The organism is Algoriphagus faecimaris (assembly GCF_900101705.1).
Lineage (GTDB): Bacteria > Bacteroidota > Bacteroidia > Cytophagales > Cyclobacteriaceae > Algoriphagus > Algoriphagus faecimaris.
Window position 1 is genome coordinate 57,672 of record NZ_FNAC01000009.1, and the last position, 57,671, is coordinate 115,342.

Annotated in this window: 49 protein-coding genes (1 of these 49 only partly in view); 16 read left to right on the forward strand and 33 right to left on the reverse strand. The window is 41.8% G+C overall.

Features of this window, described 5'->3' with window-relative positions:
* The 6 genes from BLQ57_RS06460 to rocD all read right to left on the reverse strand — a co-directional run.
* Positions 1 to 430 carry the 5' end (the start) of a coiled-coil domain-containing protein gene (locus tag BLQ57_RS06460; protein WP_139162677.1) on the reverse strand. Its footprint begins 6,083 nt before the window's first position, so only the first 430 of its 6,513 coding nucleotides appear in the window; the start codon lies at positions 428 to 430; its stop codon lies off the left edge, out of view.
* 4 nt (positions 431 to 434) lie between these two features.
* The gene (locus BLQ57_RS06465; RefSeq protein ID WP_087938514.1) at positions 435 to 3,665 is read right to left on the reverse strand and encodes a hypothetical protein; all 3,231 of its coding nucleotides are present in this window, start codon (positions 3,663 to 3,665) and stop codon (positions 435 to 437) included.
* A gap of 3 nt (positions 3,666 to 3,668) precedes the next feature.
* Positions 3,669 to 10,274, reverse strand: a complete 6,606-nt coding sequence (locus tag BLQ57_RS06470; protein ID WP_087938515.1) for a DUF6603 domain-containing protein — start codon at positions 10,272 to 10,274, stop codon at positions 3,669 to 3,671.
* Positions 10,275 to 10,561: 287 nt separating this feature from the next.
* Positions 10,562 to 11,776, reverse strand: a complete 1,215-nt coding sequence (locus tag BLQ57_RS06475) for a porin (RefSeq protein WP_087938516.1) — start codon at positions 11,774 to 11,776, stop codon at positions 10,562 to 10,564.
* Between the two features lie 235 nt (positions 11,777 to 12,011).
* Positions 12,012 to 12,677, reverse strand: a complete 666-nt coding sequence (locus BLQ57_RS06480) for an HAD family hydrolase (protein ID WP_087938517.1) — start codon at positions 12,675 to 12,677, stop codon at positions 12,012 to 12,014.
* Positions 12,678 to 12,754: 77 nt separating this feature from the next.
* Positions 12,755 to 14,020: an ornithine--oxo-acid transaminase gene (gene rocD, locus BLQ57_RS06485; RefSeq protein ID WP_087938518.1), complete on the reverse strand. Its 1,266-nt coding sequence runs from the start codon at positions 14,018 to 14,020 to the stop codon at positions 12,755 to 12,757.
* Positions 14,021 to 14,072: 52 nt separating this feature from the next.
* On the opposite strand from rocD, the gene BLQ57_RS21110 reads away from it, so the two are divergent.
* The 10 genes from BLQ57_RS21110 to BLQ57_RS06530 all read left to right on the forward strand — a co-directional run bounded on the left by BLQ57_RS21110 (position 14,073) and on the right by BLQ57_RS06530 (position 18,605).
* On the forward strand, positions 14,073 to 14,249 hold the full coding sequence (locus BLQ57_RS21110) for a C1orf53 family protein (protein ID WP_169712723.1): 177 nt from the start codon (positions 14,073 to 14,075) through the stop codon (positions 14,247 to 14,249).
* A gap of 102 nt (positions 14,250 to 14,351) precedes the next feature.
* A complete protein-coding gene (rpmB, locus tag BLQ57_RS06490; RefSeq protein WP_087938582.1) occupies positions 14,352 to 14,594 on the forward strand; it encodes a 50S ribosomal protein L28 in 243 nt (80 codons plus the stop codon).
* A 30-nt stretch (positions 14,595 to 14,624) separates the two neighbouring features.
* On the forward strand, positions 14,625 to 14,807 hold the full coding sequence (gene rpmG / locus BLQ57_RS06495; RefSeq protein ID WP_087938519.1) for a 50S ribosomal protein L33: 183 nt from the start codon (positions 14,625 to 14,627) through the stop codon (positions 14,805 to 14,807).
* A gap of 36 nt (positions 14,808 to 14,843) precedes the next feature.
* Positions 14,844 to 14,996: a DUF4295 domain-containing protein gene (locus tag BLQ57_RS06500; protein ID WP_087938520.1), complete on the forward strand. Its 153-nt coding sequence runs from the start codon at positions 14,844 to 14,846 to the stop codon at positions 14,994 to 14,996.
* Between the two features lie 95 nt (positions 14,997 to 15,091).
* The gene (ftsY, locus tag BLQ57_RS06505; protein WP_087938521.1) at positions 15,092 to 16,048 is read left to right on the forward strand and encodes a signal recognition particle-docking protein FtsY; all 957 of its coding nucleotides are present in this window, start codon (positions 15,092 to 15,094) and stop codon (positions 16,046 to 16,048) included.
* Positions 16,049 to 16,167: 119 nt separating this feature from the next.
* Complete coding sequence (locus BLQ57_RS06510; RefSeq protein ID WP_087938522.1) at positions 16,168 to 17,016, forward strand: SPFH domain-containing protein; 849 nt, start codon at positions 16,168 to 16,170, stop codon at positions 17,014 to 17,016.
* Positions 17,017 to 17,020: 4 nt separating this feature from the next.
* Positions 17,021 to 17,512: a hypothetical protein gene (locus BLQ57_RS06515; RefSeq protein WP_139162678.1), complete on the forward strand. Its 492-nt coding sequence runs from the start codon at positions 17,021 to 17,023 to the stop codon at positions 17,510 to 17,512.
* Positions 17,509 to 18,000 (forward strand): hypothetical protein, encoded by a 492-nt coding sequence (locus BLQ57_RS06520; protein WP_087938524.1) that lies wholly within the window; start codon positions 17,509 to 17,511, stop codon positions 17,998 to 18,000. The genes BLQ57_RS06515 and BLQ57_RS06520 overlap by 4 nt, the downstream gene beginning before the upstream one ends.
* Positions 17,990 to 18,145, forward strand: coding sequence for a type II toxin-antitoxin system antitoxin (locus tag BLQ57_RS06525; protein WP_087938525.1), 156 nt, complete (start codon positions 17,990 to 17,992; stop codon positions 18,143 to 18,145). The genes BLQ57_RS06520 and BLQ57_RS06525 overlap by 11 nt, the downstream gene beginning before the upstream one ends.
* 52 nt (positions 18,146 to 18,197) lie before the next feature.
* Positions 18,198 to 18,605, forward strand: coding sequence for a V-type ATP synthase subunit I domain-containing protein (locus tag BLQ57_RS06530; RefSeq protein ID WP_139162679.1), 408 nt, complete (start codon positions 18,198 to 18,200; stop codon positions 18,603 to 18,605).
* Positions 18,606 to 18,743: 138 nt separating this feature from the next.
* On the opposite strand, the gene rimO is transcribed toward BLQ57_RS06530, so the two are convergent.
* Positions 18,744 to 20,057, reverse strand: coding sequence for a 30S ribosomal protein S12 methylthiotransferase RimO (rimO, locus tag BLQ57_RS06535; RefSeq protein ID WP_087938583.1), 1,314 nt, complete (start codon positions 20,055 to 20,057; stop codon positions 18,744 to 18,746).
* A 76-nt stretch (positions 20,058 to 20,133) separates the two neighbouring features.
* Complete coding sequence (locus BLQ57_RS06540) at positions 20,134 to 20,922, reverse strand: tRNA pseudouridine synthase A (RefSeq protein ID WP_087938527.1); 789 nt, start codon at positions 20,920 to 20,922, stop codon at positions 20,134 to 20,136.
* 81 nt (positions 20,923 to 21,003) lie between these two features.
* Between BLQ57_RS06540 and BLQ57_RS06545 the strand changes: the two genes are divergently transcribed.
* Entirely contained in the window at positions 21,004 to 21,576 is a 573-nt protein-coding gene (locus tag BLQ57_RS06545) for a hypothetical protein (RefSeq protein ID WP_087938528.1), read from the forward strand.
* A 167-nt stretch (positions 21,577 to 21,743) separates the two neighbouring features.
* Here BLQ57_RS06545 and BLQ57_RS06550 read toward each other — a convergent pair whose 3' ends face one another.
* The 17 genes from BLQ57_RS06550 to ilvD all read right to left on the reverse strand — a co-directional run bounded on the left by BLQ57_RS06550 (position 21,744) and on the right by ilvD (position 40,181).
* Positions 21,744 to 22,052, reverse strand: a complete 309-nt coding sequence (locus BLQ57_RS06550) for a type II toxin-antitoxin system RelE/ParE family toxin (protein ID WP_087938529.1) — start codon at positions 22,050 to 22,052, stop codon at positions 21,744 to 21,746.
* Positions 22,052 to 22,276 carry an addiction module protein gene (locus BLQ57_RS06555; protein ID WP_087938530.1) on the reverse strand — a complete coding sequence of 75 codons (225 nt, stop codon included), beginning with the start codon at positions 22,274 to 22,276 and terminating at the stop codon, positions 22,052 to 22,054. The genes BLQ57_RS06550 and BLQ57_RS06555 overlap by 1 nt, the downstream gene beginning before the upstream one ends.
* Positions 22,277 to 22,439: 163 nt before the next feature.
* Complete coding sequence (locus BLQ57_RS06560; protein ID WP_087938531.1) at positions 22,440 to 23,348, reverse strand: hypothetical protein; 909 nt, start codon at positions 23,346 to 23,348, stop codon at positions 22,440 to 22,442.
* Positions 23,308 to 24,390, reverse strand: coding sequence for a 6-bladed beta-propeller (locus BLQ57_RS06565; protein WP_087938532.1), 1,083 nt, complete (start codon positions 24,388 to 24,390; stop codon positions 23,308 to 23,310). The genes BLQ57_RS06560 and BLQ57_RS06565 overlap by 41 nt, the downstream gene beginning before the upstream one ends.
* A 984-nt stretch (positions 24,391 to 25,374) precedes the next feature.
* A complete protein-coding gene (locus tag BLQ57_RS06570) occupies positions 25,375 to 26,283 on the reverse strand; it encodes a hypothetical protein (RefSeq protein ID WP_139162680.1) in 909 nt (302 codons plus the stop codon).
* A gap of 287 nt (positions 26,284 to 26,570) precedes the next feature.
* Positions 26,571 to 27,326: a hypothetical protein gene (locus BLQ57_RS06575; RefSeq protein ID WP_139162681.1), complete on the reverse strand. Its 756-nt coding sequence runs from the start codon at positions 27,324 to 27,326 to the stop codon at positions 26,571 to 26,573.
* A 109-nt stretch (positions 27,327 to 27,435) separates the two neighbouring features.
* On the reverse strand, positions 27,436 to 28,509 hold the full coding sequence (locus BLQ57_RS06580; RefSeq protein WP_087938535.1) for a 6-bladed beta-propeller: 1,074 nt from the start codon (positions 28,507 to 28,509) through the stop codon (positions 27,436 to 27,438).
* Between the two features lie 71 nt (positions 28,510 to 28,580).
* Positions 28,581 to 28,796 (reverse strand): hypothetical protein, encoded by a 216-nt coding sequence (locus BLQ57_RS06585; RefSeq protein WP_087938536.1) that lies wholly within the window; start codon positions 28,794 to 28,796, stop codon positions 28,581 to 28,583.
* A gap of 182 nt (positions 28,797 to 28,978) precedes the next feature.
* On the reverse strand, positions 28,979 to 30,046 hold the full coding sequence (gene leuB / locus BLQ57_RS06590) for a 3-isopropylmalate dehydrogenase (protein WP_087938537.1): 1,068 nt from the start codon (positions 30,044 to 30,046) through the stop codon (positions 28,979 to 28,981).
* Entirely contained in the window at positions 30,015 to 31,601 is a 1,587-nt protein-coding gene (locus BLQ57_RS06595) for an alpha-isopropylmalate synthase regulatory domain-containing protein (RefSeq protein WP_087938538.1), read from the reverse strand. Before BLQ57_RS06595 ends, leuB begins: the two co-directional genes overlap by 32 nt.
* An 8-nt stretch (positions 31,602 to 31,609) precedes the next feature.
* Complete coding sequence (gene leuD, locus BLQ57_RS06600) at positions 31,610 to 32,200, reverse strand: 3-isopropylmalate dehydratase small subunit (RefSeq protein ID WP_087938539.1); 591 nt, start codon at positions 32,198 to 32,200, stop codon at positions 31,610 to 31,612.
* A 61-nt stretch (positions 32,201 to 32,261) separates the two neighbouring features.
* The gene (leuC, locus tag BLQ57_RS06605) at positions 32,262 to 33,668 is read right to left on the reverse strand and encodes a 3-isopropylmalate dehydratase large subunit (RefSeq protein ID WP_087938540.1); all 1,407 of its coding nucleotides are present in this window, start codon (positions 33,666 to 33,668) and stop codon (positions 32,262 to 32,264) included.
* A gap of 5 nt (positions 33,669 to 33,673) precedes the next feature.
* A complete protein-coding gene (locus BLQ57_RS06610; protein ID WP_087938541.1) occupies positions 33,674 to 35,182 on the reverse strand; it encodes a 2-isopropylmalate synthase in 1,509 nt (502 codons plus the stop codon).
* Between the two features lie 21 nt (positions 35,183 to 35,203).
* Entirely contained in the window at positions 35,204 to 36,247 is a 1,044-nt protein-coding gene (gene ilvC, locus BLQ57_RS06615) for a ketol-acid reductoisomerase (RefSeq protein ID WP_087938542.1), read from the reverse strand.
* A 41-nt stretch (positions 36,248 to 36,288) separates the two neighbouring features.
* The gene (gene ilvN, locus BLQ57_RS06620; RefSeq protein ID WP_087938543.1) at positions 36,289 to 36,789 is read right to left on the reverse strand and encodes an acetolactate synthase small subunit; all 501 of its coding nucleotides are present in this window, start codon (positions 36,787 to 36,789) and stop codon (positions 36,289 to 36,291) included.
* A gap of 12 nt (positions 36,790 to 36,801) precedes the next feature.
* Positions 36,802 to 38,496: a biosynthetic-type acetolactate synthase large subunit gene (gene ilvB / locus BLQ57_RS06625; RefSeq protein WP_240507761.1), complete on the reverse strand. Its 1,695-nt coding sequence runs from the start codon at positions 38,494 to 38,496 to the stop codon at positions 36,802 to 36,804.
* 5 nt (positions 38,497 to 38,501) lie between these two features.
* Complete coding sequence (ilvD, locus tag BLQ57_RS06630; RefSeq protein WP_087938585.1) at positions 38,502 to 40,181, reverse strand: dihydroxy-acid dehydratase; 1,680 nt, start codon at positions 40,179 to 40,181, stop codon at positions 38,502 to 38,504.
* Between the two features lie 525 nt (positions 40,182 to 40,706).
* On the opposite strand from ilvD, the gene ispE reads away from it, so the two are divergent.
* Positions 40,707 to 41,513, forward strand: coding sequence for a 4-(cytidine 5'-diphospho)-2-C-methyl-D-erythritol kinase (gene ispE, locus BLQ57_RS06635; protein WP_087938586.1), 807 nt, complete (start codon positions 40,707 to 40,709; stop codon positions 41,511 to 41,513).
* Between the two features lie 191 nt (positions 41,514 to 41,704).
* On the opposite strand, the gene BLQ57_RS06640 is transcribed toward ispE, so the two are convergent.
* From BLQ57_RS06640 to BLQ57_RS06675, 8 genes are all read right to left on the reverse strand, one after another.
* A complete protein-coding gene (locus BLQ57_RS06640) occupies positions 41,705 to 42,616 on the reverse strand; it encodes a DMT family transporter (RefSeq protein WP_087938544.1) in 912 nt (303 codons plus the stop codon).
* A complete protein-coding gene (locus tag BLQ57_RS06645) occupies positions 42,617 to 43,690 on the reverse strand; it encodes an LptF/LptG family permease (protein ID WP_087938545.1) in 1,074 nt (357 codons plus the stop codon).
* A gap of 3 nt (positions 43,691 to 43,693) precedes the next feature.
* Positions 43,694 to 44,824 (reverse strand): tRNA guanosine(34) transglycosylase Tgt, encoded by a 1,131-nt coding sequence (gene tgt, locus BLQ57_RS06650; protein WP_087938546.1) that lies wholly within the window; start codon positions 44,822 to 44,824, stop codon positions 43,694 to 43,696.
* 124 nt (positions 44,825 to 44,948) lie between these two features.
* Entirely contained in the window at positions 44,949 to 46,157 is a 1,209-nt protein-coding gene (locus tag BLQ57_RS06655; protein WP_087938547.1) for a hypothetical protein, read from the reverse strand.
* An 8-nt stretch (positions 46,158 to 46,165) separates the two neighbouring features.
* Positions 46,166 to 48,790, reverse strand: coding sequence for a hypothetical protein (locus BLQ57_RS06660; protein WP_139162682.1), 2,625 nt, complete (start codon positions 48,788 to 48,790; stop codon positions 46,166 to 46,168).
* 71 nt (positions 48,791 to 48,861) lie between these two features.
* The gene (locus BLQ57_RS06665; RefSeq protein WP_087938549.1) at positions 48,862 to 52,029 is read right to left on the reverse strand and encodes a CHAT domain-containing protein; all 3,168 of its coding nucleotides are present in this window, start codon (positions 52,027 to 52,029) and stop codon (positions 48,862 to 48,864) included.
* 2 nt (positions 52,030 to 52,031) lie between these two features.
* A complete protein-coding gene (locus BLQ57_RS06670; RefSeq protein WP_087938550.1) occupies positions 52,032 to 52,751 on the reverse strand; it encodes a tetratricopeptide repeat protein in 720 nt (239 codons plus the stop codon).
* A complete protein-coding gene (locus tag BLQ57_RS06675; protein WP_087938551.1) occupies positions 52,752 to 53,411 on the reverse strand; it encodes an RNA polymerase sigma factor in 660 nt (219 codons plus the stop codon).
* A 167-nt stretch (positions 53,412 to 53,578) separates the two neighbouring features.
* On the opposite strand from BLQ57_RS06675, the gene BLQ57_RS06680 reads away from it, so the two are divergent.
* The 4 genes from BLQ57_RS06680 to BLQ57_RS06695 all read left to right on the forward strand — a co-directional run bounded on the left by BLQ57_RS06680 (position 53,579) and on the right by BLQ57_RS06695 (position 57,366).
* Entirely contained in the window at positions 53,579 to 54,715 is a 1,137-nt protein-coding gene (locus BLQ57_RS06680) for a glycosyltransferase (RefSeq protein ID WP_087938552.1), read from the forward strand.
* Positions 54,706 to 55,317 (forward strand): RNA polymerase sigma factor, encoded by a 612-nt coding sequence (locus BLQ57_RS06685; RefSeq protein WP_087938553.1) that lies wholly within the window; start codon positions 54,706 to 54,708, stop codon positions 55,315 to 55,317. Before BLQ57_RS06680 ends, BLQ57_RS06685 begins: the two co-directional genes overlap by 10 nt.
* On the forward strand, positions 55,318 to 55,962 hold the full coding sequence (rsmG, locus tag BLQ57_RS06690) for a 16S rRNA (guanine(527)-N(7))-methyltransferase RsmG (RefSeq protein ID WP_087938554.1): 645 nt from the start codon (positions 55,318 to 55,320) through the stop codon (positions 55,960 to 55,962). It begins immediately after the preceding gene.
* Between the two features lie 237 nt (positions 55,963 to 56,199).
* Positions 56,200 to 57,366 carry an ATP-binding protein gene (locus BLQ57_RS06695; RefSeq protein WP_087938555.1) on the forward strand — a complete coding sequence of 389 codons (1,167 nt, stop codon included), beginning with the start codon at positions 56,200 to 56,202 and terminating at the stop codon, positions 57,364 to 57,366.
* Positions 57,367 to 57,671 lie beyond the last annotated feature (305 nt).

The window sequence follows — 57,671 nt, forward strand, 5'->3', positions numbered from 1 at the left end:
TTTTCCCTTCATATCGTGTATCCTCCTCAACAATCTTAAGTACAGTGACAAGATCCTCTCCTGCATCTCTTAATACCAACTTATCGGCTCTTGTAGCTTCCTTTATTTTTGAAACCTGGTCAATAAGTCGCTTCAGCTCCTTGGCAAAGGCGTTTCTTTTAGTGGTAAGCTGAGATGAAGTGGGTTCTTTTTCAACCAAAAAAAAGGTCTGGATTTTATAAATCAAATGATAACTATCCTGAATAATGGCTCCGATATTAATCGTACCAGAAGTATCGGGCTTAATAATCCTCGAATATTTCATGAACTTGGTCTCAAGCCTGACGGGCAGCATCAAGACTGGATAATCATCACTCCGTTGATTAAAAGCCGCTTTAATATGATGAAAAGTCGGGTCGTTATATTTTCCTACGAGTTGAGGTATTGACATGGCATTAATCGTTTAGCATGGTAGACGCGTGACGTGCAAAAAGAATGGGAGACTGATATAGAATGTAAGCCATATCACTACTGCTAGCCCCCCATGTAGCTGCTCTCGGACCACTGCTTCCCGGTCCAAGATTTATATTGACGCCCTTGATTTTCAGATAGGGTGGTTGAACACCACTTTTTCCTTCGATATGTTCCCAAGTAACCTGATCCCAATTGTCAGGGGTCATATCGAGTGTTCCATCCAAATCATCTAATCCAAAACTTACTTGTCCTGGCCTTTCTCTGAGTACAAAAAACCATCCTGGATTATTGGACCTATTTCCATTTGCTTCTTCTTGACTCAGCTCAAATCCAAAGAAATGGACATCTGGTTCGATAGTACCACTCAGGACCGGCCATTTGACATTTTGTGGATTTTTATAATTACTCAATTGTCTAGGCAATGCTGAATTATCATTTTGGTATACAGCCTTCTGTGCATAAACCAGCGTGTTTGGATACTTCCTAAGCAAGTCCCCCTTGATCAAAAGCACCAAGCCAGCCCCTGGTTTCTCTTCATTTTTACCCAGTGGTTTATTCCATTTGTGAATCTCCCTGATATCAGCTCGGGCATTTTGATTATTCAATACTTGATTGACATAGGCTTCATAATCTTCTCCCGGCTCTACCTGTGCAAGTGGATCATTGTCATATTCCCAGAAATGTCTAAAGTAACTTCCCCTCATATCGGTCGGGAATTCTCTCCACAATAATTCTCTCGAAAACTCATGATTCATTCCGATCAAAAAAGATTCGATAAACTCACGATTAGTTTCCATCAAGGTAATAGTATTGGGTTCAATCTCTGAAATATTGGGGATCACGTAATCAGGTGAAATCTCCTTTAGATATTTATATACAGGGAAAGGAAATCGAGGATAAGCCATGATGGGTTTATGCTTATTGGCAATTTCTCCTACAAAAAGTGCCGCCAGCTTCCGATTAAAATTTATCCTTGGATCTAGTTTTACCCGAATCGTTTGCTGAAAATCCAAAGGCAGCGTACTTCTACCTGGCCTTTTGAAAAGCTTCACTTTGGGATTGATTTCTGGGTTTGCTATAAATTTTTTACTGAAACTAGAGAGGTAGTTTGCCCTGTTTTGGATGATAACGGATTGGTCAAACTGAACAATCTCAGAACTTGAAGCTTGAGCTTTTTTAAAAAGCACCTGTTTGGAGGAACCATAGAGGCCTTCATCGAAATTTTCGCTGATCCGATCCTCAAACACTTTTTTATCAACTATAAATGTCCGCAGTGTTTTCTTATCGTTTTCGGTCCTTTCCTTTATTCCGTTTAATATATCCTCGGCTCTCTTTCTCTGATCAGAGGTAAACTCTACGGGCATCTTCGCCATAACATCGGCTGTATCAAATCCGACATTATTTATTTTTAAAATTGCATTTGAAAGGCTCTCCATGAAAGACACAGGTGGGTTATCAACTACAGACCGGATAGCAGTAAATGCCTGAACTGCTGGCAGAACCATAACAGGTTCTCTTTTACTAGGTGCTGCTGAGATTTTCCCTAAGGTCCCTTCTGATTTGTTCAGGTTTTTATAGAGCTGACTATTCAAAACAGCTTTCGCACCATCCACTCCCCCATTCATAAGTGCAGTAGGTGTGAAATTATTAGCAACTTTCAAGAAAGACCCAGATCGTATTGCAGTCGGAACTGTAGATGAATTCAAGGCTTTTTTTAAAGTCTTGGAGAGATCCAATTTCATCACATCAAAGGCTTTCCCTGTGGCATTAATGAAATCAAATTCGTCTAGCTTAAAGACTTTTTTAACAGCCAGTGATCTAGTCGTTCGCTTCATCAGTTCACTTTCACGGATTTTTTGATTGGCCTCGTTGATGTCCCCTATTTGCTCCCAAGCCATTTCCATAAATTTCTCTTGGTGCTTTTGGACCACCTGCACGCCCAAACCTGCGGCGGCTCGATGGCTCGGATGCAAATTCAACTGATGAACCCAATCTTTTCCATTATTGGAAAGCTTTTCGATTCCTTTATGCCATTTCCCATAGACTGGTGGAGTAATGATCGGGTCATCCTCGACATTTGGAGAATAAAAAAATGAATGAGTACTGGAGACTGCTGTATCTTGAAGATTAAAAGACAAATTAAGTATGGCTAATAAATCAGCTTTCAATTGCTGTGCACTGATCGGCCAAGGAGCGGTTTTATAATCAGGGTGGCGCATAGCTCCCTCCACAAATCCAAGAGCATCACTTCCCATGGGCTGAATCCCAAAACCCATCTCTTTCATATCCATCTCTCGCTTCCCGATCGTTTCGGGAAGTTCACGTGCTTCCAATAGTTGCGCTAAGCTTTCGAAATCTCCTCCCTGATCGACCTTGAAAGACCAGGTATGATAATATGGATAGCTTGAAGGATTGGTGCCCTGAGTAATGGCTGACCTTGACCATGAAGATTTCTGAGCTGGAACATCAGCAGTATCCAATCCCAAGCCAGCCAACCGACCTGTCTCAAAGGCAGGAATCAAAAAAGCATGATAGGTATTGGGGTCATAATCTTGACTTGGGTTCGGCTGGGTATAGGCTAACTTCCTTGGACAAAGAACTCTTGAAAGTGCCAAGTCTGGATTTTGAGCCAGCTTCTGAGATAATTGTGGTGCAGTTGGGGAAGAATTATCTCCTAAATCCTCGAGCACATGAACGTGCGCCAAGGCATAGGTGTCTTTTTCATTACAAAACACCAAGGGAAGTGCCTCGTTTGTAATCGAGATAAAGGGTGTAGGGGTACCTCCAGTGCTTTTTTCAAACTCATTTTCCCGAAGTACAATTAAAGCAAGCCAAGGTCGTAGTTTATTTCCCACTGGTTTGGCAGGAGTAAATCGCCATGGCAAATCTTCCTCATAAAATTCCACATAGCAAAGATTATTAGTTTCGAAATTTTTTACCCCGTTCTTAGGATGAACCCGGATGATGGATTTGGAATTGATACCCAGTACATCTCCTGGCCCTTGTACTTTTACAGTTTTTGATACCGTATGATTTTGAGTCGTTTGATCTCTAGTCGCCTTAAGCTTTGCACTGACGTTAATTTCTGGCCGTTCGAGGGTCGCATTAGAAGGCAGGGAGTTTCCTAGAAAATCGGTTTCAAGGATTTCATTACCTAGCCCTTGCCTTACCCAAGGCAAAAAAGAATAACTCGCTAATGTTGAATTAGGCATAATTTATAATTCTAAAATATCACTTGCTACTACTTGTATACTTTTTGCAGTTCCTTTTTGAGCACTTGAAGCCTTCTTGACCGCACTGAGGTAGGACTGATTTTGTCCACCCGACACGACACTCAGATCATCGGTGTCTACCACCGAGAAGCCTGGTTTTTTCAGCTTTACCTTTTTAGGATTGAGGATTCTGGATTGATTAGCAGATAATGTAGACTGACCCACTGCGCCCGTACGAGCAAAGAAGTTGCTCTCTTTTCGGGTAAATAATCCTTTGCCTTTTAACTTAACTACACCAAATGAATTATTCGCTTCATCCATAACCATCTGCTCATATTCTACCTCCCGATCTACCACATTGCCACATTTTAGGGCATCTGTACCGCTGAGCTTGACGCCGGCATCCTCCTCATTAAATGAAGGAAGGCTCAGTTTCTCGTTATCTTTAAGGTCTAGGAAATTAGCTGAAGCGAAAGAATCTTTGACGTATCCGTAGTCAGCATCACTGCTTCCGATTCTGACTTCGATGATTTCAAACTTGGTGTAGTCGGCTGGATTAAATTGCCCAAACTTGCTAATCTCAACATTTAAGGGCACGATTTTTTGATTGATCTCGATACTGCCATTAGGAGTGAGGATCAAGTCGCCGGCATCGACCAGGCCTTTCATTCGTAAGCCTGGAGAACTTGGGTTATTGATTACACTTCTCCAGTTTTGGATATCTTCCAAAGCCTCGACCAGAAGTGGTAAGACCGAAATGTCTGGCAAAGTAGTATCTCGCTTATCACCCCAAGTCACATCAAATTTAACCTTGACAGAGAAGAATAGTACCTTGAACTTCGCTGTACCTTTTGCTCTCCAAGGAGTTGGACCCTCAAGGCTAAACTCAAGCGATAAGCTCAGTAAGGTAGTACTTCCTGCTTTCACTGCCAGTCTTGCTCTGGCATCTGCAATAAATCGGAAGGGAGAGAACTGGAACAAGACATCAAACCCAAACTCGCCGACCACTTTAAACCCGGAAACTCCAAAATAAAAATCAATACCTGCCCCGAACTGAACGGTATTGGAAGTGACGGCGAAATAACAGCTGAGCGTTAAGCGCGGATTGCCAGATAGAATCTTCAAAGTCAGCCGCTTCATCATTGGGATTTGAAGATGGGTAGGAGGATTGAATCTAGGATGAAACCCGCCCACAGAGATTACAAAATCCGGTTTTGCTCCCCAGCTTATTCTCAAGACCATGTCGCCTTCCAACCCAAAAGTCAGTACCTTAGAATCAAACAGGCTGGCATCAAAACTCAGCATCCCCTTCTCAAAATCAATCATTCCAAGAAATGCGACCTGAATTTTGATCAGGGCGGCATTTTCATCAGGTAAAATCACCCGCAATACCCCTAAAATCCCAAATCGGACAGGATTGGCAAATTCGATCGCGATCCCTAGGTCTACTCTCAATAAAGTTGGAACACCCCAAGTAATCGCTGCCATGGGTCCCAATACAAATTGATCCCGCTTGACTGGAAAGACCTCTTTAATATCAGTGAGAATCTTATTGATATTAGCTATTATATTTTTGGGGAAGAGAATATTCTGAATCGTACCCGAGCGAACTCCATCCCTGAGCCGCTCTACCTGAATAGTCCGATGAATCCCCAGGATCCCCCCAAGTCCTGAAAGGAAAAATCCAAATCCAAGGGCAATTCCTGTCCCAAATTCTACCGAAACGATAAACAAAACCGAAGTTCCTGGCTGTCCATCTGGCATTTTACTATTGATGATACCAATTGCGGAGACGGCAAACATATTCATGAAGGAAAGCTCAACAGCTCCAGCATACTCACCCTTTTCATCATCAAAAAATAAGTATCCTCCCCCGCTGAATACAGGAGTATCGAGGGCAACTCCCAAGCCAGTTGGAGGCTTAAACCTTACATCAATATTGACTATACCAAAATTTGCATTACCCTGAGGAATTCCATTGTTGATGATGGCTTTGGTCAGTGTCGCTTCTATCCCAAGCCCTTCCACAGATGCGGCCACAGGACCTAAAACTATGCTTGCTCCCGAAAAGGAAATCCCCAGATCTGTTCCTGATGCATTATTGTTTTTATAGGTGATTTTGATCGCATCCAAACTGACTGCATTTCCAAACTTCCCATTTACAGGAATTAATGCCTCACTTTGCGCTCCACCAAAGGAAACGCTCAGGCCTGAAGGCCAACGGATATCAAGGTCGATATCAAAGGAATTTCCAAACTGTAACTCTTTTAGGTTAATCTGACTTGGGAGCAGATTATCCATTCCCGGAATTACTATTTGATTTTCGATTAAACCACCTAAAATAAAATCCCATTCATTGGAAGCTGTTCTACTTAAGCCAATTTTACTGAGATAAATCCGGACAATACTTGGCACATCGACCACTTTGAGTGCATTGGTACTTGGGGTGACCTCACCCAGTACATGAAATGCCCCCTCACTATCGATCATAATATCCACTGCGATAGCTGTTGAATCCCCTCCAAGGCCCTCTAGTTCAAGTTCACCCTTTAATTCTACACTGATGTCTGAACCGGTTTTTTCGACTTCTACAGAAGAAATCGAAATTTTGACATTTCCGAGATGGAATACAGCCGTACTTGCAATAGATCCGGTAAAATTACTTTTAGAAGGAACTGTGAAATTTATTTCCACTTTGGCCTGCTGATCACTCGCATCCCTCAAACCTGGTATTTCAAGCTCTCCTTCAAAAGCAAATGGATACTCCAAACTGTCAGGGGTAAAACTTAAGTTCAGCGTTTTAAGCGTAAAGGCAAATCCACCAACTTTGATTTTTTGATCTTGACTGAGTGAAATCTGGTATTTCTTAGTCGATTGCTCGTAGCTGAAGCCGATAGCTATCTCTGCTGGCCCCGAACCATTTTCTTGCTCAAATCCCGAGAATCCCAAGCCCGCCACGGCAGTGATGCTTTCCAAATCTCCACTTAAAATCTGTAAATCAAATTTCTCTATGAATAGACTGACATCCCCCAGCTTGAGCTCGGTACGCTGCTCATCAGGATTCGCTTTAATGATATAGTCATTTCCATCCGAAAGCTGGAATTCAAAATCCAGCTCATCATGCCCGGGTTCACATGCAGGAATTTTCAGATTGCCCGCAAAAATCGCATCAGTCAATGTGCTATTTTGAATCGAAAATCCAAATTGGCTGAAATTAAAGTCAATATCCCCGATTTTAAACGTGGGCAGAGAGGTAGCAACAAATGCCAACTTATTAATTGCTTTGGTATAGCTTATCGAAACCCCGACAAAACTATCGCCTCCCGGCAACTTAAACTGTGCTTGACCACTGATCGACTGTAGACCTGATTCCTGAACAAGGAGTTCAAAATCCAAGTCTTTTAATTCTAATCCACTACCCTTTAATATTCCAGATGATGCGATTTCTACCGTGTAGGAGTCTCCTTCGTTTTCAACTTCGAAGGCATAATTCAAACTACCTCCACTAGTAAAAACAGGCATGACCATCGTCCCACTGAGATTGGCAGATTCAAATGCCCCGTTCTTAATTAAAAAAGCCAATGAGGCGATATTTAGGGTGAATACAGCCAAATCTACCGGTGGCAAGGAAGATGCTGACAGCTCAAAAATTTCATCTCCATTTTTAGAATAATCAACCTGAACCGCAAATGGCTGATCGGTTTGACTAATTTCAGGAATATAAAACTTCGCCCCTCCAGTGGCATTCTTGACCGTACCATTCTCCACTTCGATATTCAGTCCCAAATCACTCAATTCAAAAATCCCGAAATTAGCGGTTTGGCCTACTCCGTTGATTTTAATTTCATAGGAAGAATCAGACTGAATTTCAAGATCGAAGGCCACAGGATTACCATCAAAGACAGGAATGGTGATTTCGCCGTTGATCTCAGCCGAATAGCTCTGATCTTTAACAGTCTCAATTCTGATTTTTTCAAACTGAAGATTGAAACTTTCTAGATCGGCAGAAACATCATTCAGCTGAATGATAAAAGTGTGCTCACTTCCGTTTTTCTCAAAGGAAATATTAAAACTAAAAGAATCATCTAAACCAGGGATCAAAAGCGATCCTCCCCCATTGACCGATTTAAGCTCTTTATCCTCGACCTTTAATTCGAAGTTTGAAAATGACAGACTGAGAGGGCCAAATTCGATGGTATTTTGACTTGGTTCTCCACTGAGTTTGATTTCATATCCTTTTCCATTGTCATCTACTTCCAAGGCAAACTGAATACCTGCCCCGCCAGTAGCGTCAGGGAGTCTGAAATTACCCGATGCTTGTCCATGGTGAAAACCTCCATGCCTTATTTCAAAATCCAAGGATGAAATATGAAGCGCTCCACCATATAATTGGACATTCACAGGATTCTGCGATTCGATCTTATATTGATCCAACGCCCGGAAATACTTAAATGAAATCTGCGAAGCTGAATTAAAAACTGGAATCTGCAACTCACCGCTCCCTGAAAAATCCTGAAGGACACCATTGTCCACTTCCAGCTCTAAATCCAACTGTCTCAATTCAAAGTCTCCAAATCTCACCAGTTGAGCTCCGCTGTCCACTTCGATTTGATAAGTTTTGCTTCGATCAAAATTGACTTCAAAATCCAGTTCTCCCCCCTCCTCAAAAACCGGGAGAGTCAAGCTTCCACTAGCCGAGGCTTGAAATTGCTGTCCTTTTTCAACGCGTAGATTCAACTGAGTGAAGCTTAGTCTAAAGCCTTCAATAGCTGCTTCTACATCATTGAGTTGAATTTCATAGATTGCACTTGAGCCATTTAATTGAGCAGAAAAGTCAAAGTCAAATGCCTGACTCAGCCCCGGTAGAAGCAGCTGACCTTCACCTTCAATACTCTCAAGCTGCTTATTAACTACGTGCAAGTCAAAGGAATTCAGGGCTAAGGTTAAAGAGCCAAAAACCAACTGATTATCCTGAGGACTACCCGTCAATTGGATATGAAAATCATCCCCCTGATTTGCTATATCGAGATTAAAATTAATCCCAGCACCATCAGTGGTATCAGGCAGCTTGAGCTTTCCGGTGATTTGACTATTGGTAAAAGCATTGTTGACAAAAAGGAATCGAATCTGTGAAAACTCCAGTTTGCATCCTGCCACTTCAGGGGTGCCAAAATCGCTGACGGCTATGGTCAGATTTTCATTGGAAGCAGTACGAGCAAATTGAATGTCAACCTGTATAGGCGTACCGGACGTGATCTCAGGCATAGTCAATTCCCCATTTCCAGTCACGTCTTGAAGTGATTCGTTTTCATACAGCATTTCGTATTGCTGAAGATTCAATTCAAAACCGCCGTACCTAAGGGGTTGGCTGGATGGGTTACTGACTTGAAGTTTATATCGACTTGTAGCCGTATTCTCAAAATTCAATTTGAAATCCAGTTGACCATCGTCAAACAAAGGCAGCTTCACTTTCCCCTCCCACTTGCTTTCGTTTAGCGTGCCATTTTTATTAATTCTTATGAAAACCTCATCAAAAGTCACAGTTCCAAATCCAATTGGAACGGGATTGAAAGCCGCCCCCGTAAACTCAAAATGGGGATCCAAATAGGCAAAAGAAAACGTGGTCTTGACTGGGCTTTGGGCATTAGAGTCAGTAAACCCAGGTAGCTCTACCCAGCCGCGGATATCTACTGTGCTGGCTGATGAAGGACTGGTGACGACTTCTATTTTTTCAAAGAAAACAGAGATACTTCCTTTTTTTAATTCTTTGCCCTGGGGATTTTGAGCCTGATATTTTACCTCACCGCTATTGAGGAGTGCGATACCAAAATCAATTTTTCCATTGTCTAAAAAATCAAAAACAAGCTCACCTGAAATCAGAGTCCCTGCTTGAAAATCTCCATTTTGAATCACTAGGGTGACATTGCTAAGGGTGGCTTGAATACCCTGTAAACGGGCTGCAGGAATATTTTGAGCTGTTCCATTAAACACCCCATTTCCATAGGCCAAATTCAAATCCAATATATGAGGACCCGATCCATCTTCTTTTTCTAGATCTGGAAGTAGTAACTCAACTCCGCATTGCAGTTGGGATAGTTGTGCCAGCGTAAAGGTCAAAGAAGTGGAAACGATTTTCACATCCACGCCATGGACTTTGGCCTCAATAACTTGAGTCTGGTTGATAGAAAACTCTTTCGCTCCATTATTGTCATCAATTACCAGTTCAAATGGTATTTTAGACAATTGATCAGTCACTTTATCTCTAAAAGACTGTAACTCCGTCTCTGCTTCTATAAGAAACTCATCGATCTGACTTGTGGATTCATTCAGTTTAATTTGGAATTTCTTCAGAACAGATTCTAACTCATATAGAAAAAAATCTTGGGGATTACCCAAAAGATCATCAACTGCTTCAATGATATATTGATTGGCTACTTTACTTATATCTACTGGTATTTTGATTGGAAGATCGGCATCATCCTTGAAATGTTCGAGAACCATTTCAGCCGTATCTGAGGGGTTGGAAAGCACTTGATCCAATTGTCCCTTGAGCTGACTTATTCCAGAATCTGAAAGCAGCGACTCAAAAGGTAAGTTGATTACAGCCATAAAAGTAGTGGTTTCAAAAATTCAACAAAAACACAACAGTTTGAATCTAAGGAGATTATATTGAAAATAAAAAATTTATAATCAGATTTTTTTAAGAAAGAATCAATTATAAAATATAATACAACCCATAAATAATTCTGTCCATTGATCAATTAGTAAAATTCAATTTTATTTAGAAAAGTGATACTTCTGCTTAAAAAGGTTGTTTTGACAATCCAAAAAACCACTTGAAACTAAAAAAGACGAACCCTCAGGAATTCGTCTTTTTAATAAATAAACAAGTTTTTCTAGAAATTCACCTGCGCCTGAATTCGCAACAAACTCCCTCTTTGGCGATTGTTGGGATTAGATGAGTTTTCGAAAGTTCGGTCTGAGATGGTATACATAGTTACGAGTTCGAAGTTGGGATTAAACTGCCATTCTACACCCAATTCAAATTCTTTTACCCGGTGACGGGTAGCATCCAATTCAAACTTTTTCCCTCCCTTATAATAATGGTAACGAGCGAAAGGAATAAAAAGCTTATCACCTGTTTTCCATTGGTAATTGACCAAAGCATATCCACCACTCAGTGGTGCATCCACAACATCATCTGTCGCTGGGTTATATTCAGGCCCCCTTCCCCAGTTATATTCTAGCTGAAAACCAAAAGGCTGAGGATAAAGAACGAAAGTCGGTCCATAGCGATACTCCCTAAATTCATTTTGATCCAAGTCCAAAGGCGAACTTCGCTGAACGATATATTTCCCTGTATACCCCTGAAATGAAGTTTCAAAAATTTGTCCTGACGGCAGTAAAAATGGATAGGTAAGACGTGAGACTACATGGACGCTCCTATCTTTATCTTGGGCATTGGGACCTTGTCCATTATAAATTCCAAATCCAAACATCCCATAATCCCCAGAACCTTTAAGTCCTGAAGACACCAAGTAACTAAATCGCTTTCTTATTTCCTGAGGCGCATAATAAAAGAACACGCCCGATTCCCGTTCATTGGGAACCGCAGAGTTCATCCCGTCATGTCTATCAAGGGGCAGGCGGTTTTGGCTTGATTGCATATTTTCAAAACCAAAGGGCACTTTTGACTGGCCTATTCGCAGGCGAAATTCTTGCTTGGGATCCAAGGCCACATCAAAGTACGCATCTCTGATTTGAGCAAAATTACCGCCGCCGGAAGCAAAATCCGGCTGAATATAAACATAAACTCGCTCATGGACTTGACCATAAAAGACCAGGCGGATTCGACGGAAGAAGAAACCTCCTCCATCTCCTCCCCAGGACTTGTCGCATTGGTCGCACATGAGATTCGGGTTAGTTTCAAACAGCCCATTGTACCTAAGTTGAGCATAACCGCGTAGTCGCAGCTTTTCATACCAGCCCTTTGCAGGAGTAGCCTGTTCGGAGTCGTTGGATAGCAGTGAATCACCTTGCACGTCCCTTGCAAAAACGGCAGATAGTGACATCATCACCAGGATGATAGCCATCGCGAAGAGTCTTCGCATATCAGAAATAGTAATAGGTGTTATAAATTGTACAGCGAGACAAAGGTCTGGCTTAAAAATGTCTAAATAATGAACCCAATATTATCAAATCATTATATAAACTAATTATACAATATGTTGAAAAGCAAGAAGAAGATCCCCAAATCACTGATTTAGAACATTTAACAATTATTTAATCCATTACCTTAATGTGAATCTTAAAAACCATATTAATAAATTATTAGAATTATGTTAACTAGAATGTTTGGTTTTGCAGGTATTCCATAAGCATCTCAGGCTCGAGCCCTTGGTAGTTTTCAATGTAATGATGGCATACGGGTAATTCATTTTTTGAATGTGATGATAGCACTCCCACTACTTTCATTCCAGCATTTAAACCTGCTGTTACTCCAGAAAATGAATCTTCAAATACCACACAGCCTTGGGGATCGACTCCAAGTTTTTCTGCACTCTTGAGATAAATCTCAGGATCTGGCTTGTGCCTAGTCACATGCTCACTCGCCATAGCAGATTCGAAATGCCTGAAAAGGTCTAGCTTTCCTGCTATCAACTCAAGATTGGCCATAGGGGCAGAAGTGGCCACAGCTGTTTTTAAACCTTGGTCTTTTAGTTTTAAAAAGAAGTCCATAAACCCTGAAATTGGTTCGACATGGTGTTGATAAATATTACGAAAGAGACTTTCCTTTTCATCTTCCAGTTTCAGCAGCTCCTCTCCTTGGATTTTTCTTCCAAAAAAGTGACTCATTATATAGGAGTTGCTCTTGCCATACATATGAAGAGAAAACTCCTCCTCTGTTGGGAATAAATTTCGCTTTGCAAAAAACTCCTTAAAGGCTAAGGAATGAAAAGGATTGGTGTGGCAAATCACCCCATCCATATCAAATAAAACTGCTTTGCTCATGATAATTTTTCAAGGAAAAAGGGGCGCTCGGCTTTTTTGCCAAAACACCCCTGCATAATATAAAGATGAATACCTGATTAAAATTCTGATATCACACGCTCGATGATGTCACAGCATTCATGCAGCTGCTCTTCGGTCATCACTAGTGGTGGAGCAAATCGGATGATATTTCCGTGGGTAGGCTTTGCTAAAAGTCCATTTTCGGCAAGCTTCACACAAATATCCCAAGCGGTGGAGCTCTCCTCAGAGTCATTGATGACTACAGCATTCAATAAGCCTTTACCTCTAACTAATTTTGCGATGGAATATTTATCGATCATTTTTTGCATTCGCTCTCGGAAAAGCTCTCCTAGCCTACGTGCATTTTGAGCCAATTTCTCATCACGAACTACTTCAAGAGCAGCGATAGCTACTTTTGCTCCCAAGGGATTTCCTCCAAAAGTCGATCCGTGCTGACCCGGCTTGATCACATCCATGATTTCCTTGTCAGCCAATACAGCCGATACAGGATAGAAGCCTCCAGAAATGGCCTTTCCTAAAATCAGCATATCAGGCTTTGTATAGGTCTTCTGCCGTTCACAATGCCCTTCACAGGCGCAGTTACCACAAACTGCCAAGAGTGAGCCGGTACGCGCTATACCCGTCTGTATCTCATCTGCAATTAACAATACCTTCTTTTCCGCGCAAGCCTCCTTGGCCTTTCGAATAAAATCATCGGCAGGTGTATACACTCCTGCCTCACCCTGAATAGGCTCGACTAAGAAAGCCACTACATTCTCCTCGGCAAGGGCTGCCTTGAGAGCAGTGATATTATCATAGGGAATACGAATGAACCCGTCGGTGTAAGGACCGAAATTCTTGCGAGCATTAGCATCATTTGAAAAAGAAATAATCGTGGTCGTTCTTCCATGGAAGTTATTTTCGGCTACAATTATTTTTGCTTCATTTTCCGCCACACCCTTCTTTTCATAACCCCACTTACGAGCAATCTTAATGGCAGTCTCTACTCCTTCAGCCCCTGTATTCATCGGTAAGACTTTATCAAAGTCGAAATACTCGGTGATGTATTTTTCGAATGGACCTAGGACATCATTATAGAATGCTCTTGAGGTGAGCGTCAGTGTGCCCGCCTGCTCGATTAGAGCATCTTTGATCCGAGGGTGGCAGTGCCCTTGGTTGACCGCAGAGTAAGCAGAGAGAAAATCAAAATATTTCTTTCCCTCTACATCCCATAGAAAAACTCCCTCACCTCTACTGAGCACAACGGGCAGAGGATGATAATTATGTGCGCCGTATTGATCTTCTAAGGCAATTGCCTGTTTGCTTGAAGTGATGGTCTGCATGATTTTGATTAATTTTGAGTTTAAAATAATTTCACTTAGGCAAATATAGCAAATGCCTGAGAGGCCTACCATGAAATCAGAAAAGAAGAAAGGGGATTTACCCGAATTGAGTACAGGCGATTATTATTTCAATGAGCAAGGGCTGATGGTTTTCACGGCCCAATATCATTTGAAACGCGGCTATTGCTGCGGAAATGGATGTCTTCACTGTCCTTACCGGAAAGGATGAAATTATAGGGGATATTTTTATGGGGCTTTGTTGTTAATTCCCAAAAAGTTCCGATATTTGCAGACTCATTACAGAAACGCATACCAATTACGATATAAAATCATGGCAAAAGTTTGTGACATTACCGGAAAAAGACCTCGAGTAGGTAACAACGTGTCCCATGCAAACAATAAGACGAAGCGTAGATTCTACCCAAATCTTCACAAGAAGACTTTCTACGTTCCTGAAGAAGACGCATGGATTACTTTGAAAGTGTGTACCAAGGCATTGAAAACCATCAATAAGAAGGGGATCACTGCTGTGTTGAAAGAGGCACAAAACAAAGGAATGATTGTAATCAAATAATCAGAGTCACGACCTAATAAATACACGAAGATGGCTAAGAAAGGAAATAGAGTACAGGTGATTATGGAATGCACAGAGCACAAGGCTTCTGGCATGCCAGGTACTTCCAGATACATTACCACAAAGAACAGGAAGAATACCACTGAGCGTTTGGAATTGAAAAAATTCAATCCAATCTTGAAAAAAGTGACTGTTCATAAAGAAATCAAGTAATTTAGCTGAGGTTTACCTCAATAAATAAACAAAGATATGGCTAAGAAAGTAGTAGCAACACTGAAAAAAGAAGGAGGCGTAACCTACGCCAAAGTCATCAGAGCAGTAAAGTCTGACAAAACTGGTGCATATACCTTCAAAGAAGAGATGGTTCCTGCCACCCTGGTTCAGGACACCTTGAAAAAATAATTTGCCAAAAGCATCGTAATGATTTATAGTCCCTCTGTCCATCGGTCAGCAGGGACTTTTTCATTATATTCCGACATTAATTCAATCATTTTAGCATGGGAATCTTTGGTTTCTTCTCGAAAGACAAAAAGGAAAGTCTAGATCAAGGACTTCAAAAATCAAGTGAAAATATTTTCTCTAAACTAGGCAAGGCAGTAGTCGGCAAGTCTAAGGTGGATGAGGAAGTATTGGACGAGTTGGAAGAAGTGCTCATTACTTCGGACGTGGGTGTTGATACGACGATCAAGGTTATCCGCCGAATTGAAGAACGAGTAGCTCGAGATAAGTACCTCTCCACTGATGAACTTGACCGGATTTTGAAAGAGGAGATCGTGGGGCTATTGGAAGAAAATACCACACAGGATTTCTTGGACTTTGACCTTCCTGAAGATAAGAAGCCCTATGTCATCATGGTGGTGGGTGTCAATGGTGTAGGAAAAACAACAACCATAGGCAAACTTGCCAATCTTTTCAAAAACGCCGGCAAAAAAGTAGTGTTAGGAGCAGCAGATACCTTTCGTGCTGCAGCTGTAGATCAATTGATCCTTTGGGGTGACCGTGTGGGAGTGCCTGTCGTTTCTCATGGCATGAATACTGATCCAGCATCGGTAGCCTTTGACACAGTCAAGCAAGCTGTAGATCAGAAAGCAGACGTAGTCATCGTTGATACTGCGGGAAGACTGCACACCAAAGTCAACCTGATGAATGAGCTCAGCAAGATCAAACGCGTCATGCAGAAATTTATTCCTGATGCACCGCATGAGATTCTTTTGGTTCTCGACGGTTCTACAGGGCAAAATGCATTTATCCAAGCCAAGGAATTCACAAAAGTCACAGAAATCACCTCTTTGGCAATCACAAAATTAGACGGTACTGCCAAAGGTGGGGTAGTCATCGGAATCTCAGATCAGCTAAAAATCCCAGTCAAATACATCGGAGTCGGAGAGAAAATGACAGACCTTCAAATCTTTAACCGAAAGGAATTTGTCGATTCTTTATTTACCAAAAAATAAGATTTAACATATAATCCCCTAAAGTCCTGATATTTTCAGGACTTTTTTTTTGTAAAAGTTTGAACATCTGAAATATTTTATCGTAATTTATTATGATATCATTTTAACATCATAATGAAATGGAAAAAATAATCAAACCTTCATCAGGCTACCTCTTCCTACTTTTAGATTTAGCCCTCATCCCCGCCATAGTACTCAGCTTTATTAATGAGCTTCCTATCATAGGAGTTATTGCTGTTATTGCATTTATTCTGATTATCCCTGGATTTTTTACACTTCAACCCAACAAGGCGATGGTTCTCATTCTTTTTGGCGCCTATAAGGGGACTGTGAAAGCAAATGGTTTCTTCTGGGTGAATCCCTTTATGACCAAGCAGAAGATTTCGCTCCGAGTGAGAAACTTTGAGAACAAGCCCCTGAAGGTGAATGATAAAATCGGGAATCCAGTTATGGTAGGGACTATTGTGGTCTGGCAAGTAGAGAATACCTTCAAAGCAACTTTTGAAGTAGAGGATTACGAAAATTTTATCCATTTGCAATCGGACGCAGCTGTTCGGAAAATGGCTGGAAAGTATCCATATGATGATTTTGAGGCAGAAGATGCAGAAATCACCTTACGCTCAGGCGTGGAAGAGGTCAACCACTCCCTAGAATTGGAGATTTCTGAGCGGCTCGAGCATGCCGGGATCAAAGTGATTGAAGCTAGAATTTCGCATTTGGCCTATGCGTCAGAAATTGCCTCAGCCATGCTTCAGCGTCAGCAGGCTACCGCTATCGTTGCTGCACGACGTAAAATCGTGGATGGAGCGGTGGGAATGGTGGATATGGCTTTGGATGATTTGAAACTGAAAGGGATCGTAGAATTTGATGAAGAAAAGAAAGCCGCCATGGTTAGTAACCTGATGGTAGTCCTTTGTTCGGATCGCGCAGCTAGCCCCGTGTTAAATGTAGGCACATTAAATCAATAAGGTAATGGTGGTCAACGAAGTTCAAAGCTTTCGGGGTACTTGGCTAATGTACGTAGTCATTCTTCTGGAATTGCCTGGCTTAGTTTTGATTTTGACCTTTTACTATCTCGACAAGCTCGGTGATGATGGTTGGATTCCACTTCTAATCATGATAGTAGTCATCGGAGGCACTATCCTTTTGATAGCTAGCTTGAGACTGGAAACAAGGATGGATTCTTTTTCTTTTTCCTATAGAAACCCTCCTTTTCTCAATAGGTGGAGAAAACTAAATCCTGAAGAAATTCTCTCTATTCATGTAGAAAAGAAAGATGGGATACTGGACCATGGAGGGTATGGAATTCGATTTGGAAGGAAAAAGACGGGGTTCATTTACTTCGCAGATCATATCATCCAAGTGGTCACGCCTAAAAAAACGCTTGTATTTACTACTCGCAAAGCAGATGCATTTCAACAATTGATCGATCAATGGAAACCGGAAAACAATAATCCCTTATGACAAACACCGTATTTAAAGAAACTCAACGTTTTCGGCAAGTCTGGATCTGGATAATCCTACTAGGGACTACAGCGGTGACCTTGATCGGGATATTTAACTCAGTCATCAGCTCAGATTCTACACTCAGTATTATCCTCCCGCTTATGATTTTAGCATTGGTTATCCTTCTTTTTCTATCCATGAAACTGGAAATAAGAATCGACTCCCATAGTCTATCCTACAGCTTCTTCCCTCTGATAAAGAAAAGATTATATTCTTTTAATGAAATTCAGTCTCTTCAACTCATCAAATTCAACCCACTTTGGAAATACGGAGGCTGGGGAATTCGCTATAATTTTGATCATTGGGCTTACAATGTGGGTGGAAATATGGGGATATTGGTTACTACCAAAAGAAACAGATTTTTGCTGGGAACACAAAAACCCAATGAAGCTCAACGAGCCATAAACCGATTTAACGAAGCAAAGCAAAACAATCATGCCGGCTAAAAAACCATTTGCTCTTCGTCTCGATGAAGAAATGATGAAAGCCGTCGAAAAGTGGGCGGCTGATGAATTTCGTAGTACCAATGGACAGTTGGAATGGATTGTACGTGAAGCACTCAAAAAATCCGGAAGATTACCTAAAAAATAAAAATGAACCAAACGACAATTGTTTTTCGTTTATGAAGAAAACAAATAACCCCATGAAAAAAGAAAATATCTTATTCGTTTTAGTCCTATTTTTAGGTCTCTTCGTTTTCACTCCCACAAGTCAGCTTTTTGCCCAAGAGGTAATAGTTCAGGAACTCAGCAAAGAAGAAAAAAAGGCAATAAAGCTAAAGGAGAAGGTAGAGAAATCGAAAATCAAACTTGAAAAATCCGAAGAAAAGCTGGTAAAAGAAACCGAAAAAAGAACCAAAATTCGTAACAAGTTCGAGAAAGATAATGCTGCTGGAAAGCTTTCACCCAATGATATTACCAAGATCAACAAAAAAATAGACAAACAGTCTAGTAAAATCGAAAAACTAGAAAAGCAAATAGAAAAACTCACTAACTCTATCGAGGATGATAAAAAGAAAATAGCTGAATTAGAACGAAAAGATTCAATCTAATCTATTACACAAATTTCTTCTTCAAAAAAAGGTTGCCTTTTCATCGAAAGCAACCTTTTTTATTATCCAGAATTCAAGAATTACTTTCTATTCCGTTCGAGAGACTTTAGCTTTTCGCCAGATTTTAGTTACTTTTTTTTAGTCTTCTACCGTGGCGTAGAGATCAAATTCTGAGGCTTCATAGACCTTAGCCTTCACAAAATCCCCCACTCGGCAATACGTCTTTGAAGCATCTATCAACACCTCATTATCTACCTCTACAGAGTCAAATTCAGTTCGGCCGACGAAATATCCACCTTCTTTTTTGTCGATAAGCACTTTGAAAGTCTTACCTACTTTTTCTTGGTTAAGGTCATAACTGATCTGTTCCTGCACCTCCATCAAATGATTGGCACGGCTCTGCTTTTCTTCCTGCGAAAGCTTGTCCTCCATACCAAAAGCATGGGTATTTTCTTCATGGGAATAGGTAAAAATCCCTAATCGCTCAAATTTCATCCGCTCCACAAAATCCACCATCTCCTGAAATTCCTTCTCTCCTTCTCCTGGATGGCCTGCGATCAGCGTCGTCCGAATGGCAATCTCCGGGATCATTTCACGGATTTTATAAATCAGTTCCTCCTGCTTTTCACGGGTTGTTCCTCTACGCATAGCCTTCAATACATCAGTAGATCCATGCTGCAAGGGAATATCCAAATACTTACAAATATTCGGACGTTCTTTCATCACCTCGATCACATCCATCGGAAAACCCGTCGGATAGGCGTAGTGTAGGCGAATCCAGTCAATTCCTTCCACATCGGATAGGTTGCGGAGCAACTCTGCTAAGTTTCTCTTTTTATATAAGTCCAAGCCATAGTAAGTCGAGTCCTGGGCTATCAAAAGCAGTTCCTTAGTGCCCTGAGAGGCTTTATGCTGCGCTTCTTTCACCAATTCCTCAATCGGCCGGGAAATATGGCCGCCACGCATCAGCGGAATCGCACAAAAAGAACAGGGTCGATCACAGCCTTCAGAAATTTTCATGTAGGCATAATGCGCCGAATGCGTCAACAATCGCTCACCCACCAATTCATGCTTGTAATCCGCTTTGAATTTCTTCAAAATCGCAGGCAAGTCCTGCGTTCCAAAAAAGGCATCCACCTGAGGAATTTCCTTTTCCAAGTCATCCTTGTAGCGCTGAGAAAGACAACCCGTCACATACACCTTTTCAACCAAACCTTGTTCTTTGGCATCGACATACTGCAAGATGGTATCGATGGACTCCTGCTTGGCATTATCTATAAATCCACAGGTATTGATGATAATGATATTATTATCATCCGTATTGGACTCATGACTGGCGTTGATTCCGTTTCCTTTGAGCTGTGTCAAAAGGACTTCTGAATCCACCAGGTTTTTGGAGCAACCCATGGTGATGATATTGACTTTGTCTTTCTTTAATGTTCTCGCTTTCACTGCTATTCCTCTATTTTGAGTTTGCAAAGGTAGGGAAAAAGCCTTGTAAAGTATGGAATGAGACCGAATCTACTATTCAAAAATCTTGGAGCTCAGTTTTCCAAAGAAAAAGTCCATTTGGCGGAGCAGGAGGTATTTTCTCCCAGTTTTTTTCCGGAAGTTCTAATCGCCCACTTATTTCTTCTAAAGTCCAATATCCTAAACCCACGTACCAAATCGCTCGCATGATTTTTCGAACTTGATGATGGAGAAAACCTTCCCCTTTGATTTCCATCATCCTGGTTTCCCTTGAAAAAAACTCCCCAGAAAATTGATCTGATTTTGAAATTAGGCAGTGAATGATACTACGCTGATAGTCAGACTTCGATTCAGAAAGGGTACAAAAGGCCCGGAAATCATGTTCCCCTTCAAAAAGTTGGGCAGCAGCATTCATTTGAGAAAAATCTAATTTCCCCTCGGAGACTTCAGCGACAAAGGCTGTGGCAAAGGGATGAAGAATTGAATCCGAAAAAAAATACCGGTAGGTTTTTGATTTCATTCCTGCGATCAAATTAAACGAACGCTCCGTCGCAATAACCCCAAGCAATTTGATTTCCCCTCCTAAATTTTGGTTGAGCCGGTCAAAATAATTTTCCCAGTTGATTTCCTCTTTGGAAAAAAACTGAAAATATCCTTCTAGACAACTCACTCCCGAGTCCGTTCTACTTCCACCAAGAATCGTAAAATCCTCATTCCCCAAAACAAATCGAAAAACCCGCTCTAGCTTTCCTTGAATAGTTGGTTGTCCTTTTTGAATAGCCCAACCCTTAAATCGGGCTCCAAAATAACTGACAGTGAAGAGGTAAGAGAAGGGCTTACTTTGCAAAATGATAAAGATTAATGTTTCGGATAAGTTTGACGCTTGCTGCCGGTTCTGTAAATTTAAGGGAAACCCAAAAATACAGCTATGAAATCAATTTTGACTCTATTCCTCGTTTTTAGTGGATTTTCAGTCTTTGCACAATCCACACCGTCAAAAGAAACCCAAATCAAACTCGCCACACTTGCTGCTCCAGAAAATCAGCGAGCCGATGCGACTGTTTATGGATTTGATGGGACTTTACTTCGGAAGGGCAGCAATCAAACCGTTTGCTTAGGAGATGATCCCGGCCGAGAAGGATTAAGCGTTTCCTGCTATCATATCAGCGCGCAGCCTTTTATGGAAAGAGGGTGGGCGCTTCGTAAAGAAGGCAAAAACGCCCAAGAAATCTTTGATATTCGGGAAGCTGAATCCAAAGCGGGCAAACTCGAACTTCCCGATCAAGGGGCTACCCTGCATGCTCTTACTGCGGAACACAGTGATGTAAACTGGGAAACAGGCGAGGCCAAAAACACCTACACCCGCTCGGTCGTCTATATCCCATGGGCCACGGCCGAAAGCACCGGATTGCCACTGAAACCAGCCGGTCCCGGTCTCCCTTGGATCATGGATCCGGGTACCCATCGGGCCCATATCATGATCAATCCGACTAGGGATTAGCATCGAGTTATTGATGAAAAGTTAATAGGTTTAAAGTTGTTTGGTTGTGGCAATAATTAAAGTTCAATTTAAAGGAGAAAGCCTTTACCAAAACATTTATAATCAGCCTTCTAAAAATCATCTAATCCTAGCGATATACTGCTTGGAGAAGCAAAATAAGCATTCAATTATTGGGATTTCAATCTAGCTTCTATGAGATCGGGATTAAGGTTGGTATTAAAAACAGCTATGACATAAACAGAATTTTCTACCACTACATATAGAATCAAAAAGGGGAATTTTTTAAGTGGATACCCTCTGACTCTATCAAAGAATCTAACTTGAAACGCTTCCGGAGCATTGAGTACTGCTTCTTCGGCCTGCTTCAACTCATTCAAAAAATACTTCCCTAGAGATTCACTGATGGCCTTATAATGCCTGAAACCTAATCGGACATCAGATTGGGCTTGACTGGAATAGGTGATCAACCAAGGCATTACTCTGTTTCTATTCTTGAAATCATCTCATCCCAAGTAGCAAATTTCATTTTTCCAGAGTCAAACAATTCCAGTCTTCTTTTTAGCTCAGCTTGTTGTTGGGGTGTTAATTCACAATTAGATTCATTGAACTCACTGACTATCGAAAACAAAATCTCCAACAATTGAGAATCGGCAGAATCGACTGCTTGATGAAGCTTTTCTTTTAAAATCGAGTTTTGCATATCTTTAAAGTTAGTGAATTTAATTGATCAAACGGTTTTCTCCAATGACCGGATAAAAAACCACCCCATTTCTGAGGTGGCTTTGTTATTTATCATAAAAGAAAACTTGTCCCTTAATCTGAAATGTAAGCTATATTCAAGGAATTTGTACACCAAATATTTACTATTCCTTAAGAAAAATAAACTCCACGGCCGGGTGAATGGGATCCGGGTGGAAAACCCCAATTTCTCCACCTGTAAGGTAATAGCCTAAATCAATATCTTTTGTAACTGCCTGTTCGACAATGGCAAATTTAGAATTGGAACCGGTTTCTAACAGATCGAACAATATAAATAAATCGGTAGTCCCTTTTGGAATTGGTATTGGCTCATCAAATGATATAACATTCCAGCCAGCGCTTTTTATTGTAACTATTTTGGGAGAAGGTAATAAATCTACAAAATCATTGATTTGTTCATTTTTTCCATATTTGAACTTTTTTACTGACAAAGGATAGAGTAAACGGACAACTACTTGCTCCTCTTTTTCAAGTATTTGAGAAACACAGATATTCACTTGGTCAAGTAGAAGCTGACTTCTCTTGGGCACCTGCACTCTGATCGTATAGCGATAATTAATGTCGTCAGAACCAATGACTCCTATAGGTCTTTTTACTTCCCGGATAGGACTTCTCCGATCCCCAATTTTAAGCTCTGACAAAAGAGTGGAATTAATGGAAACTTCCGGAAGTTCAAAGTCTTTCATTTTGAGAAAAACAGTATCCATTTTCAACAACTGAAATGCAGAAATCAACGTGTCATTGACACCAAAACCCGAAATATTGAAATCGATTTGAGTTTTAAAAACTGAATCAGGCAAGATAGCCATGCCTTTCATGTCCGTATAGACTAAGAAACCATTGGTAGGCGAGACAAGCTGTAAATACGTCAAGGGAGTCTTTGCATCTTGGTCATAAAAATATTTAGCAACTTGATCTTGACCATAAGCCACAATTACGACGTGCGAAAGTAATATCCCAAAGACCAATCCTTTACTTTTCCAGAAAATATGAGACCAAAATGGGTTTTTCATAATTTTCACTTGATATGTTTAAATTATAGAGAATAGCTTCATCATATTCACCTGGAAGTAATATGGTATGATAAAGTCCATTACCGCTGAAAAGAGGTTTTAAAAAGAGCTCTTCAATAGGTGAATTAATTCGGAAGCGATAAGCTTTTCCATTCTGGATCAATGCCAATTGTACATTTTCAACACTTTCATTGTAGAAATTGAAAGCTACAGAATTCCCCCTAAATAAAACGTTATGAGCTGCAAAATAGTAAGATCCTGTGCTAAGCAATTCATAGAATTCTTCTGCGTCAGTCATTCCTGATACTGATTTAGGAAGCTTCTTATTTCCAAAATCAATTTGGGCTTCCAGGATTAACGAGTCGGCTCCAATTTGAAAAATTTTTTCACTAAAAGGCTGGGTAATGAAGAGATCTTTGTCGGTCTGAGTAAGACTTTGAGGTAAAAACGCTTCTATATACCCGGCAGGTTGAGGGGAATACTTGATCGATGAAAAGTCAGCAGTTGTGAAGCCATATCCTTTATAAATATTGTTTTCAAGTTCAGCATCCGAAATAAGAAAGTATCGATCCTTGCCAGGAAGGAAAATTCCTCCTAATAAATAATCCTGAACAGAATAATCCTGAAAATTTAAATAATCATTCAGATCATATTGAATTAATTTCTTTTGACTTCGGTCATAGATACTAATTTTATCCGATTCAATCATAAAAAAATCAATAGTTGAATATTCTCCTGGACCTGTCCCCATTTTCAAAAGACGATTAACAAACTGTCCATCCATATCGAATACCATTACTGAGTTATATATCCCATCTTCTAAAATATAAAGTAATGAATCAGTCCATTGAATTTGTTTGATTAATCCGATAGAAATAGAATCAGGTATATTCAAAGAAAAATATTTATCGATTTGTATCCATTCGGAAGCCGTGTCCTCAATTATTTCCGGATTAGTGAATACAATAGTTTTTTTTGGTAAATGCTCCTTTTCTATACACGAAGCAAGAACAAAAAATAGAATGATGATTAACTTTTTCATGAGAAAGTGTTTCTAGAGAATAATTTCGCTACTAAAGAAATATATCATTGATTTTTCTAACAACATTAAATAAGTTAAATCGTCAAACAGCTTCCCATTAAAAAATTGGGAAGCTGTTTACCTGAAAGTCATGCATTCATAAAACACGCCAAGTTTTTAAAGTAAAAACCTCAAAAACTAATTAATTTTTAAATCTATCCCCAAAAGCTACCGATCAAATAACCTTTATTTGTAAAGGTCAAAAAAGAGCAATCGATATTTATTAGGACGCAAGACTCTTTTTTGATGATTTACACCTTACTAAACATGTGTATCCTTCTTTTTCTACACATTTACCTAACAGGTTCTTTTTTTGATCTAGATATGCTACACCGCACAGAGAAGATTCGTCAGTTCCAGGTAGAGTAATTGATGTAGAGCAAATAAGGACGATCCCCACTAAAAAGAGTTTATTTATGTTTTTCATATCGTTACGATTAAATATCAATGGAAAAAGAAATCCCTTACAAACTAATTGTATCTGGAAGTGGTCCATCACACCTTAATAGACATGTCCAACCATCCTTTGGTTTACAATTTGTACTAAACCAAGCCTTCTTTTTGTCCTTGATTGAATTTCCACAAGGAACTGTTTCAACTGCTTTTGCTTTTGGAAGGTAGATGAGAGCAAATAAGAAAATAAAGCTCATTAAGTAAATTAATTTCTTTTTCATTTGGTTAACTCTTTAAATGGAACAAAGATTAATTTGACCTAGATCATTGTGCACAACCAAATATACCCCCCCCCAGAATGAGATTTGCAAGAAAAAATGAAAAATTTTTCATTTTTTCTTGCAAATGGTTTATACCACCCCATTTCTGAGGTAGTCTCTTCATTTTTATTGGAATAATACTATCCCAAAATCTTCGCCGTCAGCCAGTCTCCCACTTCGGAGGTTTTTTCGCTTCTCAAAATCAAAAATATAACCTGAATTCTTCTTTTGATCACCTCTCTTTCAGAAATGTAATTTCAACTGCAGGATGGATGGGATGTAGATTAGCAACACCAATTTCTCCTCCTGTGATATAGAATCCCAAATCAATTGCCTTGCTTACTCGTTGATTAGCAATGGCAAATCTAGATTTAGGTTCTTTTTCCAAGAGATCAAAAACTACAAAAAGATCTTTTACACTATCGGGAATAGGTACAGGTTCCTCAAAACTTACTTGCGTCCAACCCGGCATGGATACTTCAACCACTTTATTTCCCTCTAATAATTCTTTGAATTCATTAATAGAATTTATTTTTCCGGGTTTAATTTGAAATCCAATATTTGGATAAAGCATGCGAATGGACACATTCACTTTTTCTTCTAAAATTTCAGACACATAGAATTTAATTTCATCCAAATAAAGTTGCTTTTTCTTCGGTATTTTGAGTCGAACGGTATAGCGGTAAAACTCACCTTCGGGTCCTCCTGTAACAGTCATTGGATCTGATACCTCCCAGCCATCAGCTGAGGCATCACCTATTTTTAGTTCACTCAGTAAAGTTGATTTAATAGCAACCTCAGGAAGCTCAAACTCTTTTGTCTTTAAAAAAATCGTATCTAGCTCCCATATCTGCTTTATAGAAAGCAAGGTGTCATTGATCCCATAGCCAGATATATTGATCGAGGAGTTCTCGGGGATCTCTTGCTTTAGGTATTGCAGTTTCCCAGCGAGATCAGTGAAGTCCATAAAGCTTCCATCTTCCACTTGTACTCTGAGATAGGCAAGGGGAATCTGCTCATTGGAGGAATAGAAATAAGTAGCACTTTTTTCTTGTCCAAATGACTGAACAAAGATCAATAAAAGAGGAACAATCAGCAACTTATTGACCGATCGTATAGGACACAAAAATGGGCTTTTCATAGTTAATTTCAGTTAGGTTTAAGATATCAATTACCTCCTCATCATACTCTCCGGGCAGCAAGACCGTATGGTATAAATCCTCACGAACGGTGATCGGTTTTATTTTTTCAAAAAAACCACCCCATTTCTGAGGTGGTTTTCAATGAGACTCGAGACAGCAAATTTCGAACAGCTACACTTTTGCAAGAATTGGGATTATCCCAAAATCTTCGCTGCCAGCCAGTCGCCCACTTGGGAGGTTTTTTTCGATTCTCAGACTATTGGGTAAACCTGAATTTTACTGTTGATTATTTCTCTTTCAAGAAAGTAACCTCCACTGCAGGATGGATTGGGTCAAGATTAAAAACTCCAATATGCCCTTCAGTAGAATAGAAGCCCAAATCAATGCTTTTGCTTGTCTTTTGATTTGCTAACGCAAAATTAGAAGTGGGTTTTTCTTCCAAAAGATCAAAAACAAAAAAGAGATCCTTTACTCCTTCAGGAATTAGAACTGGCTCCATGAACTCAACAGTTTTCCATCCTGGATCGTCAATAGTAACGATCATATTTTCCTTTAATAATTCTGAAAAATCCTGAATATAATTGATTGTACCTGGTTTAATTTTTAAAGTGGGTTTTGGAACAAGAACCCTAAGCGATAGATCTACTTTTGATGTAAGAATTTTTGATACAAAAAATTTTAATTCTCCTAAATAATAGCCTTTATTTTTTGGTATTTTAATACGGATAGTATAACGGTAGACACTACCTTCCTTAGGGTTAGATGATTTTATTGGTGATTTCACCTCCCATCCCCCTTCATTTGAATTGCCTATGATCAGCTTTTCTAATTGGGCAGAACTTACTGCAAATTCCGGAAGCACTATTTCCTTAGACTTAAGAAACACAGTGTCCAACTCTTTTAGATTTTGCAAAGTAAAAATCGTATCATTGATCCCATATCCTGAAATGTAGAGCGATGAATTTTTAGGAATCTGATCCTCCTTATAGTGCAAATACCCCGATAAATCAGTGTACCCAACAAAGCTTCCTTCTTTTACCATTATTCTCAAATAAGTCAATGGAGTCTTTTCAAGGGTAGAGAAATTGACCTGATGCCTGTCCTGGGCAAGCGTGACAACACTGACCAAAGAAAGAAAAATGGTCAAGGCTTTACTGACCGATTGTATAGGACACCAAAATGGGCTTTTCATAGTCAACTTCAGTTAGGTTTAAGATATCAATTACCTCCTCATCATACTCTCCGGGCAGCAAGACCGTATGGTATAAATCCTCACGAACGGTGATAGGCTTTAAGAAGAGCTCCTTCAGATCGGAATCAATCGAAAAACGGTAAGCGTTCCCATTTTGGATCAATCCAAAGTTTTGATTGTCAATAGTTTCGTTAAAGAAATTAAATGAAATTACACTATCTCTTACAAGAAGGTTCGTAGGAGCAAAATAATAGGAACCTGAGGATAGTACATCATATAGTTCATAGGCCTGATTAAAGGAAGACACTTCTTTCGGTAAACTTTTTTTTCCAAAATCCACATAAGTCACAAGACTTAATGAATCAGAAGTGATTTGAAATAAGTTATCGCTAAAAGCTTGAATTATATGGTGTTGACTAATAAAATTTGATATACTTTGCGGCAAAAAGCCTTCAATAGTACCTGTAGGTTGTGGAAATGTTTTGATATTGCTAAAGTCAGAGTCAGTAAAGATATATCCAAGTTGATACCCTTCTTCAATATCTGTATCTGAAACAAGGAAAAAAGTATTATTGGGCAAAGAAACTCCTCCGACGAAATAATTTTCTGTCTTATAAGATTCAAATTTTTCGAAATGTGAAAGGGAGTATTTGACAAATTTCATTTGTTGTCTATCATAAATTGCCAGATAGGAATCATTTAGGATAAAAAAATCAATGTTTATATACTCACCTGGACCATTACCCAATCGCAATAATTGTCTTTCAACCTTTCCTTTTTGGTCAAAAACAAGTATGGACGAGTAAATACCATCTTCCAATAAATAAACTAAAGAATCATAGAATTCAATTTGCTTAATTGCTCCCAGATCAATGGAATCAGGCAAGTCCAAAACCGTAACATTTTTGATATTCACGAAATCCTTGATTGGCCCATCCTCAAATACCGGGTCAATAAATCGAATCTCTGATTTCTCAGCCTCTGGTTTACAAGCAAAGATCAATACAATGAAAATGATTAACCAAACTCTCATGCTGTCATAAAATTATCCCCCTGTGAGATTACTCCCACAGGAGGATTAAGTTTAGCGAAAATATTAAATTACTAGAAACTTAAAGATGGCAGTTTTGGCATTTCGTTTGGCTTGCATCTTACCATGCATTGTTCTGTAACTTTCCACTTACAACCTGTTACCAAAAATTTTTTCTTGTGGAATTCAAGGAACTCATCACATTTCGTAGCTTCTGCATCTTGAATTCCCGAAAAGATAAATGCCCCAAGGAGACCAAATACAGATAGAATTAATACTTTCTTTTTCATTTTGTTAAATGTTTAAATGGAACAAAGATTAATTTGACCTAGATCATTTTGTACAACTAAAAATACCCCCCCCCAGAATGAGATTTGCAAGAAAAAAATGAAAAATTTTTCATTTTTTTCTTGCAAATGGTTTATATCACCCCATTTCTGAGGCAGTCTCTTCAGTTTTTATGGGAATAATACTATCCCAAAATCTTCGCTGCCAGCCAGTCACCCACTTGGGAGGTTTTATAGGCAGTTCCTCCGTCAGCAATATCCTCGGTCACATAGCCCTCAGCCAAGGAAAGATTCACCACATCAGAAATCGTATCTGCCTCAGCTTTCATATCAAAAGCATAATCAAACATCATAGCTGCTGATAGTACTGTCCCGAGCGGATTGGCGATATCCTTGCCGGCAGCTTGAGGATAGGATCCGTGAATCGGCTCAAATAACTTCACTTTGGAACCCAAGGAAGCGGATGGCATCAAGCCCATACTTCCTGAAATCACCGAAGCTTCATCAGTTAAAATATCACCAAACAAATTTTCGGTAATCAACACATCATAGGCTTTGGGCCACTGGATCAGCCGCATAGCCACGGCATCCACAAATTCGTATTCTACTTTCACATCCGGGTATTCGGAAGCCAACTCCTGAACCGTTTCCCTCCACAACCGGGAGGTTGCCATGACGTTGGCTTTGTCCACGCAGGTCAGCAGTTTTCTCCGTTTTTGCGCCGCTTCAAACCCCATTCTGGCCAATCGAACAATCTCTTCTTTGCTGTATACATTGGTGTCAAAAGCCTTGGTCCCTTGTTCATTACGGCCTCTAGGTTCCCCAAAATAAATCCCTCCTGTCAACTCACGAAAGAAGACAAAATCTACTCCATCCACACGATCGAGTTTCAGTGGAGACTTATGAACCAAAGAGGGAAAAGTAAAGGTCGGTCGCACATTGGCGAAAAGACCCAATTTTTGTCTCATTCTGAGCAAACCTTGCTCAGGACGAACTTTCGCCTTCGGGTCATTGTCATATTTCGGATCTCCGATTGCACCGAAAAGGACAGCATCTGATGCCGCACAAATTTCATGGGTAGCATCTGGATACGGATCCCCGGTAGCATCGATGGCACAGGCACCAACTAGTCCTTCTTTGAAGGTAATCGTATGACCAAACTTTTGTCCTACAGCTTTCACCACTTTGACTGCCTGAGCGATAACCTCAGGACCAATGCCGTCACCCGGCAATAACGCGATATTCATTTCCATAATAGGTGGATTGTTCTTTTTCTGGGTTGTAATTGATTGTCTCGATAATATTGAGCATCTTTTCTGTCGCCTTCATGGCTGCTATGGTTTGATCGGCATCAAGGCCCTTTGTTTTAAATAGTTTCCCAAATTCCCAAGTAATGACGGTTTCTACAAAGGCATCTGTCTTTCCACCAGGGGGAATGGAAACATGATAATCGGTCAACCTAGGCAGCTCTTTCCCGATTGATTTATAAATCTTCTTCAATGCACGCATAAATGAATCGTACTGTCCGTCTCCTGTGGCACTTGCATCAAAAAACTTCCCATGAATGTTCATTCGAAGCTGCACCGTCGGCTTCAATCCCTTCGAATGGGTCATATGGTAACCTTCAATACTGATGTTTTTGATAATCGAATTATTCTGTAGGACATCAGAAATAATATAAGGTAAATCTTCCGTCGTGACTCGCTCCTTTTTGTCCCCCAACTCGATGATTCGCTGGGTGACTTTGGTGAGTTCATCCTTTTCCAAAGAAATCCCCAATTCCTCCAAATTTTTGAGAATATTGGCTTTACCTGAGGTTTTACCAAGAGCATACTTCCGTTGACGCCCAAATCGCTCTGGCATCAGGTCGTTGAAATAAAGGTTCTTTTTATTATCCCCGTCAGCATGAATCCCGGCAGTTTGGGTAAAGACATTTTCTCCGACCACCGGTTTATTTGCGGGAATATGATGTCCGGAAAACTGCTCAACCAGCTTGGAAACACGGAAAATCTTCTGCTCTTGCACGCTGATCTCCAAGTCTGTAAAATCCTTAATAACCGCAATCACGGACTCCAAAGGAGCGTTTCCAGCACGTTCACCCAGACCATTGACCGTGGTATGAATCCCAGAAGCCCCATGAAGAACTGCTTCCATCACATTGGCAACCGAAAGGTCGTAATCATTATGTGCATGAAAGTCAAAATGAACAGTAGGAAATTTTTCCACTAATTCATCAAAGAAGGTCCTCACCTCATTTGGAGACAAAAGCCCCAAGGTATCCGGAAGCATGATTCGCTTAATGGGCTGAATGCTGAGAAATTCAATGAGACTGAGGGTATAATCTTCGGAGTTCCGCATCCCATTGGACCAATCTTCTAGATACACATTCACCGACACTCCATTGTCCTGCGCGTAGCCAATACTCCGTCGAATATCCTCAAAATGCTGACCAGGTGTTTTTTTAAGTTGATGGGTCAGGTGATTGAGTGAGCCTTTGGTTAGCAAATTCATCACACGAGCGCCAGCCTCTACTATCCAGTTCACTGAAGCAGGAGTATCCACAAAACCCAATACCTCTACTCTATCTAAGTAACCTTTTTGAGCTGCCCATTGGGTGATTTTTTGAACCCCTTCCAATTCTCCCTCAGACACCCTCGCCGAAGCGACTTCGATCCGGTCCACTTTGAGTTCCTCTAGAAGGAGTTTGGCGATTTGAAGCTTTTCCGAAGGCAAAAAGGAAACCCCCGAGGTCTGCTCTCCATCCCTCAGCGTGGTATCCATGATTTCTATTCTCCTATTCGCCTCCATTTTTCTTTTTATTTAGAAGCCACAAACGCATCGATTTCATCTGACATATTCAACAAATAGTCGATATCGTCGAACCCGTTTTGCATATTGTCCTTTTTGTACTCATTGATGTCAAAAGACTCCGAATCTCCCGTGGAAAGGAGTGTGATTTTCTGTTCGGGAAGGTTCACTTCGATTTCGACATTGGGGTTCTGCTCAATTGCCTCGAATAACTTCTCAGCGAAATCCGCAGAAACGGTCACCGGAAGTACCCCGATGTTGAGACAGTTGTTTTTAAAGATATCGGCAAAAAAGCTGGAAACCACACAGCGAAAACCGTAATCATAGATCGCCCATACGGCATGCTCGCGACTGGAGCCTGAGCCGAAGTTTTTGCCTGCTACCAAGATTTTGCCAGAATAAGTGGGGTCGTTGAGCACAAAATCTTTTTTGGAATTGCCCTCTACGTCATATCTCCAGTCTCGGAATAGATTATCGCCAAAACCTTCTCGCTCAGTAGCTTTCAAAAAACGAGCGGGGATGATTTGATCGGTATCCACATTCTCTGCGGGTAATGGAACTGCTGTACTTTTTAGTACTGTAAATTTATCGTAAGCCATTTTTTTCAAATTGAAAGATTAGAAGAACTTGTCCGCCTTGACGGATTGGAAGATTGAAAAATTAATTTTCAAACACTTCTCGCGGGTCAGTGATTCTGCCTGTGACCGCAACTGCTGCCACGGTCAGAGGCGAGGCAAGCATCGTTCTAGCACCTGGGCCTTGACGGCCTTCGAAATTTCGATTGGAGGTCGAAACGGCATATTTTCCAGCAGGAATTTTATCATCATTCATCGCCAGACAAGCCGAACAACCCGGCTGTCGAAGTTCGAAACCCGCTTCTTCCAGAATTTTCACCAAGCCTTCTTCATGCGCCATTTTTTCCACTTCTCTGGATCCTGGTACTATCCAAGCAGTAATATTATCAGCTTTCTTTCGCCCTTTGACAAACTGAGCAACGGAACGGATATCTTCAATTCGGCCATTGGTACAAGAGCCAACAAAGACATAGTCAACCAGTTTCCCTTTGACTGCCTCTCCCGGCTGAAACCCCATGTAATCCAGCGACTTGAGGTAAGATTTTTTATTAGACCCCTCCATTCCTTCAGTAGTTGGAATTGATCCTAGGACTTTGATACCCATCCCAGGGTTAGTACCATAAGTGATCATGGGCTCAATATCTGCTGCATCGTAGGCATATTCCTTGTCAAAAACTGCCCCTTCATCCGTTTGAAGTGAATTCCAGTAGGCAACCGCACGATCCCAATCCTCTCCTTTTGGGGAATAGCGTTTTCCCTTCAGGTAATTATAAGTAGTTTCGTCTGGAGCGATCAGGCCTCCACGAGCACCCATTTCGATGGACATGTTGCAAATTGTCATCCGAGCCTCCATAGATAGGTTTCTAATAGCCGAACCAGCATATTCCACAAAATAGCCAGTTGCTCCAGCGGCTGAAATTTTTGAAATGATGTATAGAATAATATCCTTTGAAGTGACTCCGTCACCCAATTCTCCATCTACGGAAATCCGCATTCTCTTGGGCTTGGACTGCATAATGCACTGGGTGGCCAAAACCATTTCGACTTCGGAAGTACCAATCCCAAAAGCAATCGCTCCAAACGCACCGTGGGTAGATGTATGCGAGTCACCACAGACAATGGTCATCCCAGGTTGGGTGACCCCAAGCTCCGGCCCAATCACATGGACGATGCCATGATGTGCCGTGCCCAAATCGTGGAGTTCGATCCCGTATTTTTTACAATTCTCCCGGAGTCGCTCAACTTGCATTCGGGAAAGCTTGTCTTTAATGGTTTGATCCTGTGCCACGGTAGGAACATTATGATCCGGAGTGGCAATGGTTCGTTCTGGATATTTGACGCCAATGCCTCTTTTCTCCAGATTTAAGAATGCGACCGGAGAGGTAACTTCATGAATAAAATGCTTATCGATGAAGAACACGTCCGGACCCTGAGGGACCGATTTGACGACATGCGCATCCCAAACTTTATCAAATAATGTTTTCTTTTCCATAGTAATTAAGCAGTCGCGTATTCCTTGACCGGTATTTTGTTTAATGCATCTACGAATGCAAATGCTGATGCCAAAACGATGTCCTCATGAGAGGCAAAGCCATAGTAAGGTTTGTCAGATTTAATAACGCGCATATGAACCTTTGCTACGTCATTGGATCCGTGCGTCATGGCCTGTATCAGAAATTCCTCCAAATCTACCTGAGGCTGAACCAGCGTTTCGATTGCCTTCAACACCGCATCTACAGGCCCTACTCCCGATTGAGTGGCTTCGAAACTTTCATTCCCGATTTTAAGCTGAACCGTCGCACTGATTTCTCCATTGGATGAATATGTCACTTTTTCCAGTTCAATAAAATTCGACTCATCCAAGTACTTACCCACCAATTCTAAAAGGTCCTTTCGACCGATATCACGCTTAGAATCTGCCAAAAGCAAAAACTCCTCATACACTTTGCGAAGCTCCTCTCCCTCCAGCTCTACCCCTAAGGCATCCAAGTGATGTTTCAGGGCAGCTCTTCCGGACCTAGCGGTCAAAACGATGGAAGATTCCTCCACTCCCACTTCTTTGGGATCGATGATCTCATAGTTTTCTCTATGCTTGAGTACTCCATCCTGATGGATTCCAGAGGAATGCGCAAAAGCATTTCTACCTACAATTGCCTTGTTGGGTTGCACCGGCATATTCATCAGTTTGGATACCAAACGGCTTGTTTTGTAGATTTTTGGGGTATCAATCGAAGTATGAACAGGGATAGATTTATGGCATTTGATCGCCATGACCACTTCCTCCATGGAGGTATTTCCTGCACGTTCACCGATGCCATTGATAGTCACCTCCACCTGCCGGGCTCCATGCTGTACACCGGATACGGTATTGGCTGTCGCCATCCCCAAATCATTGTGACAATGAGTAGCGATGATTGCCTTGTCGATGTTGGGTACCCGGTTTTTTAAATCAGCGATGATCCCGCCATACTGTTCAGGAAGACAATAGCCTGTCGTATCAGGAATATTCACCACCGTCGCGCCGGCTTTGATGACTTCTTCGATGATTTTGCACAAGAAATCAGGTTCCGAGCGACCGGCATCTTCAGCATAAAACTCCACATCCTCCACAAACTGCTTGGCAAATTTGACTGCAGCTACTCCCCTGCGGATAATTTCCTCAGGAGTAGAGCGAAGCTTGAATTGTATATGATAAGGAGAAACCCCAATACCGGTATGAATACGTCCTTTTTTTGCAAATTTAAGTGCTTGGGCTGCTACTTCGATATCTTTCTCCACTGCCCGGGAAAGTGCACAGATAATCGGATTGGAAACTGCCTTCGAAATCTCTACCACCGAATTGAAATCACCAGGACTAGAGATCGGAAATCCGGCCTCGATGATATCTACACCCAGGTCTTCCAGGGCTTTGGCTACTATGATTTTTTCTTGGGTGTTCAGTTGACATCCCGGTACCTGCTCTCCATCTCGGAGTGTCGTATCAAATATCCACAGCTTGTCACTCATCTTATTTGGGGTTTTGGGTTATTAGTTATTTTCTGGTCTCAACTGACGGACGACGGCACCAGCCTGCCACATCTCAGAGTCTCGCAGCTCTTTCAATTCAGCTTCAAGTTTCACTCTATAATCTGACTTCGAATTGGAATCAATTGATTTTTGAGCTTCTTTACCTGTTTTGACAGATTCATATAGCTCCTCAAAAACAGGTTTAGTTGCGTCACGGAAAGGCTTCCACCAGTCCAAGGCACCACGTTGTGCTGTAGTCGAGCAGTTGGCGTACATCCAGTCCATCCCATTTTCAGCCACCAAAGGCATCAAGGATTGGGTCAATTCTTCCACTGTCTCGTTAAATGCCTCAGATGGAGTATGTCCATTAGCTCTCAGAACTTCATATTGCGCAGCAAAAATCCCTTGAATTGCACCCATTAGGGTACCTCTTTCTCCAGTCAAATCAGAGGTAACTTCTCGGTAAAAATCAGTTTCGAAAAGATATCCCGATCCTACTCCGATCCCTAAAGCCACTACTCGGTCTTTGGCTTTGCCAGTGGCATCTTGATAGATGGCATAGGAAGAATTCAATCCTCTACCTTCGACAAACATTCTTCTCAAGGAAGTTCCTGAGCCTTTTGGGGCGACTAAAATCACATCCACATCAGCAGGAGGCACGATTCCGGTTTTATCCTTGTAAGTTACCCCGAAACCATGAGAGAAATAAAGAGCTTTGCCAGGAGTAAGATGCTTTTTGACCGTTGGCCAAAGTGCAATCTGACCTGCATCAGAAAGCAAAAACTGTAGGATAGTTCCACGCTCGCAGGCTTCTTCCAATTCAAACAAAGTCTCTCCCGGTACCCAGCCGTCCGCGATAGCTTTGTCCCAAGTCTTGGATCCTTTTCGCTGACCGACGATGACATTAAAGCCATTGTCTTTCAGGTTTAAAGCTTGTCCCGGTCCTTGAACGCCATAGCCCAGTACCGCAATAACTTCATCTTTCAATACTTCTTTGGCTTTCTCTAGGGGAAATTCCTCCCGGGTTACCACATTTTCTTCAACGTTGCCGAATTTTAATTTCATGATTTTCGGATTAATAGATTTATGAGTTTGATTTTTAGATTTTATTTCAAAAGCGAATCGATCGTAAGCATCCTTTTGGCCACTGCCACACGTCCAGATCGAGCAAATTCTAGTAGGCCGTAACCCTTAAGAATTTCCAGTAATTCCTGAGTCTGCTCTTTGTGTCCTGTGAGCTCAAGTACCACAAAATCCGGCTCTGCTGAAATCACTTTTGCATTATGCTGCCGGATGATTTTTTCCAAACCGGCTTCAAGTCTTGCGACCGGTATTTTATATAATGCTAGCTCCTGATACACCACGGCATCATCCTCATGGTAAAAGGCCTTGATTACATCGATGATTTTCTCGATTTGATTGACCAGCTGAATTACCATATCCTCAGTTGCGGTGACTTCTATGGTAACTCGATGTATGCCTTCTAGCCTACTTTCTGAAGCTGTCAATGCATCAATATTGATCCCCCGACGAGTAAATATGATCGTGATCCTATTCAGGATTCCAATGAAATTTTCAGTGATTACGAAAATGGTATAGCGTTTCATAGGTGGTTTTTTTTAAGAGAGCCGTACTTCTTCAACCGAGCACCCGGTAGCAATCATAGGAAATACATTGTCTTCTTTTTCTACGACCACTTCCAAAAAGAAAGGTCCATCGTGAATCAGCATATCTTCAATCGCCTCTGTTAGGCCTGATCTTTCGGTTACTTTCTGAGATCTTATGTTGTAGGCCTCTGCGATTTTGATAAAGTCGGGATTATCTAGTTCGGTGAAAGAATAGCGTCTGTCAAAAAACATCTGCTGCCACTGTCTTACCATTCCTAGAAAATTATTATTTAATAACACAATCTTCACTGGAGCTTTGGTCTGCATAATGGTGCCAAATTCCTGAATGGTCATTTGAATGCCTCCATCGCCGACGACACAAATCACTTGTCTTGAGTAATCGTAAAGTTGAGCGCCTAAAGCAGCCGGCAAAGCAAATCCCATTGTACCAAGACCACCGGAAGTAACCTGGGTTCTGGTTTTTTTGTAGTTGAAATACCTCCAAGCAATCATCTGATGCTGACCTACATCGGTGACAAGCACTGCATCATCTGCTTTGTATTGATTGATTTGATTGATGACTTCACCCATAGTCAATCCTAATTTTGTTGGGGTAATGTCATGCTGCATGACCGCCTCTTTCTCCATTTGCTCGAGTTCCCTGAACTTACCCATCCACTCCGTATGAGATTTTGGATCGATCGCCTCGGTCAGCATGCTGAGACTTTCTTTGCAGTCTCCATGTATGGCTACATTCGCTTTGACATTTTTATTGATCTCGGCGGCATCAAGCTCTAGGTGAATGACTTTCGCCTGTTTTGCGTAACGCTTCAGATCTCCGGTAACTCGATCATCAAAACGCATTCCCACCGCGATCAAAACATCGCATTGATTAGTCAACAGGTTCGGCGCATAATTCCCATGCATACCGAGTTTCCCCACGTAATTTGGATGATCTTCTGAAAGCGCACCTGAACCTAGAAGTGTACAAGCAGCGGGTATTCCTGATTTGTCTAAAAAGAATTTGAGCTCTGCTTCAGCTTTCCCCAAGACCACTCCTTGACCAAAAAGCACATAGGGGCGCTCGGCTTCATTGATGAGTTTTGCGGCTTGGGAAATCACAGATTGATCGATGATATGATGAGTTTTATAAGACCTAAAACCCATGCAAGGGACATAATTGAACTCACCAAAATCCACTTGGGCATTTTTGGTAATATCAATCAATACTGGTCCTGGTCTTCCGGACCTCGCGATGTAGAACCCTTTTGCAATTGCAGGCGCAATTTCTTCTACACTTCTAACCTGAATGTTCCATTTGGTGCCTGGCATGGAGATACCTACTACATCTGTCTCTTGAAATGCATCCGTTCCAAGCAAATGAGCAGCAACCTGCCCCGTGATGCAAACCAAAGGTGTACTGTCGATCTGGGAATCTGCCAATCCAGTAATCAAGTTAGTCGCTCCCGGGCCTGAGGTGGCCAAGCAAACTCCAACTTTGCCCGAGACTCTTGCATATCCCTGGGCAGCATGAATAGCTCCCTGCTCATGTCGGGTGAGGACATGCTTGATCTGCTCGTGGTAATCATACAAGGCATCATATACCGGCATGATCGCACCTCCGGGATATCCAAAAATAATCTCCGCCTGCTCAGCAATTAGCGAGCGAACTACAATATCGGCTCCTCTGATCATTGAATCCTTCATAGCTTTTAAAATTTATCGGTCACACAACCTTCAGATGCGGTGGAAACTAACTGATTGTATTTTTTTAAAGTCCCTTGGAGACCCTTGATTACTTTTGGAGTCCATGATTTTTTGCGCTTGGCAAACTCCTCTTCACTGACTTTCACAGACAGGGATTGGGCATTGGTATCGATCGTAATCTCATCGCCGTCTTGGATCAAGCCAATCGGACCTCCATTCCATGCCTCCGGGGTCACGTGCCCGACCACAAAGCCATGCGTTCCTCCCGAAAAGCGTCCATCCGTAATGAGCGCTACATCAGCTCCCAGACCAGCTCCGATGATCATAGAGGTTGGTTTCAGCATTTCTGGCATCCCCGGAGCACCTTTTGGCCCTACATTGCGAATGACGACGACATCCCCTGCCTTGACGACATGGTCTCGGATCGCATCATTTGCTTCTTTTTCCGAATCAAATACTTTGGCAGGTCCGGTAAATAATCGACCTTCCTTTCCGGTAATTTTTGCCACAGCGCCTTCTGGAGCTAGGTTTCCATTAAGAATACACAAATGCCCCGTTTCCTTTATCGGTGATTCGACGGGATGAATTACATTGACTTTAGAAGGAACTATCGGTGTAACATTTTCAAGGTTCTCTGCTAAAGTCTTGCCTGTCACAGTCATACAATCTCCGTGTAGAAATCCTTTTTCCATAAAATACTTCATGAAAGCAGGCAAACCACCCTGCTCATGCAGATCCTCCATAAGGTATTTACCGGAGGGCTTGAAATCTCCAATCATTGGAGTTTTGGCATTCAATGCCTTAAAGTCTTCCAAGGTAAAATCAACACCTGCTGTACGCGCAATGGCAAGAATATGCAACACCGCATTAGTACTACCGCCTAATGCTATGGCGACGCGCACCGCATTTTCAATACTTTTTCTGGTGATGATGTCACTTGGCTTGATGTCCTTTTCCAAAAGAATTTTGATGTACTCGTTGACATCTTTGCATTCCTGGATTTTTTCGGGCGAGTTCGCCGGGTTGGAGGCAGAGTAGGGAACAGACATCCCCATGGCTTCAATTGCCGAGGACATGGTATTCGCCGTATACATACCACCACAAGCTCCCGCACCAGGGCAGGCATTTCGGATCACTCCATCATAATCCTCCTCAGAAATAGTCCCTTGGATCTTTTTCCCAAAGGCCTCAAATGCAGATACGATATTTAGCTTTTCGCCTTTGTAATTGCCCGAGGCAATCGTACCGCCATAAACCATAATCGAAGGTCGGTCGATGCGAAGCATCCCCATGACCGCCCCGGGCATATTTTTATCGCATCCGGCTACCGCCACACATGCGTCAAATGAATGTCCTAGAATGAATGACTCAATCGAGTCCGCAATAATCTCCCGAGAAACCAAAGAATACCGCATTCCTAAGGTCCCCATCGAGGTCCCATCAGAAATCCCTATCGTATTAAATACCAAACCTGTGAGTTCCTGATCTTGAGATGATTCTTTGATCAGTGCAGCAAAGTCATTCAGATGCATATTGCAGGGATTACTCTCATAGCCACAACTTGCTATCCCGACAAAAGGCTGCTTCATTTTCTTATCACTCAATCCTGTGGCATATAGCATGGCCTTTCCAGCAGGATGCTCAGGGTTATCGGATATTTCCCAGCTGTATTTCTTTAGATTCATAGGTTTTGGGTATAAAAAAAGTGCCTCATCTGGCTGAGGCACTTCAAATTTTATTTCATATCAATAAATAGTCTAGTGCCTCACATTAATTTTCAATGAGAATAATAAAGCTTAGCAAAAAGACGACAGGATTCATAGGTTTTGGGTTGAGCACTTACTGTTGATTGGTAAATATTTTTCAAACTTAAACCCGAAAACCCACACTTACAATATTTAATTCGCCTTTTTGATTCTATGACATAATTTTAATGAAAGTTTCTACTTAAAATACAGAATATAAAACCGATAAATGCGCCTAAAACCCCTTAATTAAAAAAGTGAATTTCGAATAATAATGATTTTCAGAATATTATTTTGAATTTCATTATTATTAATTTTTTTGAAATTTCATTTCATTTTTTTCAATAGAAACAAATAAACAAAACCATTGATTTAAAATTCATGGCTTTCATTGATAATTTTTCAAATGATTTTTCCAAGTGTTTGCCCATCATTTTTATCTTATTTTTGCTAAAACTTTTACTCATGATCACATTTCCAAACGCCAAAATCAATTTAGGACTTCATATCACAGGTAAGCGAAAGGACGGCTATCACGAGATAGAAACCTGCATGGTGCCTATCCCACTTTTGGATGCCCTAGAAATGATTCATAATAAAAAAGGGGGATGGGAAAGCACAGGACTGCCAATCCCAGGAGATGCAAAAGATAATTTGATTCTCAAAGCAGAGAAACTACTCCGCAAGGATTTTCAGGGCTTGCCAAACCTGAAAATTCATCTCCATAAAAATATTCCTATGGGGGCTGGACTTGGGGGCGGATCAGCGGATGGGGCTTTTGCGCTGAAGCTGATGAACAATCTTTTTGACCTGCATTTGGATGATTTTTTCTTAGAAGAGTACGCAGCCCAACTGGGAAGCGATTGTCCTTTTTTCATCGAAAACACACCCAAAATAGCCCGTGGAAGAGGTGAAATCCTCGAGGATATTGATCTCTCACTCAAAGGAAGCTATTTAGTGCTAATTAATCCCGGCATACATATTGGCACCAAAGAAGCTTATGCAGGTGTCACCCCTGGAGCTCCCAAAGTGAATCTGGAAGAAGTGATCGCTGATCGAAATCGATGGAAGGAAGAATTGGTCAATGACTTCGAAAAAAGCATATTCCTAAATCATCCCCAAATCGCTGAAATCAAAAACCAATTTTACGATGCAGGTGCGTATTATGCCGCCATGTCAGGATCTGGTTCGAGTGTTTTTGGCCTTTTCGATACAAAGCCAAGCGGTATTAATTTTTCAGAGCATTATTATTGTTTTGAAAAAGAACTATAAATGTCAAAATCCTTGAACAAGAAAACACCTACTTCAATTCATGTCTGCAAAAGCCATTTGATTTCAAAAATCAAGACCTGTCTTAAATAACGGGCATACAAAAAATCCTTTCGAAGAGCCCAAAAAGATCCCCAGATTATTGAACTTGCAGAATGGGGAATGGATGATTATGCGAAGCAACTAGATAATTTTTAACCCAAAGTCCTCACAGCTTTTCTCCGCTTATTCCAATAATTCAGTACCGGATAGGTAAGAACTGAAAACAAAATGATTAAAGTCCCTAGGTAAAATTCCGGAGTCATTTTTTCACTTTCTCCAAAAATCAAAACCGCCAAAACGATCCCATACACCGGCTCCAGATTTATCGTCAGGTTGATGGAAAACACCGTCAGTCGCTTCATCAAATCCACCGAAACCGAAAAGGCGTACACGGTACAAACTCCTCCAAGGAGAAAAAGCCAAAACCAATCAAACCCTTGCCAGGCCCATTGGATTCCCTGTCCATCAGTCATATAGGCAGCATAAATAGGCATAAACGCTAAAATAAAAACACTCGCACCACTCATCTCATAAAAAGTGATCTGATACGGGTCATGCTTCTTTGTCAGCTTTCCATTGATCACAGAAAAACAAGCGGCAAGGAAAGCCGAAGCCAAGGCCATAGACAAGCCTAACCAATATCCTGTTTCAAACTTGAAAATGACGACTAGACCCGAAATCACCATAATCCCCAAGGCTACCTCATACCATTTGACTTTAGTCCGGTTGAAAAAGGGCTCCACAAAAGCCGTCCAGAGTGAAGTCGTCGCCATTCCTGCCAAACAAACGGATACCGTAGCAACTCTTGCCGACCAGAAAAACAAGATCCAATGCAGGGCAATCAAAATGCCTGTCCCCAGCACTTTCCACATTTCATGCGTGGGAATCAGAATATTTTTCTTCTTCCATACGAAAAGAAGCGCTACACCAACTGAAGCTATCAGTGTTCGGTAAAAAACCAATTCCAGCGCAGGAAGTGAAATCAAAACTCCCAAAATCGCAGTAAATCCCCAAATCAAGACGATCAGGTGGAGAAGAAAGTAATCTTTAATCGTTGCCTGCATTTATCGAGGGACTGTTTTGTACAATACCAAGCCTAAAATCCCAAAGACTATATTGGGCAGCCAAACAGACAGGATGGGATATTCCGAACCGTTTTCGGCGAAGGTTCGGGAAAGAATATAGAACAGAATGTAAATAAAGGCCATCAAAAAGCCCATGGCAATCTGAAACCCCGAACCTCCACGAGTCTTTCTAGCAGACATGATTACTCCAATAAAAGTCAAGATGATCGCGGCAAATGGAGACATAAATCGAACATAACGTTCGATCTTATAATACTCCACATTATCGGCTCCTCGTTCTTCCAAGGTTCTGATCTGCTTGCTCAATTGAGGTAATTTTAAGGTTTCATGATGCTTCTCAGGTACTCCAAAATCCTCAGGAACTATTGACAGCACCGTATCCTTTCTGCTTCCTACAGACCATTCTTCCTTCCGATCTTTCAATTCTCTCAAACGCCAATTAATCATGGTCCAGGAGTTTTTTGCGGTATCCCACTCGATTCGATCGGAAGAAATTTTAGCAAGTAATTTACCGTCTTTAATGGTTTCTAGCGTGAAGCTATATCCTGTATTAGTGGCTTTAAAAAACCTACTCAGATAGGCATAACTATCCTCTCCTACTTTAATATGAATGTTTTGATCAGAAGTATTTGTTCCTTTTTCCAGGTAAACCAGGCGAAATACAGTCACTCCTTCTGTCGCTTTAGGCAATACCCAGCCATTCAGATAAAAACTGGCTGCACCTATCAGTGCCGCTCCAAAGAGAAAAGGACGTAGTAATCTAACAAAACTCACCCCGCTGCTGAGGATGGCAATAATCTCAGTTCTACCCGCCATTTTGGAGGTAATAAAAATCACAGAAATAAATACCGTAATCGGTGTTAAAAGATTATTTAGATAAAGGCCATAATTCCCCATATAGCGAAGAATTTCACCCGTAGGCACTTGATTTTGGATGTATTTGTCATTTTTTTCCGTAAAATCCAGCACCAAAACTACTAGGATAAGCATCAACACTACGAAGAAGTAGGTCTTCAAAAAATCCTTAATAATCAGCTTATCGAGTAGTTTCATAAATTAAAGTCGGGTACTTACTTTTTTGACCATTTGATCCTTCCAGGTGACAAAATCACCTGCGAGGATATGCTCTCTGGCTTGTCCCACTAACCACAAGTAGAAAGCCAAGTTATGAATACTTGCAATTTGTGCAGCCAATATTTCCTTAGAAATCGTTAAATGACGCAAATATGCCCTAGAATAGAAACTACTTGCATAATTCCCAATCGCCGGATCGATGGGACTGAAATCATCCTTCCACTTTTCATTTCGAATATTTATGATTCCCTCTGAGGTGAAAAGCATTCCATTTCGTGCATTTCGGGTCGGCATCACACAGTCAAACATATCCACACCGAGCGCGATGCATTCTAAAATATTTGCAGGAGTACCCACTCCCATCAAGTAACGGGGCTTTTCTTGGGGCAAAATCTCCGTCACCAACTCAGTCATTTCATACATCATCTCGGCTGGTTCACCCACCGAAAGTCCACCTATTGCATTACCTTCCCGGCCTTGGGCGGCGATGAATTCCGCACTTTGCTTGCGCAAATCTTTATACACTGAGCCCTGAACGATCGGAAAAAGGGTCTGACTGTAGCCGTATTTCCCTTCGGTAGCATCAAATCGATGGATGCATCTCTTCAGCCACCGATGAGTCATCTCCATGGAATTTCGTGCATATCCATATTCACAGGGGTAAGGCGTGCATTCGTCAAATGCCATAATGATATCTGCACCGATGGTTCGCTGAATATCCATCACGTTTTCTGGAGTAAAATTGTGCTTAGACCCGTCAATATGGGATTTGAAGGTCACTCCCTCCTCTTTGATTTTGCGAGTTCCAGCTAGGGAAAAAACCTGATACCCCCCCGAATCGGTCAATATTGGCCTATCCCAACCATTGAATTGGTGAAGCCCGCCTGCCTTTTCCAAAATATCCAATCCCGGGCGCAGGTATAGATGATAGGTATTCCCCAGAATAATTTGAGCTTGAATATCCTCCTTCAATTCCCGCTGATGCACCGCTTTTACCGTCCCAGCAGTGCCCACAGGCATAAAAATAGGCGTTTGGATCATCCCATGATCGGTTAGAATCTCACCGGCACGGGCTTGAGATTGGGAATCTTTTTTCTCTAAGGTGAACTTCATGGCTGCAAAGATCGGATTTTCCGCTTTTATTCCATGTTTAAAAGTTTAATTTACTATAAGTCAAAAGAAATCAATTACCAACTCAAGCAAGCGAATTCAAAAACTCAAAGGCCATATCCGCAGCTCAATGATTGGGTTTCAGCGGCTGAATGGATTTCCAATTGCCACTGTAGTGATTCCCCGGTTTAAAGTTGGGGTCATTGGTCCCATGGTATTCTCCAAACTCATTGGTGTACCAGTAATTATAATTTCCTTCTTTTTTAATCTGCTGACCAGTATATGGATCACTGAAGGAAGTATAGCCTGTAATGGCGTCAATCACGGAGGCATTGCCCGAGTAGGAAGATGAACCACTGCTTCCAAAGTTTCGTTCGCGCCAAGCCTGATTATGCTGGTCAAAACTTTGTCTCATGGAGGCCATGTTTTGCTGATGGGCATTGAATTGTGCTTGCTGCTGCGCCATCCTAGCCTGATGGTCTTGGGACATACGCCGAGTTTCCATATCAATTATCTCGGACCTTTTCTGTCCCCACTGAGGATTGATCTCCAGTTGCATGTCAATTTCCCGTTGTGAAGCCTGCGCAAAGAGTTCTTCAGGAGCTAGGGTAAAAAAGCCCATAATTATCCCGTTTTTACTTGTCATGTATGGATTCTGGTTGATCACACCCACTTTGGAAGCTTTGATCAAGCCTTTGTAAGGTACATTTTTTCTGAAAGCAGAAAAATCCATTTTAACCATATCAAAATCTATAGTAACTGGTATCCCTACTGCCTGACTGGCCATTTGAGCGTAATTCATGGCAAAAGCTTTGATTTGCTCTCCCTCAGCACTAGCTAGAGCTTCTTGGTCGGAAATCATTTTACCTGGGGTAAATTTTTCCAAAAAAGGCTGAGAGCAATAGTGCATCAAATACGGAATCAAGTCATCAAAATAAACTCCCTGGTGTTGTCCATTCATTACAAAAGAATGATAGTTCATCATCAACGGAAGGAGCCCTTGAATCTCCCCCTCCGGACTTTCCAAAGCGAGGAGAAATTTGAGATAGCCCGATCCATTGGGATTGGACGCGATATCCTGATGAAGCGTCCAACCTTCAGGGATATTTATACTCAGCATTTTCATATTGAGCGCCTGATCTTGTATTTCCACTCGCTGAAGACTTAAGGGTTCTTCATCGCTTGAGTTCTTGGTAATTTCTGTGACTGGAGAGATTTCAGTTTCAGTGGAAGAAATCTGATTATGGCCACTTTTTTCTACTGGGCTAGCACAAGAACAAAAAGTGCTAGCCCAGCTTAGAAAGAAAAGAAATGCTTTTGAAATTGAGTTATTCATAACATATTCTATTTCAAGGTGATAATCACTTCAGCTTTACCTGTGAACAATTGGCCCTGTAATCTCGCACAACGGCCCAGTGGATCGTCACCATTGGTATCAACAGCTGAAAATGTCAACCCTAAGAAATAAGCCTCTCCTTGGTCAAGTGGGAACGATCTTGCTGGGAAATCCTGATTGGGGTCTTCTGGGAAGGGGTAAACATTTGACCCATTGGGTGTCCATCCATATACTTTTGGAGTGCCTGGCAAAGGATGTGAAAGATCATAAAATCTTACATCATACCTCACTGCGTCCTCTTCTTTGGGAACTAAAATGGCTTCAAGTGCTGCGCAATTTAATCTTGTACTTGTCCCCACTACATATGTCCTGCTATAGTAATTTGACGTTATGTTCACATGAATGATCTTCTTCTTCTCATCATTATTGATTTTCACGGTTGCCTTCAGGTCTTCAAATAGGCGGTATTCGTCATCCGTTGCCCCTTTTGGTTTCGAATAAATCCGTGCGTTGATATTTTCCAAACTTTCTTTGGTTTGGTCATCGGTAGCTTTGTACCAGATCGATCCATTGCCATAGGTCGTGATGGTGGTCAGAGTCTGACCGGATTCCCCTTCCATCAATCCTCCGTGGCTGCCGGGAGTCGTCCAGACTATTTTGTAATCCGAGTCTGGATTAGAACCCAAGGGTGAACCATTGTCTCCGGCTGGCTCGATGTGGAGCTTCACTTTGTTGGGGTTATCACCTTCCTCTTTTCCCGTCAGCGTGATCCCGTCCGGTTTGATTTCATAGAGGCTCTTTTTCACATTCACGGTCATGGTATCGCTGCCGATCAGGTTGTCTCCCAAAAAGGCTTCCACCACGATCGTCTCCAGATTCTCATCATCCGACAGGTTGCTGGAGGAGGTGCTGGCATTGTAGAATATCTCGTGGTCATTGGTTTCAATCGAAGGACCCCGATTGCTTGCTGTTTCGATCAGGTAGCCGTATTTGCCCTCGGTGCTCCATTTAAACCTCAGGTCTTTCTTTTGAGACTCGTCGATATCGACCGTGGAAGCGGTGAGCTTCTGCTGGGATGCATTGGTGATTGTCGCTTCTTTGGGAAGCAATTTCACCTGACTGGCAACGGCCTTCACTTCCCACTCCTCGATCCGTTGGGAATAGCCATAGTTGACAATTATTCTAGACCAATCTGCCGTCTGAAGCAGGCCATCTGCCACAAACAGTATTTTTCCCATATACTTACCCGCTTCTTCCAAGCCCTTTTCTGAAATATTTTCTGTGGATAGACTGGCTATTTTCTTGAACAAGTTTTCGGCAATTATTCCAGCGCCTTCTTTACCAAGAGCCTCAAGGGAAGCAAACGTTGCAGCTTTGAAATCTCCCTCTTTCACCGCGTCATAGATATTTGGAAAAGCATCCAGAAAAACTTCTACTGCAGTGATCATTGCTTCAGCTTTCCCCTGTCGAGACTCCTCCATTTGATTTACAGCTTGACCTTTTACTCCGCCAGTCGCAGTACCGATCAGTGGGATCAAAAAGTCCAAGGCAAATGTCTCTACTGATAGCCTGTTCAGTTTTTTCTCTTCTGCATCACTTCTGATTATGGAATTTCGCTGATTTCCGGGTCCCACGATCCGAAGCCAGTAAACGGCCACGTCTTCATTTTCTCCCAGCTGTACAGCCATGGGGCCCTCCTCCTTGACTGCCATTTGCATCCCATCTCCTATGACCTGCTTGATCAGCGAGCCAAACACATTGGAAATCCCCTCGGTCGGTCCCACTGCCAAATCCGCGTCAGCAGCGGTGCCCGAACTGACACTTTGAAGCACCTCGGTGTAATTTTGGGAGCCTGTAGGCTTGAATCTGGACTTGTACAGGAAGGCGTGGGCTCTTCTCCTATATCTATTTCTGATTTTCAGTTCACCTGCAGCTTCAGAAAAAATCTGCAACCCACTCTTGATATTCCCGTCATCTACCGTAACCGACCAAACCCGGCCGTTGGGTGTTTCCTCATTTTCCTCTCCTCTGATGTCCAAGGGACGGGATTCTCCCAAAATCTTGGTAGTCGTCCCTGCTATCGCCGTTCTGATCTCTGCGGGTTTGGACAAAATCTTCGGGTCTGCTTTCCACAGTTCTTCAAACTGCTTCGCCCAGTCCTGAAACTCCGGTAGCTCGTGCACTTGATTGACAAAAATCCTAGACACCTCCTCAGCCATCAGTACGGCACCAGTACTATAGTAAAGGAGCACTTTGGCGGTGCTTTCCACCGAGATCATACTTTCATCTTTGGTCACAAATCCCGCCAGAATCGGATTGCCCTCCTCATCAAACACAAAGGCAACGTTGTAGCCCTCGGTGATTTGGGGGATTTTGGTATCTCCGTTGGAAGTCACCGGCTCCCTCAGCCCGTTGGACCAAATGCTGTGCCCACTCAGATCATAGCTGACTCCTCCCGGAAGGGTGATTTTGGCCACTTGAGTGGGAATATTCACGACCGGATCGGGGTCTGGATCCTGCTGCACTGGATCGGGATCAGGTGTTGGCGTAGGATCTGGAATCATTTCGTCTTCCTTGCAGGAAAACATCAAAATGAAAAGGCTCAAGAATAGAGTAAAAATCTTTTTGTTCATGGCTCAGAAGTTTTTCTATAAACTCCTATTGCAGCTTTTTAAAAATGTCATCAGTCTGGTGAAAAATTATTTCACAAAAGTTTTTTCCTCATCATAAAAATCAAAACTCCCAAAGCCAGAAGTACCATTAAACCTCCAAAAAACATAAAATAGGATGGAGTTTTCTCTTTTTTCAAGGGTATGGGGTGCTTTTGACCGATGAGAATCAATCCAGACCAATAGGTCGGCATCAAAGCTCTGCCTTTGGAATTTTTCAAATATTCCAATTTGGCGAATTGAAGAGCCTGATCCAGTGATTCACCTGATGCAACCAAATCCAGAAAATATTCCGATATCAAAGCACCGGCCTTTTCATCTGTCTTGGTCAAGGAAGTTAGCAAAGACTCACTCCCCGCATAGTTGAAAGCATGAGCAAGGGAAATCATCCCCTCCCCAGCTTGATACACAGGCAATCCCGTCTCGCAGGCAGTCAGCATTACCAATCCGGCCGAGATTCCCTGATCGTACAGTTCATAAGCATAGAGCAAATTTTCATCCTCTTTCCTTTCCTTGGCAAAAACCAAGTAGGATCGTTCCGGAGAAATATTGTCAGAATAGGCATGTGTGGCCAATTGGAGGACAGGAACGGATCCAGACAACTCTTTGAAATTCTGGACACTGGAAGATTCAAAAAGGTAAGTGGTACCGTCAAATTCCCGCTCGACTTTCTGAGCCAAATCCAAGGCAAATGGCTGTGGAAGTAAGCGTAGGTAATCCTCCACCGCCGGATCACTGACAAGGTTTTGAGTCCTGTAGGTAGATTTCATCTCATCCGTAAAAACCGGCGCAAAGGCAATGGCTTTCTCGGAATAAGCCAAGCTTTGATTTTGAGCCAGCTGAGATCTAGAAAAGGCATAGGAAAACGCATAATCTTTCAATAAGGTCCGATCAGAGATCTCTTCAAAAGTCCTCAATTCCTCCCGAATCAATTGATCAAAATTCAAACTAAAAAGGACGCCATCCGGGATGATTTTGACCGAACCTAATCCAACATATTTTTCGATCGGCTGCCACAGCTGCTGATAGAGTGCAAATGCAGCTCGGCTATAGTCTTCCAGAGAAAGCTCAGGCGTAAGGATTGCTTGGATCTCATCGGGAGGTATGCCAATGTCCTTAAAATCCCTTTTTCCTCCAGATTCAACTAGCGCATAAAGTCGGCCATCGACCTGAATCCACTGCAGCAAGGTCTCTGCACCCGGTTCAAAAACAAACCCATCCCAAGACTTCCCATATCGCAACTCAAAATAAGACGGGTAGGCAGACTTTAATTCATCAAGAAAGGCTTTCCAGTCAGAAAGTAACTTTGCCAAATCAATAGTTTGCTCTTCCCCTTCCTCCCAGATAGCATCCAATCGAGTTCGGATCGAGTCTTCCCTAGCAATCCACATGACTGGAATATCTCTGAACTTCACCGATTCTTGGGAAAAAATCCGACTCCTCAATCGGGCGTAAATGGACGATTCATGAAGAGAAAGGAGCTTATTCAAATAGTTTTCCTCCTGAGTTTGTGTATAAAGCCTGACCAAAACGCTTTTGTAAAAATCAATCAGCTCCTGATTCCTAGCTGTCAATATTCCCTGATCCTCTACCGCATAGAGGAGTGTTTTTCGCAGTTCCAAGATATCCATTGCCTGCCCCATCCAAGCATCTAGCTGCTTCAGATGGGCGGGGTTATCTTTCTCATGAAGTTGATCCTCCAGCTTGGACTTCAAGAGAAGAATCTGCGGCAGCTCGAGCTGGGCCTGAAGGGAATCCAGCAAGCTTGAAGCGTTTTTCATTTTGTCGGTCAAAAGCTTCTCTGCTTTGAGCAGTTGGCTTTTGGATTTTTCAAATTGCCCCAGATTGAAATGCACACGTGCTGTAAAAAAATACTGAAGAAAATTACGATCCACCTGATCACCATTGACCCAAACGGTGTAATCCAAGGCTTGTTGAGCCATTTTAAGTCCCTTTTCTCCCACTTGATTCTTAGAATAAAAATCTGCCGCATGCCCCATGTACTCTAAGAATATCGGGTCGTAAAAGTCATTCATGACCGACCCATAATATTCCCCAGCCTGATCATAGTGATACCCCGCCTCATTTACCACTGACTTATCTTCATAGAGCAAAGCCATAGTGTAATGCAAATCCCCCCACATCAGCGGATAAGATCCGTCTATTTTTTCCAGGTTGGTTTGGGCTTTCTTGAGCCAAGATTCCGCCCGCTGCAGCTGTTTAAGCTGACGGTAAGTCTGACCGATCATGATTTCCCGCTCGACGATTTTGGGGTGCAGTGCCGGTAGCTGTTCACGACTTGCCCGATCCGCTTCTAGAAGGAGTTTTAGTGCGCGCTGATAGTCGCCAATTCCCCGGTAGATTCCTGCAAGGTTGGTTTTTCCATTGAAAAAATTGGTTAAGGCTTGCTCTCTTTTTTTGGCCTTTGGATTTTTCCGAATAAAATCATCAAGCATAAATACCGCCTCATTAAGCTCCTTCATGCTTTTGGTGGCTTGCCCGGTGAAATTGTACAATCCCGCCAGATTGCTCTTCAGCATAGCTTTGCGATAGACTTGGTTGACGGGAGTGGGTTCTAAAGCGTCCAAGAGCTCCATGGCTTGCCCGAAATAGTAAAAGGAAGAATCAAACTGGGATTGATACCAATAGATGAGTCCCAGGTTTTGAGCTGAGATGTATTGGTTTTCTCCAATCAAGGCCCCGCTTTTTTCAAACTCCCGTCTGGCTTCGAGATGCAATTTTTTACTTTGGCTGAGCTCTCCCATTCGTTGGAAAATTTCACCTAATTCACTTTTGAGCTTGGCTGACTCCCCGAGAGAAAGCTTATCTCCAAAATTCAGTAATAAATTGGCATAGATCGCCTCGGCTTTAGGCAGTTCGCCCTGATCAAAATAATAACGAGCGGTTTTTTTGAAAATCTCTAGTCTTACTGATTGGGGCAGTTCCAAAGGTTCTACTTTGGATAAAAATTGCTCTATAAGATTTGAGTCTTCCGATTTTGCGACCGCAAATAATTGATCGAGATTTGAGCTTAAGCTTTCAAGGCTATTTTGATCGGTCGCAACCCGGATAAACTGATCCAGGAAAAGACTGATCTCCTCTGGGTTTTTAGTCTCTTGGATCTTTTTCAATGGATTTTCCTTTTGTCCTTGTACCAAAAGAAGGGAAATTAAAATCACCTGTAGAACCCGAATCCCAAACATGGCTATTCGTTTAGCTTTTGGATTAACTCAGCGGCCTGAGGAAAATCGGACTGGGACAAGGACTCCATGGCCTTTTCCCGGTCTCCATTTTTCAAATGAATCAGTCCTTGGTACCAAAATGCATCCGAGCGAAATACCGAAAGCGAATCCGTGGAAACCGCATCGAAATTTTCTAAGGCTAGTTCTAATTCGCCTAGCTTAAGACGGGAATTGCCCAAGTAAAATTGGAGCGTGTCTGAGTTATAACCCTCTGCCAGCAGACTTTCCCACCTTTTGGAAGCTCCATCGAAGTCTCCCCTTTTGTAATCGACCATACCCCGACCAAACTCATATTCGGAAAATGGATTCATCGCAGTAACCAAGCCAGGGTCCGGCTCAAAATAGCTCAGAAACAATTTCTCTTCTGGAGTTTGTCGAAGGAGAAAATATACCAAGGCAACCAACAGAAAGCCCAGACCTGCAGCGGCCACTTTTTGCCAAGGCTTGATCCAACTTTGCTTCGCTTTCGGCAACCTCTGATGGAAGTTTTTGATCTCATCTCTCATCAGGCTCAACTCAAGAATCCGAAGGTTTTCTTTCACCTCAGTCAGCACTTTGGATAGATTTTCATCTCGAGAGAGAAGCGTTTCAAAGGATGCTCTTTCCTCTGGCGAAAGTTGATTTCGGAGATAGCGCTCGATCTGATCGAGCTTTTCGGGCGATATGCTGGAAAAGTCCTTCACTTATCTAGGGTTAAGTTTGGATTTCATTTCTTTGATGCAGCGATATTTGCTATTTCGGGCGGTTTGCGGAGTCAGGTTCATTTCTTGGGCGATTTCTTCCATTCTTTTTTTCTCAAAGTAAAATGCCTTCAGGATCTGCCGACATTTTTCACCAAGCGTACGAAACACTGCCCAAGTCGCCTGAATCAGATCTTTTTCCTCCAGGACTACTTCCTCTGCCAACTCGGGGAATTCCTCCATGACTTGGGTTTGCATCTTTCGGTTTTCCCGAAGGTGATAGAGCCACAGCTTTTTGGCGATTTGAATCAAAAAGCTCTGCAAACTGGCTCCAGGAAACAAAAAGAAATCAGCCTGCTTGGTTTTGTCCCAAAAGACCAAAAAGGCCTCTTGATACAAATCCTCTGCTTCGTGTAGGGAACCGCTATTGCTCATGATGTGATTTTTTACAATGGGCCAGCATTCCCTATACAGTGTTTCCACCGCCTCAGAGTCATGCTTTTTGAGAGCCTGCAAAATTTCCTCTTGAAATAAATACCTGTTTTCTTTCTTATCCATTCTAAAAAGCCGAATCGGAAAATAGAAGAAAATGAGTACATCCCCAATTGGATTTGCAAATTCTCCGTCATCTTCTTTATTACAATTAATAAAAAATGTCATCATTTGAGGGAGGAATAGGGGGCAAAAGATTGTTAAAATATCTATAATGCGGTTGGAAAAACAGTAAACCTCAGTCCATGCTTATTCTCAAAAAACTCAGCTGAAAAATATCCACTTATTCTTAAACGAATGCTGAAATTGATTTTATATTTGCCCAGCAAAACCCACCTATGGACCTATTTTTACTCTGGACTCTCTTTAGCCTCGGGATAATCATTCAGGCAGTATATCTATTGGTGATTTTTGGCAGAGTAGCCTTTTTCAAAATCCCTTCCTCTTCACAAAAAACCAACAACGAGGAACCGGTAACCATCGTAGTTGCTGCCAGAAATGAGTTCAAGAATCTCAAAACACTCATCCCGAAACTTTTTGAGCAGGACTATCCCAAATACGATGTGCTCATTGTCAATGACAGAAGCACAGACCGAACCAAAAGACTACTCGAGGAGATGATGGCTGTCTACCCTCGCCTTCGCTCTGTGACCATTCAGTATACTCCGGATCATGTGACTTCAAAAAAATATGCGCTCACGCTTGGTATCAAAGTAGCCAAAAACGACGTCATCTTATTAACCGATGCCGACTGTGAGCCCAATTCTAACCAATGGATCCGGAAAATGACTGCCCCTGTCCGGGAAAATGGCAAGCAATTCAGTATTGGCTACTCAGGCTATCAGCAAAAACCCGGATTCCTAAACCGATGGATCCAATTTGAAACTTTAATGACAGCATTGTATTACCTTTCATTCGGATTGTGGAAAACCCCATTTATGGCAGTAGGTAGAAATCTTTGCTATCGAAAGCAGTTCTTCATGGAAGTTAAGGCATTCAAGGGAATCTGGCATCTCGAAGGTGGCGATGATGACCTTTTTGTCAATCAATATGCCACCGGTAAAAACACCGCTGTTGTTCTGGATCCTGAGGCCAATACCACATCCAAGCCTAAGGAAAATTGGAAAGAATATAGAATCCAGAAGAAAAGGCATTTACATATCGGAAAATATTACCGAAGTGAAGACAAGCGGAAAATTGGCTTTTACGCACTTTCCCATGCATTATTTTGGACTGGAGGAATTGCTTTATTGATTTATTTTGGACTTAAACAAAATTGGGAACATTTTCTGATTGTTTTCGGTATTATCCTAGGAAGATCTATTCTCTTAGCTTCGATCTTCACTGCATCGAATAAAAAAATTAATGGAATCAAAGTACCTGCAAATATCCTGATCAACGATTTTTTGTATCTGGGCTATTTTTGGATTTTAGGTTCCATTTCCCATCAGTCAAAAGACATTCAATGGAAATAAACGAACGCGGATTTTCTAACAAGGCTCTCGAGGATTTTGATCTGATCGACCGGGCCGTCGTACACAAAGATCAGCAAGCCTACGCTACCCTCATGAAGCGGTACAAAAAGGCTGTTTATTTCATGATTTTGAAAATGATTCGCGATGCAGATGATGCGGAGGATTTGACTATGGAGGCTTTTGCCAAAGCCTTTAAAAACCTCCACCGGTTTAAAAAAGACTACACCTTCTCTACCTGGTTATTTCGAATCGCCACTAATAATGCCATCGATTTTATTCGTAAGAAAAAACTCAAAACCATGAGCCTTAACAATACGCTTTCGGATGACAGTGGCAATGCCGTGACTATTGACGTAGAAGATGGAGACAACAATCCTCAAGACGAATTCATCAAATCACAGCGAATAGAAATGGTGCGCGTGTTTGTTGACAAACTACCCGCCAAATACAGAAAACTAGTTCAGCTCAGGTATTTTGATGAGCTATCCTATGAGGAGATCGCACAAGAACTCGAAAAGCCCTTAGGAACAGTAAAAGCCCAGCTCCACCGCTCCCGAGAACTCCTGTATGAAATCGCCTCAGGCAAAGAAAAACACATCTAAATGAATTCGGGTACCCAACTGATCCAGTCCTACTTTCCCAATCTCAGCGAAAAGCAAATCGAGCAATTTGAGCGTTTGCAATCGCTCTATGAAGAGTGGAATGCCAAAATCAATGTGATCAGCCGCAAGGATATGGATCAGTTCTATGTGCATCATGTGCTGCACTCTTTGGGGATTGCCAAAGTGATGGGATTTCAGCCGGGCACCAAAGTTTTAGACATCGGTACGGGAGGAGGATTTCCGGGAATCCCATTAGCCATTCTTTTTCCAGAAACTCACTTTCACCTAGTAGATTCGATTGGAAAAAAAATTACGGTTGTGAAAGAGGTAGCCAAAGCCCTTAAGCTTAGCAATGTAGAAGCCCAACAAGCACGGGCGGAGACATTAGTACGGAAATATGATTTTGTGATCAGCCGGGCCGTGACCCGTATGATAAATTTTTATCCTTGGGTCAAAGGAAAAATCAAGCGAGAGGATTTTAATGAATTTCCCAATGGTATCCTTTACCTCAAAGGAGGCGATGTGGATGAGGAAATGGAGGAAACAGGCAAATCCTATGTAACCTACCACTTAAGCGACTATTTCAAGAAAGATTTTTTTGAGACCAAAAAGGTGGTCTATATGCCTTGGGAGGATAAAAGGTAGATTGGTTTTTGATTGTTCGGTGGCTGATGTTCCGTAAATCTAATTTTCAATTTTCAAGATCGGATACTTTAAGGGATATTTCAGTAAAACTGAATTCTACAAGGTACACTTTAGAGAACTAATCGTGGTTCTCTAGATACAATCTCAAGACTTAATCTGTGCAATTTCAAAGTAAGAATCGTACAATTTTAAAATAATATTTGTACAATTTTAAAATTTGATGTTAATTTGTAGCAGATGAATGTAATTAACCGGTGGATATACAGCGCAATACGGGAATACCAAAGCAAATACCCCATACTTGCAATCACAGGCCCAAGACAGTCAGGGAAGACTACCCTATTAAAGACACTTTTCCCAGACTATCGCTATGTCAGTTTGGAGAATCCAGATAATCGAGATTTTGCGCTAAAAGATCCAAATGGCTTTCTGGCAGAATACGACGATCAAGTCATCTTTGATGAAGTGCAACAAGCACCCGCAATATTTTCCTACCTGCAAACGCTCGTTGACAGCCGTCCAGGTCGAATGGGTGGATTCATCCTATCTGGCTCACAAAACTTCCATCTAATGGAGCGAATAACCCAAAGCTTAGCAGGAAGAGTGGCTATTTTCAAGCTTTTGCCTCTGGACACGAGGGAACTCGCCGCAGCTAATATGCTTTCTGCCGATCCTTTTGACCAATTGGTTCATGGGTTTTACCCTGCAATGTATGACAGGAAGATTTCGCCCAGTATATTCTACTCGAATTACGTCCAAACCTACGTCAATCGAGACATCACAGAACTGATGGCTATCAGAGATTTGAGACAGTTTCAAAATTTCTTGGGCCTTTGTGCAGCACGTGCGGGTCAGCTATTAAATCTAAGCGCCTTGGCAAACGAAGCGGGAATCACTCAACCTACCGCTAAATCCTGGCTTTCGGCTTTGGAGTCTAGCTACATCACCTTTCAGCTGTATCCATTTCATAAAAATTTTAGCAAGCGGGTGGTCAAAACCCCCAAGTTATATTTTTACGACACTGGTTTATTGGCTTTTCTTTTGAAAATCAAATCTAGAGAAACTCTGCTTACTCATCCTGTGAAAGGTGCTTTGTTTGAAAACATGATGATTGCTGAATTTCATAAGCAAATGCATCATGGATATAGTGACGAAAGTCCATGGTTTTGGCGAGACAATCATGGCAATGAAGTTGATCTTCTACTAGACAAAGGACTTTCCTTGGAGATCTTTGAGATCAAGGCAAGCACCACAGTGATGACTGAAAACTTCAAAGGCTTGACCAAGTTTGAGCAGATCTCAGACCTTCCTATCACCGGCAAAGGCCTCATATATGCCGGAACTTCCAATCAAAATCGCTTACAGGGCAAGGTGATTTCTTGGCGAGATTTTTCTCCAAAGTAATTGCAAAAGGGCCATCGAGTTTGGAAAGCATGAAGGGGAAATTTATTCTCCGATTCCCTGACAATTCCCGCCGCATCACTTTTTTGCATCCTTCAAATGACCTAATTTGAAGGCTTAATTTTCGATAGCACTTGTATATTATTTTCAATACCAAGACCACCGGTCTTCCCCGCGATTATTATGCGCCTATGTCTTATCAAAACCTGTAGTTAATCACCACTCCATTGTAGGGCAAAAAAGAAAATAGCCAATCCTTTGTCAGGATATTATCCCGATACTTTACAGGTGGAGTAATCTGCACCTCT

What these genes read in the sequence shown, in the direction of transcription:
- BLQ57_RS06565 (WP_087938532.1), bottom strand. Translation starts at nt 24,390, where the DNA reads ATGAAAAAGTTAATCATCATTCTATTTTTTGTTCTTGCTTCGTGTATA.
- BLQ57_RS06660 (WP_139162682.1), bottom strand. Translation starts at nt 48,790, where the DNA reads ATGAACAAAAAGATTTTTACTCTATTCTTGAGCCTTTTCATTTTGATG.
- BLQ57_RS06470 (WP_087938515.1), bottom strand. Translation starts at nt 10,274, where the DNA reads ATGGCTGTAATCAACTTACCTTTTGAGTCGCTGCTTTCAGATTCTGGA.
- BLQ57_RS06500 (WP_087938520.1), top strand. Translation starts at nt 14,844, where the DNA reads ATGGCTAAGAAAGTAGTAGCAACACTGAAAAAAGAAGGAGGCGTAACC.
- leuB (WP_087938537.1), bottom strand. Translation starts at nt 30,046, where the DNA reads ATGGAAATGAATATCGCGTTATTGCCGGGTGACGGCATTGGTCCTGAG.
- BLQ57_RS06520 (WP_087938524.1), top strand. Translation starts at nt 17,509, where the DNA reads ATGACAAACACCGTATTTAAAGAAACTCAACGTTTTCGGCAAGTCTGG.
- ftsY (WP_087938521.1), top strand. Translation starts at nt 15,092, where the DNA reads ATGGGAATCTTTGGTTTCTTCTCGAAAGACAAAAAGGAAAGTCTAGAT.
- BLQ57_RS06550 (WP_087938529.1), bottom strand. Translation starts at nt 22,052, where the DNA reads ATGCCTTGGTTGATCACCTATTCCAGTCAAGCCCAATCTGATGTCCGA.
- BLQ57_RS06515 (WP_139162678.1), top strand. Translation starts at nt 17,021, where the DNA reads ATGGTGGTCAACGAAGTTCAAAGCTTTCGGGGTACTTGGCTAATGTAC.
- BLQ57_RS06465 (WP_087938514.1), bottom strand. Translation starts at nt 3,665, where the DNA reads ATGCCTAATTCAACATTAGCGAGTTATTCTTTTTTGCCTTGGGTAAGG.
- BLQ57_RS06680 (WP_087938552.1), top strand. Translation starts at nt 53,579, where the DNA reads ATGGACCTATTTTTACTCTGGACTCTCTTTAGCCTCGGGATAATCATT.
- BLQ57_RS06665 (WP_087938549.1), bottom strand. Translation starts at nt 52,029, where the DNA reads ATGTTTGGGATTCGGGTTCTACAGGTGATTTTAATTTCCCTTCTTTTG.
- leuC (WP_087938540.1), bottom strand. Translation starts at nt 33,668, where the DNA reads ATGGAAAAGAAAACATTATTTGATAAAGTTTGGGATGCGCATGTCGTC.
- BLQ57_RS06475 (WP_087938516.1), bottom strand. Translation starts at nt 11,776, where the DNA reads ATGCGAAGACTCTTCGCGATGGCTATCATCCTGGTGATGATGTCACTA.
- rsmG (WP_087938554.1), top strand. Translation starts at nt 55,318, where the DNA reads ATGAATTCGGGTACCCAACTGATCCAGTCCTACTTTCCCAATCTCAGC.
- rpmB (WP_087938582.1), top strand. Translation starts at nt 14,352, where the DNA reads ATGGCAAAAGTTTGTGACATTACCGGAAAAAGACCTCGAGTAGGTAAC.
- tgt (WP_087938546.1), bottom strand. Translation starts at nt 44,824, where the DNA reads ATGAAGTTCACCTTAGAGAAAAAAGATTCCCAATCTCAAGCCCGTGCC.
- ilvC (WP_087938542.1), bottom strand. Translation starts at nt 36,247, where the DNA reads ATGAAATTAAAATTCGGCAACGTTGAAGAAAATGTGGTAACCCGGGAG.
- BLQ57_RS06645 (WP_087938545.1), bottom strand. Translation starts at nt 43,690, where the DNA reads ATGAAACTACTCGATAAGCTGATTATTAAGGATTTTTTGAAGACCTAC.
- BLQ57_RS06480 (WP_087938517.1), bottom strand. Translation starts at nt 12,677, where the DNA reads ATGAGCAAAGCAGTTTTATTTGATATGGATGGGGTGATTTGCCACACC.
- BLQ57_RS06525 (WP_087938525.1), top strand. Translation starts at nt 17,990, where the DNA reads ATGCCGGCTAAAAAACCATTTGCTCTTCGTCTCGATGAAGAAATGATG.
- BLQ57_RS06510 (WP_087938522.1), top strand. Translation starts at nt 16,168, where the DNA reads ATGGAAAAAATAATCAAACCTTCATCAGGCTACCTCTTCCTACTTTTA.
- leuD (WP_087938539.1), bottom strand. Translation starts at nt 32,200, where the DNA reads ATGGCTTACGATAAATTTACAGTACTAAAAAGTACAGCAGTTCCATTA.
- BLQ57_RS06530 (WP_139162679.1), top strand. Translation starts at nt 18,198, where the DNA reads ATGAAAAAAGAAAATATCTTATTCGTTTTAGTCCTATTTTTAGGTCTC.
- BLQ57_RS06570 (WP_139162680.1), bottom strand. Translation starts at nt 26,283, where the DNA reads ATGAAAAGCCCATTTTTGTGTCCTATACGATCGGTCAATAAGTTGCTG.
- BLQ57_RS21110 (WP_169712723.1), top strand. Translation starts at nt 14,073, where the DNA reads ATGCCTGAGAGGCCTACCATGAAATCAGAAAAGAAGAAAGGGGATTTA.
- ilvD (WP_087938585.1), bottom strand. Translation starts at nt 40,181, where the DNA reads ATGAATCTAAAGAAATACAGCTGGGAAATATCCGATAACCCTGAGCAT.
- BLQ57_RS06595 (WP_087938538.1), bottom strand. Translation starts at nt 31,601, where the DNA reads ATGGAGGCGAATAGGAGAATAGAAATCATGGATACCACGCTGAGGGAT.
- BLQ57_RS06545 (WP_087938528.1), top strand. Translation starts at nt 21,004, where the DNA reads ATGAAATCAATTTTGACTCTATTCCTCGTTTTTAGTGGATTTTCAGTC.
- BLQ57_RS06675 (WP_087938551.1), bottom strand. Translation starts at nt 53,411, where the DNA reads ATGATGACATTTTTTATTAATTGTAATAAAGAAGATGACGGAGAATTT.
- BLQ57_RS06575 (WP_139162681.1), bottom strand. Translation starts at nt 27,326, where the DNA reads ATGGTAAAAGAAGGAAGCTTTGTTGGGTACACTGATTTATCGGGGTAT.
- BLQ57_RS06555 (WP_087938530.1), bottom strand. Translation starts at nt 22,276, where the DNA reads ATGCAAAACTCGATTTTAAAAGAAAAGCTTCATCAAGCAGTCGATTCT.
- ilvB (WP_240507761.1), bottom strand. Translation starts at nt 38,496, where the DNA reads ATGAAGGATTCAATGATCAGAGGAGCCGATATTGTAGTTCGCTCGCTA.
- BLQ57_RS06585 (WP_087938536.1), bottom strand. Translation starts at nt 28,796, where the DNA reads ATGAAAAAGAAAGTATTAATTCTATCTGTATTTGGTCTCCTTGGGGCA.
- BLQ57_RS06610 (WP_087938541.1), bottom strand. Translation starts at nt 35,182, where the DNA reads ATGAGTGACAAGCTGTGGATATTTGATACGACACTCCGAGATGGAGAG.
- ilvN (WP_087938543.1), bottom strand. Translation starts at nt 36,789, where the DNA reads ATGAAACGCTATACCATTTTCGTAATCACTGAAAATTTCATTGGAATC.
- BLQ57_RS06640 (WP_087938544.1), bottom strand. Translation starts at nt 42,616, where the DNA reads ATGCAGGCAACGATTAAAGATTACTTTCTTCTCCACCTGATCGTCTTG.
- BLQ57_RS06685 (WP_087938553.1), top strand. Translation starts at nt 54,706, where the DNA reads ATGGAAATAAACGAACGCGGATTTTCTAACAAGGCTCTCGAGGATTTT.
- BLQ57_RS06580 (WP_087938535.1), bottom strand. Translation starts at nt 28,509, where the DNA reads ATGAGAGTTTGGTTAATCATTTTCATTGTATTGATCTTTGCTTGTAAA.
- BLQ57_RS06560 (WP_087938531.1), bottom strand. Translation starts at nt 23,348, where the DNA reads ATGAAAAACCCATTTTGGTCTCATATTTTCTGGAAAAGTAAAGGATTG.
- rocD (WP_087938518.1), bottom strand. Translation starts at nt 14,020, where the DNA reads ATGCAGACCATCACTTCAAGCAAACAGGCAATTGCCTTAGAAGATCAA.
- rpmG (WP_087938519.1), top strand. Translation starts at nt 14,625, where the DNA reads ATGGCTAAGAAAGGAAATAGAGTACAGGTGATTATGGAATGCACAGAG.
- BLQ57_RS06695 (WP_087938555.1), top strand. Translation starts at nt 56,200, where the DNA reads ATGAATGTAATTAACCGGTGGATATACAGCGCAATACGGGAATACCAA.
- BLQ57_RS06655 (WP_087938547.1), bottom strand. Translation starts at nt 46,157, where the DNA reads ATGAATAACTCAATTTCAAAAGCATTTCTTTTCTTTCTAAGCTGGGCT.
- ispE (WP_087938586.1), top strand. Translation starts at nt 40,707, where the DNA reads ATGATCACATTTCCAAACGCCAAAATCAATTTAGGACTTCATATCACA.